General features: G+C 40.3%; 51 protein-coding genes, 1 tRNA gene, 1 other RNA gene and 1 pseudogene (2 of these 54 cut by a window edge). 25 read left to right on the top strand and 29 right to left on the bottom strand.

The genetic code is table 11. The annotated features are described in order from the left end of the window. The 3 genes from AC0L3Y_RS08220 to AC0L3Y_RS08210 all read left to right on the top strand — a co-directional run. Positions 1 to 2,081: the 3' portion of a circularly permuted type 2 ATP-grasp protein gene (locus AC0L3Y_RS08220; RefSeq protein WP_473470397.1), read on the top strand. It extends 499 nt beyond the left edge of the window; the window shows 2,081 of its 2,580 coding nt (coding positions 500-2,580); the start codon falls outside the window, past its left edge; it ends in the stop codon at positions 2,079 to 2,081. Further along, a complete protein-coding gene (locus AC0L3Y_RS08215) occupies positions 2,078 to 2,959 on the top strand; it encodes a transglutaminase family protein (RefSeq protein WP_473470396.1) in 882 nt (293 codons plus the stop codon). The genes AC0L3Y_RS08220 and AC0L3Y_RS08215 overlap by 4 nt, the downstream gene beginning before the upstream one ends. A gap of 101 nt (positions 2,960 to 3,060) precedes the next feature. Then, entirely contained in the window at positions 3,061 to 4,446 is a 1,386-nt protein-coding gene (locus AC0L3Y_RS08210; protein WP_473470395.1) for a DEAD/DEAH box helicase, read from the top strand. 76 nt (positions 4,447 to 4,522) lie between these two features. Here the strand turns inward: AC0L3Y_RS08210 and AC0L3Y_RS08205 are convergent, their stop codons facing one another. From AC0L3Y_RS08205 to AC0L3Y_RS08190, 4 genes are all read right to left on the bottom strand, one after another. Next, a complete protein-coding gene (locus AC0L3Y_RS08205) occupies positions 4,523 to 6,469 on the bottom strand; it encodes a methyl-accepting chemotaxis protein (RefSeq protein WP_473470393.1) in 1,947 nt (648 codons plus the stop codon). A 228-nt stretch (positions 6,470 to 6,697) separates the two neighbouring features. Beyond that, the gene (locus tag AC0L3Y_RS08200; protein WP_473470391.1) at positions 6,698 to 8,746 is read right to left on the bottom strand and encodes a putative bifunctional diguanylate cyclase/phosphodiesterase; all 2,049 of its coding nucleotides are present in this window, start codon (positions 8,744 to 8,746) and stop codon (positions 6,698 to 6,700) included. Positions 8,747 to 8,919: 173 nt separating this feature from the next. Continuing rightward, a tRNA-Ile gene (locus AC0L3Y_RS08195) sits at positions 8,920 to 8,996 on the bottom strand. A 115-nt stretch (positions 8,997 to 9,111) separates the two neighbouring features. Further along, on the bottom strand, positions 9,112 to 10,020 hold the full coding sequence (locus AC0L3Y_RS08190) for an AraC family transcriptional regulator (protein WP_473470390.1): 909 nt from the start codon (positions 10,018 to 10,020) through the stop codon (positions 9,112 to 9,114). A 176-nt stretch (positions 10,021 to 10,196) separates the two neighbouring features. On the opposite strand from AC0L3Y_RS08190, the gene AC0L3Y_RS08185 reads away from it, so the two are divergent. Next, positions 10,197 to 10,727 (top strand): peroxiredoxin-like family protein, encoded by a 531-nt coding sequence (locus tag AC0L3Y_RS08185; RefSeq protein ID WP_473470389.1) that lies wholly within the window; start codon positions 10,197 to 10,199, stop codon positions 10,725 to 10,727. A 94-nt stretch (positions 10,728 to 10,821) separates the two neighbouring features. Here AC0L3Y_RS08185 and AC0L3Y_RS08180 read toward each other — a convergent pair whose 3' ends face one another. After that, positions 10,822 to 11,481: a cytochrome b/b6 domain-containing protein gene (locus AC0L3Y_RS08180; RefSeq protein WP_473470388.1), complete on the bottom strand. Its 660-nt coding sequence runs from the start codon at positions 11,479 to 11,481 to the stop codon at positions 10,822 to 10,824. Positions 11,482 to 11,645: 164 nt separating this feature from the next. Between AC0L3Y_RS08180 and AC0L3Y_RS08175 the strand changes: the two genes are divergently transcribed. The 3 genes from AC0L3Y_RS08175 to AC0L3Y_RS08165 all read left to right on the top strand — a co-directional run bounded on the left by AC0L3Y_RS08175 (position 11,646) and on the right by AC0L3Y_RS08165 (position 16,607). Further along, positions 11,646 to 12,677: an AraC family transcriptional regulator gene (locus AC0L3Y_RS08175; RefSeq protein WP_473470387.1), complete on the top strand. Its 1,032-nt coding sequence runs from the start codon at positions 11,646 to 11,648 to the stop codon at positions 12,675 to 12,677. A 56-nt stretch (positions 12,678 to 12,733) separates the two neighbouring features. After that, positions 12,734 to 14,020, top strand: coding sequence for a Xaa-Pro dipeptidase (gene pepQ, locus AC0L3Y_RS08170; protein ID WP_473470386.1), 1,287 nt, complete (start codon positions 12,734 to 12,736; stop codon positions 14,018 to 14,020). 424 nt (positions 14,021 to 14,444) lie between these two features. Next, positions 14,445 to 16,607: a methyl-accepting chemotaxis protein gene (locus tag AC0L3Y_RS08165; protein ID WP_473470385.1), complete on the top strand. Its 2,163-nt coding sequence runs from the start codon at positions 14,445 to 14,447 to the stop codon at positions 16,605 to 16,607. 95 nt (positions 16,608 to 16,702) lie between these two features. Here the strand turns inward: AC0L3Y_RS08165 and aroQ are convergent, their stop codons facing one another. Beyond that, positions 16,703 to 17,155 (bottom strand): type II 3-dehydroquinate dehydratase, encoded by a 453-nt coding sequence (gene aroQ / locus AC0L3Y_RS08160; protein ID WP_473470384.1) that lies wholly within the window; start codon positions 17,153 to 17,155, stop codon positions 16,703 to 16,705. A gap of 296 nt (positions 17,156 to 17,451) precedes the next feature. Here aroQ and AC0L3Y_RS08155 point away from each other — a divergent pair, with 296 nt between their 5' ends. Next, a complete protein-coding gene (locus AC0L3Y_RS08155) occupies positions 17,452 to 18,762 on the top strand; it encodes a methyl-accepting chemotaxis protein (RefSeq protein WP_473470383.1) in 1,311 nt (436 codons plus the stop codon). Between the two features lie 107 nt (positions 18,763 to 18,869). Here the strand turns inward: AC0L3Y_RS08155 and AC0L3Y_RS08150 are convergent, their stop codons facing one another. Together AC0L3Y_RS08150 and AC0L3Y_RS08145 are read right to left on the bottom strand one after the other, a co-directional pair. After that, positions 18,870 to 19,349, bottom strand: a complete 480-nt coding sequence (locus AC0L3Y_RS08150; RefSeq protein ID WP_473470381.1) for a redoxin family protein — start codon at positions 19,347 to 19,349, stop codon at positions 18,870 to 18,872. Between the two features lie 62 nt (positions 19,350 to 19,411). Beyond that, positions 19,412 to 21,388, bottom strand: coding sequence for a methyl-accepting chemotaxis protein (locus AC0L3Y_RS08145; protein WP_473470380.1), 1,977 nt, complete (start codon positions 21,386 to 21,388; stop codon positions 19,412 to 19,414). Between the two features lie 254 nt (positions 21,389 to 21,642). Between AC0L3Y_RS08145 and AC0L3Y_RS08140 the strand changes: the two genes are divergently transcribed. The 3 genes from AC0L3Y_RS08140 (at position 21,643) to AC0L3Y_RS08130 (ending at position 24,203) form a co-directional block, all read left to right on the top strand. Continuing rightward, the gene (locus AC0L3Y_RS08140; RefSeq protein ID WP_473470378.1) at positions 21,643 to 23,073 is read left to right on the top strand and encodes an aminotransferase-like domain-containing protein; all 1,431 of its coding nucleotides are present in this window, start codon (positions 21,643 to 21,645) and stop codon (positions 23,071 to 23,073) included. A 180-nt stretch (positions 23,074 to 23,253) separates the two neighbouring features. Then, complete coding sequence (locus AC0L3Y_RS08135) at positions 23,254 to 23,664, top strand: energy transducer TonB (RefSeq protein WP_473470377.1); 411 nt, start codon at positions 23,254 to 23,256, stop codon at positions 23,662 to 23,664. Between the two features lie 23 nt (positions 23,665 to 23,687). Continuing rightward, complete coding sequence (locus AC0L3Y_RS08130; protein ID WP_473470376.1) at positions 23,688 to 24,203, top strand: DUF501 domain-containing protein; 516 nt, start codon at positions 23,688 to 23,690, stop codon at positions 24,201 to 24,203. A 110-nt stretch (positions 24,204 to 24,313) separates the two neighbouring features. On the opposite strand, the gene AC0L3Y_RS08125 is transcribed toward AC0L3Y_RS08130, so the two are convergent. Both AC0L3Y_RS08125 and glpK read right to left on the bottom strand, forming a co-directional pair. Continuing rightward, positions 24,314 to 24,601, bottom strand: coding sequence for a hypothetical protein (locus AC0L3Y_RS08125; protein WP_473470375.1), 288 nt, complete (start codon positions 24,599 to 24,601; stop codon positions 24,314 to 24,316). Between the two features lie 146 nt (positions 24,602 to 24,747). Beyond that, entirely contained in the window at positions 24,748 to 26,232 is a 1,485-nt protein-coding gene (glpK, locus tag AC0L3Y_RS08120) for a glycerol kinase GlpK (protein WP_473470374.1), read from the bottom strand. Positions 26,233 to 26,390: 158 nt separating this feature from the next. Between glpK and AC0L3Y_RS08115 the strand changes: the two genes are divergently transcribed. The 3 genes from AC0L3Y_RS08115 to AC0L3Y_RS08105 all read left to right on the top strand — a co-directional run bounded on the left by AC0L3Y_RS08115 (position 26,391) and on the right by AC0L3Y_RS08105 (position 29,793). Then, the gene (locus AC0L3Y_RS08115; RefSeq protein ID WP_473470373.1) at positions 26,391 to 27,161 is read left to right on the top strand and encodes a DeoR/GlpR family transcriptional regulator; all 771 of its coding nucleotides are present in this window, start codon (positions 26,391 to 26,393) and stop codon (positions 27,159 to 27,161) included. Positions 27,162 to 27,356: 195 nt separating this feature from the next. Continuing rightward, positions 27,357 to 28,847, top strand: a complete 1,491-nt coding sequence (gene glpD / locus AC0L3Y_RS08110; protein WP_473470371.1) for a glycerol-3-phosphate dehydrogenase — start codon at positions 27,357 to 27,359, stop codon at positions 28,845 to 28,847. A 175-nt stretch (positions 28,848 to 29,022) separates the two neighbouring features. Continuing rightward, positions 29,023 to 29,793: a TSUP family transporter gene (locus tag AC0L3Y_RS08105; protein ID WP_473470370.1), complete on the top strand. Its 771-nt coding sequence runs from the start codon at positions 29,023 to 29,025 to the stop codon at positions 29,791 to 29,793. On the opposite strand, the gene AC0L3Y_RS08100 is transcribed toward AC0L3Y_RS08105, so the two are convergent. From AC0L3Y_RS08100 to AC0L3Y_RS08085, 4 genes are all read right to left on the bottom strand, one after another. Beyond that, on the bottom strand, positions 29,790 to 30,728 hold the full coding sequence (locus AC0L3Y_RS08100; RefSeq protein ID WP_473470369.1) for a LysR substrate-binding domain-containing protein: 939 nt from the start codon (positions 30,726 to 30,728) through the stop codon (positions 29,790 to 29,792). The genes AC0L3Y_RS08105 and AC0L3Y_RS08100 overlap by 4 nt on opposite strands. 546 nt (positions 30,729 to 31,274) lie before the next feature. Beyond that, the gene (locus AC0L3Y_RS08095) at positions 31,275 to 32,648 is read right to left on the bottom strand and encodes a glyceraldehyde-3-phosphate dehydrogenase (RefSeq protein WP_473470368.1); all 1,374 of its coding nucleotides are present in this window, start codon (positions 32,646 to 32,648) and stop codon (positions 31,275 to 31,277) included. Positions 32,649 to 32,911: 263 nt separating this feature from the next. After that, entirely contained in the window at positions 32,912 to 33,241 is a 330-nt protein-coding gene (locus AC0L3Y_RS08090; protein WP_473470367.1) for a DUF3392 domain-containing protein, read from the bottom strand. 35 nt (positions 33,242 to 33,276) lie between these two features. Continuing rightward, the gene (locus tag AC0L3Y_RS08085) at positions 33,277 to 33,834 is read right to left on the bottom strand and encodes a uridine kinase (protein ID WP_473470366.1); all 558 of its coding nucleotides are present in this window, start codon (positions 33,832 to 33,834) and stop codon (positions 33,277 to 33,279) included. 127 nt (positions 33,835 to 33,961) lie between these two features. Between AC0L3Y_RS08085 and AC0L3Y_RS08080 the strand changes: the two genes are divergently transcribed. Beyond that, positions 33,962 to 34,573 carry a uridine kinase family protein gene (locus tag AC0L3Y_RS08080; RefSeq protein ID WP_473470365.1) on the top strand — a complete coding sequence of 204 codons (612 nt, stop codon included), beginning with the start codon at positions 33,962 to 33,964 and terminating at the stop codon, positions 34,571 to 34,573. 42 nt (positions 34,574 to 34,615) lie between these two features. Here AC0L3Y_RS08080 and dnaJ read toward each other — a convergent pair whose 3' ends face one another. The 3 genes from dnaJ to grpE all read right to left on the bottom strand — a co-directional run bounded on the left by dnaJ (position 34,616) and on the right by grpE (position 38,534). Then, entirely contained in the window at positions 34,616 to 35,743 is a 1,128-nt protein-coding gene (gene dnaJ / locus AC0L3Y_RS08075; protein ID WP_473470364.1) for a molecular chaperone DnaJ, read from the bottom strand. Positions 35,744 to 35,934: 191 nt separating this feature from the next. After that, complete coding sequence (gene dnaK, locus AC0L3Y_RS08070; protein ID WP_473470363.1) at positions 35,935 to 37,854, bottom strand: molecular chaperone DnaK; 1,920 nt, start codon at positions 37,852 to 37,854, stop codon at positions 35,935 to 35,937. A gap of 101 nt (positions 37,855 to 37,955) precedes the next feature. Then, positions 37,956 to 38,534 (bottom strand): nucleotide exchange factor GrpE, encoded by a 579-nt coding sequence (gene grpE / locus AC0L3Y_RS08065; RefSeq protein ID WP_473470362.1) that lies wholly within the window; start codon positions 38,532 to 38,534, stop codon positions 37,956 to 37,958. Positions 38,535 to 38,717: 183 nt separating this feature from the next. Here grpE and recN point away from each other — a divergent pair, with 183 nt between their 5' ends. Beyond that, on the top strand, positions 38,718 to 40,388 hold the full coding sequence (gene recN, locus AC0L3Y_RS08060; protein ID WP_473470360.1) for a DNA repair protein RecN: 1,671 nt from the start codon (positions 38,718 to 38,720) through the stop codon (positions 40,386 to 40,388). Between the two features lie 133 nt (positions 40,389 to 40,521). Here recN and fur read toward each other — a convergent pair whose 3' ends face one another. Beyond that, complete coding sequence (gene fur, locus AC0L3Y_RS08055; RefSeq protein ID WP_191592868.1) at positions 40,522 to 40,932, bottom strand: ferric iron uptake transcriptional regulator; 411 nt, start codon at positions 40,930 to 40,932, stop codon at positions 40,522 to 40,524. Between the two features lie 69 nt (positions 40,933 to 41,001). Here fur and AC0L3Y_RS08050 point away from each other — a divergent pair, with 69 nt between their 5' ends. Beyond that, entirely contained in the window at positions 41,002 to 41,319 is a 318-nt protein-coding gene (locus tag AC0L3Y_RS08050; protein WP_473470358.1) for an outer membrane protein assembly factor BamE, read from the top strand. 3 nt (positions 41,320 to 41,322) lie between these two features. Here AC0L3Y_RS08050 and AC0L3Y_RS08045 read toward each other — a convergent pair whose 3' ends face one another. Genes AC0L3Y_RS08045 through AC0L3Y_RS08035 form a run of 3 tightly spaced genes read right to left on the bottom strand, consistent with a single transcriptional unit; the run spans position 41,323 to position 43,394 of the window. Beyond that, positions 41,323 to 41,601, bottom strand: coding sequence for an RnfH family protein (locus AC0L3Y_RS08045; protein ID WP_473470356.1), 279 nt, complete (start codon positions 41,599 to 41,601; stop codon positions 41,323 to 41,325). Between the two features lies 1 nt (position 41,602). After that, positions 41,603 to 42,034 (bottom strand): type II toxin-antitoxin system RatA family toxin, encoded by a 432-nt coding sequence (locus AC0L3Y_RS08040; protein ID WP_473470354.1) that lies wholly within the window; start codon positions 42,032 to 42,034, stop codon positions 41,603 to 41,605. Position 42,035: 1 nt separating this feature from the next. Then, positions 42,036 to 43,394, bottom strand: a complete 1,359-nt coding sequence (locus AC0L3Y_RS08035) for a sodium-dependent transporter (protein ID WP_473470352.1) — start codon at positions 43,392 to 43,394, stop codon at positions 42,036 to 42,038. A gap of 178 nt (positions 43,395 to 43,572) precedes the next feature. Here AC0L3Y_RS08035 and smpB point away from each other — a divergent pair, with 178 nt between their 5' ends. Together smpB and ssrA are read left to right on the top strand one after the other, a co-directional pair. After that, positions 43,573 to 44,052 carry an SsrA-binding protein SmpB gene (smpB, locus tag AC0L3Y_RS08030; RefSeq protein WP_473470350.1) on the top strand — a complete coding sequence of 160 codons (480 nt, stop codon included), beginning with the start codon at positions 43,573 to 43,575 and terminating at the stop codon, positions 44,050 to 44,052. 55 nt (positions 44,053 to 44,107) lie between these two features. Further along, positions 44,108 to 44,469, top strand: a transfer-messenger RNA (tmRNA) gene (ssrA, locus tag AC0L3Y_RS08025). Between the two features lie 120 nt (positions 44,470 to 44,589). Here ssrA and AC0L3Y_RS08020 read toward each other — a convergent pair. The 7 genes from AC0L3Y_RS08020 to AC0L3Y_RS07990 all read right to left on the bottom strand — a co-directional run bounded on the left by AC0L3Y_RS08020 (position 44,590) and on the right by AC0L3Y_RS07990 (position 50,404). Further along, a complete protein-coding gene (locus AC0L3Y_RS08020; RefSeq protein WP_473470348.1) occupies positions 44,590 to 46,341 on the bottom strand; it encodes a lysophospholipid acyltransferase family protein in 1,752 nt (583 codons plus the stop codon). Continuing rightward, positions 46,338 to 46,808, bottom strand: coding sequence for a hypothetical protein (locus tag AC0L3Y_RS08015; protein ID WP_473470346.1), 471 nt, complete (start codon positions 46,806 to 46,808; stop codon positions 46,338 to 46,340). The genes AC0L3Y_RS08020 and AC0L3Y_RS08015 overlap by 4 nt, the downstream gene beginning before the upstream one ends. An 11-nt stretch (positions 46,809 to 46,819) precedes the next feature. Then, entirely contained in the window at positions 46,820 to 47,260 is a 441-nt protein-coding gene (locus AC0L3Y_RS08010; RefSeq protein ID WP_473470344.1) for a YHS domain-containing (seleno)protein, read from the bottom strand. 48 nt (positions 47,261 to 47,308) lie between these two features. Then, positions 47,309 to 48,064: an NRDE family protein gene (locus AC0L3Y_RS08005; protein WP_473470342.1), complete on the bottom strand. Its 756-nt coding sequence runs from the start codon at positions 48,062 to 48,064 to the stop codon at positions 47,309 to 47,311. A gap of 2 nt (positions 48,065 to 48,066) precedes the next feature. Further along, on the bottom strand, positions 48,067 to 48,621 hold the full coding sequence (locus AC0L3Y_RS08000) for a DinB family protein (protein WP_473470340.1): 555 nt from the start codon (positions 48,619 to 48,621) through the stop codon (positions 48,067 to 48,069). Positions 48,622 to 48,716: 95 nt separating this feature from the next. Beyond that, positions 48,717 to 49,823: a D-alanine--D-alanine ligase gene (locus AC0L3Y_RS07995; protein WP_473470338.1), complete on the bottom strand. Its 1,107-nt coding sequence runs from the start codon at positions 49,821 to 49,823 to the stop codon at positions 48,717 to 48,719. Continuing rightward, the gene (locus tag AC0L3Y_RS07990; protein WP_473470336.1) at positions 49,820 to 50,404 is read right to left on the bottom strand and encodes a DedA family protein; all 585 of its coding nucleotides are present in this window, start codon (positions 50,402 to 50,404) and stop codon (positions 49,820 to 49,822) included. Before AC0L3Y_RS07990 ends, AC0L3Y_RS07995 begins: the two co-directional genes overlap by 4 nt. 693 nt (positions 50,405 to 51,097) lie before the next feature. On the opposite strand from AC0L3Y_RS07990, the gene AC0L3Y_RS07985 reads away from it, so the two are divergent. Genes AC0L3Y_RS07985 through AC0L3Y_RS07960 form a run of 6 tightly spaced genes read left to right on the top strand, consistent with a single transcriptional unit; the run spans position 51,098 to position 56,901 of the window. Beyond that, a complete protein-coding gene (locus tag AC0L3Y_RS07985) occupies positions 51,098 to 53,896 on the top strand; it encodes a monovalent cation/H+ antiporter subunit A (protein ID WP_473470334.1) in 2,799 nt (932 codons plus the stop codon). Then, positions 53,896 to 54,261, top strand: a complete 366-nt coding sequence (locus AC0L3Y_RS07980; protein WP_473470332.1) for a Na+/H+ antiporter subunit C — start codon at positions 53,896 to 53,898, stop codon at positions 54,259 to 54,261. Before AC0L3Y_RS07985 ends, AC0L3Y_RS07980 begins: the two co-directional genes overlap by 1 nt. After that, positions 54,262 to 55,773, top strand: a complete 1,512-nt coding sequence (locus AC0L3Y_RS07975; RefSeq protein ID WP_473470330.1) for a monovalent cation/H+ antiporter subunit D — start codon at positions 54,262 to 54,264, stop codon at positions 55,771 to 55,773. Beyond that, positions 55,770 to 56,255 carry a Na+/H+ antiporter subunit E gene (locus tag AC0L3Y_RS07970; RefSeq protein WP_473470602.1) on the top strand — a complete coding sequence of 162 codons (486 nt, stop codon included), beginning with the start codon at positions 55,770 to 55,772 and terminating at the stop codon, positions 56,253 to 56,255. Before AC0L3Y_RS07975 ends, AC0L3Y_RS07970 begins: the two co-directional genes overlap by 4 nt. Further along, positions 56,249 to 56,518 (top strand): K+/H+ antiporter subunit F, encoded by a 270-nt coding sequence (locus AC0L3Y_RS07965; RefSeq protein WP_473470328.1) that lies wholly within the window; start codon positions 56,249 to 56,251, stop codon positions 56,516 to 56,518. Before AC0L3Y_RS07970 ends, AC0L3Y_RS07965 begins: the two co-directional genes overlap by 7 nt. 8 nt (positions 56,519 to 56,526) lie before the next feature. Beyond that, positions 56,527 to 56,901, top strand: a complete 375-nt coding sequence (locus tag AC0L3Y_RS07960; protein ID WP_473470326.1) for a Na+/H+ antiporter subunit G — start codon at positions 56,527 to 56,529, stop codon at positions 56,899 to 56,901. On the opposite strand, the pseudogene AC0L3Y_RS07955 reads toward AC0L3Y_RS07960, so the two are convergent. Continuing rightward, positions 56,849 to 57,671 (bottom strand): annotated as a pseudogene (locus AC0L3Y_RS07955) (putative bifunctional diguanylate cyclase/phosphodiesterase) (its annotated part continues 2,212 nt past the right edge of the window); the annotation flags it as partial. The gene AC0L3Y_RS07960 and the pseudogene AC0L3Y_RS07955 sit on opposite strands and share 53 nt — an antisense overlap.

Below are 57,671 nucleotides of genomic sequence, written 5' to 3'. Positions count from 1 at the left end.
TGGATTTGGTTCGCGGCCCATCAGGCCAATTCCAAATCATTGGCGATCGAACTCAAGCTCCTAACGGTGCAGGCTACGCATTAGAAAATCGTACGGTTGTTTCTCGTGTTATTCCGAACAGTTTTAGAGAAAACCAAGTACGTCGACTTGCTGGCTTTTTCCAGTCATTTAAAAACATGCTGTCTACTCTCGCATGTGAATGGACCGACACACCGCGCATCGTCATGCTTACTCCTGGAGCTTTCAGCAGTACTTATTTTGAACAAGCTTACCTTTCCAACTATCTTGGATTTCCGTTGGTTCAAGGCAGTGATTTAACTGTCAGAAATGGTGCTGTTTGGATGAAGTCTTTAAATGGTTTGGCTCGCGTTGATGTTATTTTGCGCCGTGTTGATGACGCCTATTGCGATCAAGCAGAACTAAAAGCCGATTCCTTTCTTGGCGTCCCTGGGTTATTAGAAGTGGTTCGCGCAGGCAATGTCGTATTAGCGAATCCGTTAGGCAGTGGCGTTTTAGAAGCCCCTGCTTTGGTGAAATATTTGCCCGCGATCAGTGAATTTTTAATGGGTGAGCAACTCACCTTACCTTCTGTGTCTTCATGGTGGTGTGGAGACAAGGCGGATTTAGCTTATGTAATTTCAAACATCAATAACCTTATTATCAAGCCAGCGATTCGTCGCCATGACAGTAATAGCATTTACGGTCATATGTTAACGGCTGAACAAAAATCGGACACCATAGAAAAAATCAAAAAGCGCCCTCACCTTTATGTGGCCCAAAGTTATATTCCGGGTTCTATGGCTCCAATTTGGCTAGATGGAAAAATGAAAGCAAGACCAAGCTTATTACGTGCTTTCACTGTTGCAAATCCAACGGGGTACACCGTTATGCCAGGAGGATTATCCCGCGCGGGAGAATCTGCCAAAGAAACCATCGTTTCTAACATTTCTACCTCCAAATCGAAAGACACCTGGGTAATAGCGGCAGAACCTGAAGAACAAACTACAGGCACAGCAGAGCAAATACTGCTTCAAGATGAAGCGTTACAAGCCAATTTACCAAGCCGAGTCGTTGAGAATTTATTCTGGATGGGACGCTATGCGGAACGCGCCGAAATCAGCATGCGTTTACTGCGAACCATTTTCAAACAAATGAATGGAGTCGATCCACTACCAGATGAGAGCCGCCGCACTCTATTAGAAATGGCTTCAACCCAGACAGGCTGCTTGCCTGGTTTTATGGAAGCCGATGAAGCGTTGCTTGCCAATCCAGAAGAAGAACTGGTTGCCATTATTACTGATGGCAACCGTGCAGGATCAATAAAAGCCAACTTACACGCCATGCTCAGTTGTGGCGAGCAGGTTAAAGAAATGCTTTCCGCCGACACCCGAATCATCATTAATGAATTACGGGATCATATTCACGAGTTAGATCGTGCTTATCTGAATGGCTTGCCATCAGCGCCCGAAGAATCACTCGACAGTTTGGTCACATCATTGCTCGCTCTATCTGGTTTAAACCATGAAAGCATGTTGCGCGGACTTGATTGGACTTTCCAAGAAATTGGTCGACGAACTGAACGCGCCTTACAAACAGCGACGCTGCTTCGTTCCGCTCTCACCAAGCCTTTATCATCGGTTCCTCAACAACAAATTCTCGAATCGGTTTTACTCAGTGTGGAAGCGTTAATTTCATTCCGCCGTCGTTATCGTAATCGAGCTCGTGTGGCTTATGGGTTGGATTTATTGATGATCGATGGCACCAACCCTCGCTCATTGCTTTATCAGGTAGAACAATTGCGTAAATGCATTAAAGAGCTGCCAAGAAACCAGACCACAAGAGCGGGTTTAAGCCCAGAAAATAAGATTATTATCAAATCACTCAATGACATTCAGCTTGCTGATTTAGAAGCTCTTGCCAAAGTCGACGAAGATTCAAACAGTCGCTTATCTTTAGAGCAACTAATGACCGAATTACTAGAGCAACTGGAGCAGTTTACCGTTTTGATCAGTGATAAGTATTTTGATCATACCGCTGGACCTCAATCGTTAATAAAAGCCATTGAGGAGACTGATCTATGAAGTATCGTGTCCGCCACATAACAGAATACACTTATGGCGCGCCGGTTAGCTTGTGCTACAACATGGCTCATTTGCTACCGAGGGATACTAAAAACCAGCAGTGTACCAATCACAAAATTCAAATTAATCCACCACCCGTTTATCAAAACGACGGCGAAGATTACTTTGGGAATCAGACCTTTTATTTTTCTATTCAAGAAGCCCATAAAAAAATGGTTGTGGATGTCACAACAGACTTCTACATCACACCATTGAATGTGCTCGAATTACTGACACGGAGTACTATAACCTGTGGTGAATTACGTTCATTATTAGAAGAGCCAAGCACACCTGAATTACGCATGGCAAAAGAGTACTTATTAGACTCGCCTCAAATACGCCATTCAGAAGAGCTAAAAGCTTACGCTGAAAGTACTTTTGTTAATGAAAAATCCGTTTTACAGGCTGCACTGGCTTTCACTCATAAAATTTTTACTGAATTCAAATTCGACCCACATACCACAACCGTTGCAACTCCACTTGAACAAGTACTCGTACAACGCAGTGGCGTCTGCCAAGACTTTGCCCATTTAGCGATTGGCTGCTTACGCTCTGTTGGTATTCCAGCTCGCTATATGAGCGGCTACCTAGAAACCTTACCGCCACCCGGACAAGAAAAATTAGTTGGTGCAGATGCTTCCCATGCTTGGTTTGCGGTTTTCATCCCTGAACTAGGTTGGATTGAATTTGACCCAACCAACGATTTAATGCCAAGTGATCAACATATTGTGACGGCGTGGGGACGAGATTATTCTGATGTCACACCATTGCAAGGCGTTATCTTTGAAGGGGGTGGATCACAGCAGTTAGCGGTCTCCGTTGATGTAAAAAGAATCTAGCTTGATAGTATGTAGAGCCGATATAGGGTAAGCTTCGCACAATTATTGCATACCTGATCGATCAGCTTTGCACCCGCCTTTGATAAAACATGAGAACATCTATGAGTTTCGACAAACTTGGGCTTTCTGCCCCCATCTTAAAAGCCATTCAAGACCAAGGCTATACCGAGCCGTCCGCAATACAGGCTCAGGCAATACCTTCCATTCTTGAAGGTCAAGATGTGATGGCCGCAGCCCAAACGGGAACAGGCAAAACCGCCGGTTTCACTTTACCCTTGCTTGAATTACTAAGCCATGGTGAAAATGCACAAAGTAACCAGGTTCGTGCATTGGTATTAACGCCAACACGTGAATTAGCCGCTCAAGTCGCTGAAAGCGTAAAAAATTACGGCCAACACCTATCTCTTAAATCTACGGTTGTTTTTGGTGGCGTTAAAATTAACCCGCAAATGATGGCTCTTCGTCGCGGTGCTGATATTTTAATCGCAACACCTGGCCGTATGATGGATTTATACAATCAAAAAGCCGTACGATTCGATAAGCTGGAAATCCTTGTTTTGGACGAAGCCGATCGCATGTTGGACATGGGCTTTATCCATGACATCAAAAAAATATTAGCGATTCTGCCAAAGAAACGTCAGAACCTATTATTCTCGGCAACTTTCTCTCCTGAAATTCGCCAACTGGCTAAAGGTTTGGTTAACAATCCTGTAGAGATTTCTGTCACGCCACGTAATGCCACTGCCGTTTCTGTAGAGCAATGGTTACACCCAGTAGACAAGAAGCGTAAAACCGAGCTTCTGATCAAATTGATTAAAGACGGTCGTTGGGATCAAGCATTGGTTTTCTCTCGCACCAAACATGGCGCTAACAAAATAACCAAAATGCTAGAAGATGCAGGCATACGTGCCAGTGCCATCCATGGAAATAAAAGCCAAGGCGCACGTACTCGCGCTTTGTCTGATTTTAAAGATGGTCGTATTCGAATTCTTGTCGCGACAGACATTGCTGCCCGTGGCCTAGATATTGAACAGTTACCTCACGTAGTCAACTTTGATCTACCAGATGTAGCAGAAGACTATGTCCACCGTATTGGTCGCACAGGCCGTGCTGGTGCAACAGGTAAAGCGATTTCATTGGTTGCGGCTGACGAACTAGATCAATTGCGTGCGATTGAACGTTTAACTCAGAAACTGATTGAACGTCGTTATGAAGATGATTTCATGCCAACACACATGTTGCCTGATACAACTCTAGACACGCGCCCGATTAAATCCAATAAACCTAAAAAGCCAAAAGCTCCCCGTGATCAAAGCGGTGGTTCTCGACATGGTCATAACGCAAAACCAGGCAATGCACCTAAATCGGGTAATCGTCGTCCAACGGATAAGGCTAAAGCACCAAAAGCTGATGTCACACAAGGACAAGGTCTACGCAGTAAGCCTTTAGCGCCAGCACGAAGAAACCGTCGCCCAACTCAAGATTAAAGCTATCCTAAAGCATAATAATTTAGGCAATAAAAAACCTCCTAACGATGATTGTTAGGAGGTTTTTTTATTGCGGTTATTTCAATTTATAAGAAGAAATTTCTTTTAGTACGTCTTCGAAACGCTGTTCAGCAAGATTCGCACCTTCGTCCGTTTTATTTACCAGATCCAAAATTTTCTCAGATCGTTCACTTACATTTTGAATGTTTTTATTTATCTCTTCGGATACTTGTGACTGCTCTTCTGAAGCTGTTGCCACTCGTTCTATTGTTTGTGCTAGCTGCTCAATATCACCAAATAAACCTTGAAGCATGGCAGTATTTTCACTCACAACGCCTGACGTTTCTGAGGCCATATTGGCGCATTGTGTCATTGATTGTAATGCTACCTTTCCTGAACTCACTAGAGCTTCAATCATAGCTCGAATTTCTTCCGTAGAGGTTTGCGTTCGCTGTGCTAATGTACGCACTTCATCTGCAACCACTGCGAAGCCTCGCCCTTGCTCTCCAGCACGAGCAGCTTCAATAGCGGCATTTAGCGCCAACAGATTGGTTTGTTCAGCAATAGATTCAATCGTTCCCAGAATACTACTGATTTGCTCTGTGTTACTCGTCACAGATTGAACCGCCTTATGACCACCTTCAACCTCTGATGAAAGGTTCGCAATAGACTGCAAAATAGTATGCATGTGTTTAGAACCTTGGGTACTTTGTTCGCGGATACTTTCAGTGGCTTCAGCAGACAATTGCATATCATGAGAAACAGTATTACTCGTTAAGGACATCTCCTCCACAGCCGACGCCATTAAATCAGTTTGATTAAATTGATCTTTGGTTTCCTGTAGCGCACTTCGAGAAAAACCACTTAAAACATTCATGCTGTCCTTGGATTCCGAAGCCATATTCACCATCAAACCAAAAGAACCTCGTAGGTGATCTAGATGCACATTGAGGTACTGAATAATTTGACCTAATTCATCATTCGATGTGTTTTCTATTTTTTCCACTAAATTACGTTTTTCAGACACATTAGATAACGCATTACTAATGCGTTCTACACGTGTTGAGATAGAACGAGTTAAGAAAAATGCCAATAAAATAACCGGACTAATTAATATAATGAAACCGATAATCAAACCATTACGGTACAGCTTACTGGTTGATGTCAGTGACGAGCTCAAATGATGAATTTCTGAACTAATTTCATCGGCAACATTTTTGATCAAACCTATTTTACTGGTTGCTAAGGCAAACCAATTTTCTGGCCCTTGAACAACAGACACATCCACCATTCTTAAAAAATCGCCAGTGGCTTGCTCGACGATCTTCCATTGTTCATTCTTCATGGCAGCAGTTAACATAGCTTTTTCCGATGATGAAGCAATCATGTTGAAATGTTCTAATTGATGCAGTTCATCTTCAATAAAAGCCGCAATTTGTGATTGGCGTTTTGCTGTCGTTGCTTTAGCTGCATATACACCATTCAATGCACCACGATATTGTCCAGCACGCTCTTTCATCCATAATAGACTTAAGCGAGCTTCCAGCGCCTTCGCAATGTTTCGATTGCTAATATCTGAAATAACCAGCTGAATACCATTTAATGCCTGTCTATTCACTTCAGAGTAAAATCCAAATGCGTTGTTACTAGCATCCAAGACATCAACTTTCTGGCGAACATTTACTTTGTCTTTCAATATAGACAAGACAGAGTTTCGTACATGGTTAAGTTGCTCTAAGGTAAGCACATCGAATGACTCAAGGGTGATACTTTTAAGTGCGCTTTCCGCTTTATCCGCAACCTTTCGTTGAGCCAATAATGCTTCTTTACCATTGCTTCCCTGACTACCAAGAAAACCAGCACTCAGCCCTCTTTCTACGGCAAAATTATGAGCCACACCATCCAATAATACAGACAGTTTCACCATGTCTTCAGCAATAAGCCCTTCATCAACCTGCTTATTTAGATCTATAACTAAAAATGCAGTAATAATAATCGCAAAAAATGAAGGTAAGATACCCACGATCGCAATGGATTGGGATACCTTTAAGTTGGAAAAAAAGACACTCTGACGCTCCTAGTTATTTAATTAAAGCAAGCTTAGGCCAAACATCTAATATTGCTTACCTATATTGATCGTTTTAATATTTTTTTATAATTTTTTTGCAATAACATTCAATAAGCCTTAAATAAAACCAATAACTCTAATCATTAAGGCTCTTCGTGAAGTTTCACGTAAAACTCATATTCTTCAAGGAAGCATAGCAATACGCTTTAAACTTTCTGCATTCGGTTCTGCCAACAGTTTTTTTACAAATGCCCAAGATACAGGTTTACTGAACAAGTAACCTTGTACGGCATCACAACCAGCGTCCAACAGATATAAATATTGCTGTGGAGTTTCAACGCCTTCAGCAACAGTATCCAGCTGATAAGAGTCCGCCATTGACAGAATAGCCTGAATAAGCATTTCTGAAGGTTTATTTTGAGTACCTAAAGGATCAATAAAAGACTTATCAATTTTTAAAGTATTTACTGGATAATTTACAAGCTGGTTAAATGAAATGTAACCAGTACCAAAGTCATCTAATGAAAGTTTAACACCTAAAGCACGCACACTTTTCAACATATCTATGCTGGTCTGGTCTGTTTTTACTAAGCTGGTTTCCGTTAACTCAAGTTTAATCCATTTTGGTGGCACTTCGTATTTATCTAAAAGTTGTTTAAGGTTTTCACTGAAAAAAGGATTCTTCAATTCTTCAGAGGAAATATTGATACAAAAAACCGTAGGATTAGTATTTAAAAAATAAAAGTCTTCTTTTATCTTTTTAAATACATTCTCAATCACCCATAAATCGAGTGATTGAATTAAGTTATATTCTTCCGAAATCGGGATAAACACATCTGGACCAATGCCTTTCATATTATTTGAGCTGGCACGAATTAGCACTTCGAAGGCAATCATTTCTAATGATTTCGTCTCATAAATAGGCATGTAATTGAGGTAGAAATCACCTTCAATTATGGCCTCTTTGACAAACTCAGAAATACGCTTTTTAAAATAAATATTATCAGAGATAGACTGATCAAACTCTTGGAAAGAATCTAATTTGTTATTTTTTACGTGGTACATAGCTGCATCAGCACGCCCTAACAAAATATCAAAACTGTTATTAGTCTGCTGTATTTTTGCTATACCTAAGCTAACTGATATAGAAAGACGATAAGAAGAAACAGAAATAGGGTTTTTTAGCTCTGATGTAATAGATCGAGCTAAAGCATACATGTCTTCTTGACTGATATTTCGGAGCAAAATAATGAATTCATCACCGGAAAACCGGGACAAATAATAGGAACCTTTAAAGGGCTTTAGCTTATTTTCAATAAACCGGCTCAGATAAATAAGTAGCTCATCACCGATAACATGACCGTAGGTATCATTAATTTTTTTAAACTCATTAATGTCCATGTAAAACATACAAACTTCATTTTTGAAGGGAATTTTATGAATAGCCCTTTGAATTCCTCGCCTGTTATATAGTCCAGTAAGTACATCTGTATTTGAAATTTTCTTCAAGCGATTATGTTGCTTTAACAACAATAGAGCGCCGACAGCCATCCAAATTGAAAAAATAAGTTTAAATAGACCATTTTCTGAAATGATCTCTCCCTTCAATATCAGCTTTTTTATACTAATATTGTAGACTCCAGGTATTGGCATACTATGAGATAAAATTTCTAGTCGAGAAACATTAGAAAAATCAATTTGGCTATCTTTAAAATCAACCTTGTACTGCTCGATCCACCAGTTTTCCACCTGAAAAGCGTCCAATGGAACGGTTGTAGTGCCCTGATAATTGGAAGGATTAAAAGAGATTGTATTAAACTTTAAAGAGGCTAAATCATCATCATTAACATAGTTAGGATGGTAGTTCCTAAAACTGACCTTAATTTTAGGATCGTTAAGTGGGGTGTTATAAGCAATATCGATATCTAACCTATTGTAGCGGCCAACATCTATTCCTGATTCAATTGAACCATTGCTAAAATCAATTCCAACACCGCATAAATTAAAAGATTTAACCTCTTTTAATACACAGTGCATATTTATTTCGTTTTGCTTTTGAATCAGTGTCCCTGTTGTCTCACCAGCGCTAACAGGCAAAACTGAATAATTATGAGAATCATCGTAAGGAATGGATAGCGAGGTATCAAGATAATTAAACCGATGCAAAAAAATAGCTGTAACAGTAAATACTACTAAAAAGAAAAAAGACTTAACACTAGTCTTAAACAACATACTCAATCCCTGTGACAATATTCTGATAGCTCTTATTTTTCATTGTATTATAAAAACAAGAGCTATGTATGAAAAATATCCAGACAGAATTAAGGAACATTACAGCACTGATACAACAATAAAAAAGCCCCTAGAAGTTAGCGTTAACTAACCATCTAGAGGCTTATTTTATATGGTGGGCCTGCCCCGACTTGAACGGGGGACCTGCCGATTATGAGTCGGATGCTCTAACCAACTGAGCTACAGGCCCTAAAAACGATTCGCATTATAGCGACATGATAACACTATGCCAAGATAGCGATGGCATTTTTGTCAGTTAATTCAATGTAATGGACGAAAAAACATCAATTATCCTGATTCTCTTACTATTTTAATCCTTGGCTACGACGATTTATGGCGCCAGGAGCTACCCCCATTACCTTTTTAAAGGTTCGACGAAAAGCTGCTTCGCTCTGATAACCCAACTCATTACTAATAATAGCGAGATTTTTATCACCACTTTTAATACGTTGTGCCGCAAGACGCATTCGCCATGATGTTAAATACGACATAGGTGTCATACCCATTGTTTTTTTGAACAAACCACTAAATGCAGATCGAGACATGCCTGCTTTTTCAGCTAGACTGGCCACTTGCCAATTTTCACTGGGGTGCTCATGTATTACTACGATGGCTCGAGCTAATTTGTTATCACTTAATCCTGCAAACAACCCCAATTGTATTTTTTGTGTTTGTAAAAAAAGTCTTAACATTTGCACCAAATAGGCTTCGGCTAATCTCTCAACCACTACTTGCGACCCACAGCGAGGCTGTAGACTTTCCATTAACAATAAGGAATTCAAAGGCTGTAATTGTTGTGCTATTTCATCACCGTTTTCTACTTTCACCCACTGCCACTCTAGGTCAAGCAACGGGTTGAGTGCTTTGGTACCAAAATCAAACTCGCATATTAATAGCTCTGCGCTACAATTATTTGGACGAACAACCTTGTTTTCCAGCCATAGTGCTTCACTTATAGAATCAGCATTTTTTAGAGTACTTTTCGATACAACATCAATATCATGCCCTGAAGCCAACCAAACACCATCGCCATCTTTCAAATCAACCCGATTATTACCATGCACAGTAAAGGTAAATTCGCCTTGAATCACATACAACCAATAACTCGAATCTGAAGACAAAATTAAAGACGTCTGTTTTTCGGAAAAAAAACGCCCCATCACGGATGTAGCCTTAGGTCTAAATGCACTTAATACAGAAGAAAGTCTATCCACTTTATTATCGCCTACTTATTTGTCAAAAAAATTGCTTTAAACCTGCTATCTAAGAAACTATCCTCAGAACTTAAAATACGATCTGCAACATATTTAATATTATTAAACACTTATCGTATCAAACAACAGAGTAATATGCCCTTATAGAAAATAACTAAGTCAATGAGGAAATGAACATGGTTGTATTAAAACCTAGAGTTAGCACACCAGAATTAACACTAAGCACACTTAACGGCACTTGGTCTTTAGCAGAACAAACACCTGAGAATTTCACCATGATCGTTGTTTATCGTGGTCTACATTGTCCAGTTTGCAAAAACTATTTGAAAGAACTAAGCCGACTAGCTGACGACTTCGCGGGAAAAGGCGTAAGTATTCTGGCTCTTAGTAGTGATACTCAAGAACGTGCTCAATTGGCCTCTACAGAATGGGAAATTGAAAACCTAACTATGGGTTACGGGTTAAGCGTAGAACAATCTCAAGCTTGGGGGTTACATCGTAGTGCAGGAAAAGGTTTAACAAGCATTGGCATTGAAGAGCCAGCAGAATTCACTGAACCAGGATTATTCTTAGTCCGTCCAGATGGTACTTTATACTGGAGTAACATTAGCACTATGCCGTTCGCCCGCCCACACTTCAAAGAAGTCCTTGGTGCTGTCGAATTCGCAATAACTAAAAACTACCCAGCACGTGGCGAATTAGTTTAATACTCAGATCAAGTTCTGTACTAAGACAAAAAGTAATTTCACTAAAAAGTAGAGTGTATTTAGACTCTACTTTTTAGTATCTATTCCAATACTTTTAAATAGGCACCATCCAAAGCACAGCCAACCAAGACAATCCCATGAGCAAAGAGAATATAACTCCCCAACGGGGTGTTTTAACTTTTGAAACGGGAGGTACCTGAGATAGTTTTCGACCATGAACCATAGCCCCAATTAAACGTTCTTTCAGACAAAGCTCATGATAGAGCACAGCTAAGACATGTATCGTCACAAGACCAAGTAACCAATTAGGTAAAAAGTGATGAATAGATGCTAGTTGTGAAGCCAAGTCTTCAGAAATCAAAGAATAGAAGGGTCCAAACCAAAAAACCTCATCACTGGTGAAAAGCCCACTCCCCCATTGAACACTTAATGTCAGCAGCAAGGCGACCACCATTAATGCGCCTAATGGATTATGTCCCAAGTACTTTTTAGGTTGACCAGATAAAAATGATTTGGCGTAATTTAATACAACTCTTGGACTTTTAACAAACTGGCTAAAAAGCGCATAACGTGAACCATAGAAACCATATAGTACTCGGGCAACAATGACAGAGGATAAGCCATATCCCATATAGAAGTGGTATTGGATATAATCTTCATCTGATTTACCTGTCAGAATCAACCCTGTGAAAAGAAGCACCATTAACCAATGACTAATACGCACAGGCCAATCCCATACCAATGTTGACTTCATATTAGCCCCCTCATAAACCATCATTAATCTATCCACACTTACTTGCCAAAGAGTGACATTAAACACTATGCTGTGAAAAGTATTATTCACTTTATCTACATAGAAGAGTCAGTCAATCAATGCCTTTCTACCAAACTGCATAATAAACAAAGAGTGAGACAAATATGGTTGTCATGTTATTCCTAATCACATTGTTTAGTGCAATATTGATCTCTTATTTACTATTATCTAATGGTCGCTTTTTCAGCCGATTCCATAGATCAATTAACCTCCCGATTGACATTGTTGCTGAAGACTTAGGAGATTTAACGAATTGGTCCGGCTGGTTACCTTGGTTAATTTATGACAAAGATGCAGACGTAACCTACGAATACCTTAATTCTGGCGTATTGTCCGTTGTTCCTTCCTGTTTAATTTGGCGTGGCCCCTTGGTTAAGGAAGGCTATATAACCCTAGAACCGGCTAGATCGAGTGCTCTGTATTTTCATACATCATTAGAAGCACCAGCTTTTTACCCTGAAGACACCCATTTCAACATTGATTTAACAAAGCAAAAAGAACGTACATTAATCACTATTCAAATATCGGGAAAATTGCCTCTCTTCAAACGCTGGATGCAAACAGATTACACAATCAGAGCAAGCAAAGACGCTGAATTGGCTCTGTTAAAGCTCTTGGCACATTTAGATAAACACCAACCAACTAACGACAGCGAAGACGATACTCCCGCTTTTGAATGGCTTGATCAGACACGTTTAGGCAACATTGATGCAGTAACACGAGCTTTTGTTGTCAGCAATCAACCTATGTCACAAAAAATGGACCAAGGCTTTCATGACTTAGTCACTGAGTTGGGGCCAGAAAATCCACCAGCAGGCCCTAGTTTTGCGCTCTATAAAAAAGTAGACCTTGCTCACCATTACTTTTCTGGCCGCCTAGGCGTTCCAGTACAAAATGTTGTTCCCTGCGTACTTTGTCCTGAAAGAATTGTATTGCATGGTAAATACCTTCATTTGCGTTATTTCGGCTGCTATCAGAATTTATCTTTGGCTTGGCATGTGCTCTATAATTTTATGAGACTTAAAGGTTTAAAAGTAAACCGTCACCGATATGGTGTGGAGGTATTTGAGGTTGGCCCAACACAAACAGACAGCTCAAAAAATTACGTCACCCTTGTGCATTTACCAATTAAATAGATGCTCTGCAGCTCTGTTTCTTACAACTACATTTAGATAAATATGAGTCTTTCGTTATGACAACCACGCTCTATCATGATCATTTAACACTTCTAACCAACCGTTATGAAAAGGCCATGGAACATTTTGCTATCGACGTTATCGTATTGGCGTCAGGAGAAAAGAGTTACTACTTCCAAGATGACCATACACACCCATTCCATGCTTACTCTGGTGCACAACAATGGCTTCCATTTTCTCTAGGAGCAGAAACCTACATTATTCTAAAAGCGGGAGAGAAACCGACTTTAATTTGGCCTATTCGTGATGATTTTTGGCACGCGCCTAACTTGATTCCTGAAGGAGAATGGCAGCCATATTGGACCATCATTCCTGCTAGAAAAAACGATAAATGGTTTACTAATTTACCCGAAAGTACCGCTTGGCTTGGCCCAAACCCCATGTCTTTTGTAACACCTTACGATGATTTAAAAGCTTATGTCGATTTTGAAAAAGCGGTAAAAACGCCCTTTGAAATTCAAGCTATGCGCAACGCCAATATTCGAGGTGCGAAAGGTCACTGTGCCGCAAAGGTAGCCTTTTTAGCAGGTATGAGCGAGCTCGACATTCACCTGGCGTTTTTACAAGCTAGTCAGCAAACTGCTACTCAAGAACCTTATCCTGGCATTGTTGGTTTAGACGAACACGCTGCTATATTACATTACGAGCATAAAAGCATCGCACACAATACAACTTCTCGAACACTTCTTATTGATGCTGGCGCAAACGAACATGGCTACGCCAGCGATATCACCCGTACTTTTGTTCGTCATGATGATGACTTCAGTGCTTTACTTAATGATATGGATAAGATGGAACAAAAACTTTGTCAAAGTGCCACATCAGGAGTTGCCTTTAGAGACTTGCATCAAGAAGCGCTCAGAGGTATTGCCACTTTATTATATGAACATAAGATTTGCTCATTAAGCATTGAGGAACAGCTAGCCAAAAACATCCCACAAGTATTTTTCCCTCACGGATTAGGTCATTTACTTGGTTTACAAGTACACGATGTGGGCGGCCACCAAATCGATCAAGTAGGTACATTAAGCTTACCTGATGATACAGCCCCCTTCTTACGCTTAACTCGTACCTTAGAAGAAAACATGGTGATCACCATAGAACCTGGCTTGTACTTCATTCCAATGCTAATAGAAAAGATGAAAGCAGAAAGTTCCAATCATGGTTGTGATTTATCTAAGATAGAACACTTCATACCTTATGGTGGAATTCGTATTGAAGACAATGTGGTTGTAAAAAGTCATCAACCAGAAAATCTCACTCGAATCGCTTTCGACGTATAGAAAATCATTAAGAATAATTAGAGAACACCAATTAAACCCAAAATATAAATGCTGTAGATTCATATATATTTTGGGGTTCTTCTCTGAATTCCCTCAACTTCCTTCTATTTTAAGTTGATATAAAATGCACCACAAAAAAGCAAAAACACCTAAAACAAAGAAGAAATGCTTCATTCGTGTTCAATTTCACTAAAATAAAACATGAAACTAACGTTTCTTGACAAAAACCGACAAAAATTTGCTCAATAAAACACTGTTTTTTACATCTCAAGCAGTCGAATTATAGTGTTTTTTCATACTCTTCTAGAGGATCAAACCAAAATATTTATATGACAATATAGTGGTCAGAAAATTGCTTTTTTGAACTCACCTTTTAGGTGACCGCAACGAGGCGGACACTGAATGCAATGGAGCAGATATAAATATGAGTTCTAAAAGCAGTATGAGTTTGAAAAGCAGTCAGATGTTTCTCTCTCAAAAAGAACGTCGTTGGCTACCTTGGTTCGGCAATACAGGTCGGATATCACTTTTTTGGTCGTGTTATTTGAACCAAGAAATGTATCAAAATGTTGAAAAAACCTTTGAAGGGATCGCGAATACACGAGTTAAGTTACTCAACACTTGGGTAAATAATCAATGGTCCCAGTTAGAAGTATTGTTAGACATGGTTGGAAATACATTTCCTAATATAAAGTTAAATACGCTTGAAGAAAGGAAAAACATCGTACCTGATGTATCTGAATATTTTGTCATTGATATTCAGGGAAAAGTCATCAATTCCACAGCAAAAGAACGTATCAACAAAACAGATTTAGAAGCCAAAGCCGTTACGGCAGGGTTAAGTAACCATTTCCTTCATGGCCCTTATATTGATCAAAATACAGTTAGCATAGGTAATTCAAGCTCGAAATTCCATGATGCTGTGACACTCATGTTTTACCTTCCAATAAAACAAAATGGCATCAGTGTTGGTGCCGTTTGTGCACGTGTTCCTAATGATGTTTTAGGCGATTTAATCCAACGGGAAGCTGGCCATATTTATAAAGAGTCAGGCGACAATTATTTATTTATGGTCAAGTCAGAACACGACCAAAACATTTTACCCGGTACTGCCTTATCTCGATCTCGCTTTGAAGATAATACCTTCAGCCATGGCGAAAATCTAAAAGGAGGTATTAAGACAAATTGGGGAACTGTAAAAGTAAGGCATCACACAGAATTTGAAATCCGTTTCACTGATCCCGCAACTAAAGAACTTCACCCTGGTGTGCGAGAAACCATTAAAAATGGTCAAAATCTATTTGTTACCTATCCAGGCTATTCTGATTACCGGCATATTCCAGTTATTGGAAAAGGGGTAACTTTCCAATTAAAAGGTAGTCCAGATACTTGGGGTATGATGTGCGAAGGAGACTTAGAAGAAGTTTATCGTCGTCGCTCTATCAATCAAAAGCTAATCAAAAGTTACCTTCTAGCATCCAGTCTTCCTTTAATCGTGAGCACGACCTTACAAGCATACACCAATCTATCAGTTGGGATGATTAGCTCTGCCGCTTTTGCCAGTCTTGTGCTGGCTGGATTCTTTTTCAATAAGTTAAGCACTCGAAAAATAAGCCGCAACATGAGTCAGATGACTGAGGTTATTCAGACAATTGCCGAAGGTGAAGGAAACTTAAGACAACGTCTTAATGAGAACTTAGAGCATGATGAAACTGGTGACATGGGTAGATGGATGAACAGTTTCATCGATAACCTTGATAGCACAATGGGACAAGTCATTTCAGCAAGTACGAATGTAAAACAATCAAACGACTTTATGGTTCGAACTAACGAAGAAGCAAGACAAGCATCTCATTATCTTGAATCTTCTGTGGAAAGCATGCTCAAAGTATTTCAACAGCAAGTGGAGGAAGTACAAAGCGCTTCTCAAACAGCTAAAAAACTTAAGCAAACGATGGAGCAAGTTGCTGAAGAAACGCAGTCTCGTTTAAAAGAGGCTAAAAGTGGCACGCAAGAAATACGAGACGTGGTAAGAACCACCGCAGACTCAGTGAAATCATTGGATCAAAAAACCAATGAAATAGCAGGAATCATTACAACAATTTCAGATATAACCAATCAAACAAACCTACTTGCTTTAAATGCTGCAATTGAAGCAGCCAGAGCAGGCGAACATGGGCGAGGATTCTCTGTTGTAGCAGACGAAGTTCGCAGCTTGGCATCAAAAACAGCATTAGCAGCAGAAGAGATACAGACTATGCTGGAAGGGATTCAAGAAGAAACACGCAATGCTGTGAGCTTTATGGAAAAAGGGGCAGAAAACGTCGATAGAAACCTACAGGCCAATGAGCAAAGCAATACAGGTGATAAAGCCTTGTATGAGCTCGTTGACTCAATGTTTGAAGCGATTTTATTACTCAATGACAGTAACAGAGAAAATGCTAACACTGTTCAAGAAATGGGGGCCGCTACTGAACAAATGAGACGCTCAATTGCGGCTCTACAAAACCGTTCATCCAGAGTGGGCTTATCTGCATTAAAATTAGACTCGCTTATCGGACAATTTCAAGTCACCGCAAAATCATAAATACGGTGAAGATATTACCCATAAAAAGCTGGAGAGCACTGTCTTTCCAGTTTTTTTCATAACAAAATATTGTGGACATTTAAGAAATCGTTCACTTAATTTGGCACTTTATTCACCAAACCTTGAATCCCCAATGCATACCCCTGTATACCCAAACCAACAATAATACCTGTCGCCGCAGGAGAAATATAAGAATGATGGCGAAAAGACTCACGGGCATGAACATTTGAAATATGCACTTCGATAACAGGAACAGATGTTCCTTTAATCGCATCATGCAATGCGATAGAAGTATGTGTATAGGCACCAGGATTAAACACAACGCCCAGCAATTCACCTTTCTTCATTCGTCTTCCAGCTTCATGAATAAGGTCAATCAATACACCTTCATGATTCGATTGATGAAATTCAATTTCATGGCCTAAAGCCGACGCAGTATCGCGACACATAGCTTCAACATCAAACAATGTCTCATGACCGTATGTTTCTGGCTCACGAGTCCCAAGTAAATTTAAGTTCGGACCGTTTAACACCATGATACTAGACATAATTTTTTCCCCTGTAGGTCTGCACGAAGTAATAAATCCTACCATCAAACCAAAAAACACTCAGTAGAAGGATAATAATTTGAAATATTACAATTAATCTACTTCAAACATTTACACTTATTTATATTTTTTAACATTAAGACTGTTTGAAAATGACTGAACCCTTTTATAAAAAACATCTGAAACATCTTTTCACTAAAAACAAACAAAAAAGCATAAAAAACAATGTAGGATTACCCCTACACTACATACGAATTATACCTTACAAAAATGAGCATTTAGACCAAGGAATTATTATGTTCTTTACAAAAAAAACAGCACATCAAGATAATGAAACACTAAAAGTATCCGAAAATGATGTATTGCTGAACGCAATGAATAATTTTTGCGCCATTATTTATTTCTTGCCTGATGGTACGATTTTAAATGCAAACCCATTATTTCTAGGCACTGTAGGGTATTCTTTAGAGGAACTACAAGGTCAACATCACTCAATGCTTTGTCCTCAAGAAGTTTCTTCAAGTTCAGAATACAAAAATTTCTGGCCTAAGCTTGCTTCGAATCAATGCCAACAAGGTACTTTTTTACGAAAAAGAAAAGATGACGTAGCTCTTTGGCTAGAAGCAACTTACTTTCCAATTGAAGTAGATGGCAAAGTTGTGAAGGTAATGAAAATCGCTTCAGACATTACCAAAACAAAATTACTCTCTGACGATCAAACAGCCATCTATGACGCGATAGACCGCTCAAACGCCATTATTGAATTTAAACCTGATGGCACTGTCATAACAGCCAATAATAACTTCCTTTCAGCTATAGGGTTTCACTCTGTTAAAGAAATTGCAGGTCAGCACCATCGTCAATTTTGTAAGGATGGCTTTTATGAAAATCATCCTCACTTTTGGGAAGAATTAGCGAATGGTGATTTTAAAACGGGTCAATTCGAACGAATAAATAAACATGGTGAAACTATATGGCTAGAAGCCAGCTACAATCCCATCTACGACAATTCAGGTAAAGTAGTAAAAGTTATTAAAGTAGCATCAAATATAACGGATCGTGTGAACGGTCAAATGGCTATTCAACATGCAGCTCAAGTCGCTCACTCCACTTCAATTGAAACAGCTCAAGTATCAGAAAATGGCTCAGACATTTTACGTCAAACAGTAGAAACGTCTAATAAAATTGTCGATGAAATTGGAGTATCAACAGAATTAATAGAACAACTAAATAAACAATCCGAAAACATCGCAAAAATAGTCACAACCATTGGTTCGATTGCAGATCAAACGAATTTATTAGCCTTAAACGCAGCAATAGAAGCAGCCCGCGCTGGAGAACATGGACGAGGTTTTGCTGTTGTTGCTGATGAAGTACGTACTCTTGCTGCTAGAACGAGCACATCAACAGTTGAAATCGAAGAGATGGTTGCCCAGAACAGTAATTTAACACGCCAAGCTAAAACAAGCATGAGTAATGTGAGTGAGCAATCAGCCGAAAACGCTCTACTTATTCAGGAAGCGTCTGGCATCATTGCTGAGATATTAACAGGAGCTGAACACGTTGCCAGCACAGTCAGTCAATTACTTGATACTGACAAAAGATAAAGTAGGTTAATGCCACTATAAAAAAATCCGCTTACCAATGATCTATTACTAGATACCAGTAGCGGATTTTTTGTTTGAATTTCTAATCTAAGCAGTTAAGCAAGCGTTCATAACTGTGATAAAACATACTCAGCAGAACTTACTTTGTATTCACCTGGCTCATCCAACCAAAGCTGTTGAACAATACCATTCGATACAAGCATGGCGTAACGACGACTACGAATTCCCATTTTAGCCGCAGAGATATCTAACTCTAGACCCATGGAGCAAGTAAATTCAGCCAAACCATCCGATGCCATAACTAGATTTTCAGCATTATTTGCCTCACCCCATGCATGCATAACAAAAACATCGTTAACAGAAAGACAAACAATTTCGTCAATGCCTTTTTCTTTCAATGCATCATAATGCACAACAAAACCCGGTAAATGACTCGCACTACAAGTTGGAGTAAACGCGCCAGGAACAGCAAACATAAGTACAGTTTTTCCTGAGAAAAACTCTGTCACATCTACTGTTTCTGGACCTTCTTCTCCCATGACTTGAAACGAACCATGGGGCAGCATATCGCCAATAAAAATCGACATAGACTTTATCTCCAAAGAATTAAGTTGCGCATATATTAACGCAACCTATCTTAGAAACACTATTAAACAATTTTAAATTGGCTAAGAAGATGCTTCTGATGAGAAGCCAAATTTGATAAACCTTCACTGTCTCTTTCACTTTGATCAGAACCTTGCGATGCTTGTTCAGACATTTCAGATATTTCTAGTACATTCTGTCTGATTTCTTGCGCAACAGCCGATTGTTCTTCTGCCGCGGCCGCAATTTGTGTACTCAAGTCACGAATTTCAGCCATACTTGTTTGCAATTCACTTAACGATATACCGACCGCTTGAGCTTCTTCTACACTAGACGTTGCGCTGATACGGCTCTCTTCCATACTGCCAACTGTTTTCGTCACACCTTGCTGTAATTGAACAATTACCTGTTGAATTTCTTCCGTGGAATTATGTGTTCGAGTCGCTAAGGTACGAACTTCATCCGCTACAACAGAGAAACCTCGACCTTGTTCACCAGCACGGGCCGCTTCAATCGCGGCATTCAGTGCCAACAAATTTGTTTGTTCAGCAATTTCTTGAATAACATCCAAAATACGATCGATATTTTTAGAATGCTCATCAAGCTGGTTAACAACCGTAGTTGATTCTTCAATTTTCAATAAGAGATGTTCAATCTTCTCAATATTCGAATCCATTTGAGCACGGTTTTGATTCGTTCTTTCATCAACAGATTGAATTTGATGAAGAATAACTTCCGAACTTTGAGCCACTTGGTTCACCGCTGTGACCATCTCATCCATGGAGGAAGCAACTTCTGTCGTTCTTTCATTCTGAGCACCCATCAGCTTTTTAGAATCACTAGCCAACCGGACATTGTTACCTGCAGAAACGGACACCTCATTTGAGGCTTGATCAATTTCTGACATAACCGACTGCAGCTTAGCCACCAACCCATTCACCCAACCTGACAGTTCACCAAACTCATCCTTGGTCTTCACTGAACTACGTTGTGTAAAGTCACCATCAGATATTTTACCTAGTACCGTCATCACTTCTTTTAATGGTAGACGAATGCTCCGGCTTACCCACAAGGCAACCAAGACAGCGATAACAATAGAAATAACCAACACAATACCTATAATCAGAGTTGATAAAGATGCAGCGTCACTGGCTTCTGTTTTTGCATCTTCACTCATGAGTGCTGTTTCTGATAAGAGTTCTTGCACATGAGAATTCACAACGTTCATACTGTCAGATAAATGCTTCGCGAGTACTTCAGATTCTAATCCTAAACGAACATTTTCATAGTGCTTCGCAATTACGCCATCATCAGATAATACACCCGCCTCTATTTCACTAACCAAATCATTAATATCTTCATTTTTCAAATACGTTTGCTTGTCTTTAATTCCAGAAATAGTTGCAGCCATAGTATCGCGCAACTCCTGCATCTTCTCTAAGCTGCGCAAATCAAAGTAATCATTAACGGAAACTTGTAAGCTTTGCACTTGGCTTTGCATATAAGAAGCTGAGAATTGAATTTCAAAGTCCTCACCATCTTCTTCTAAAATTGCTAAATCTTCAGAGGCAAAAATAATAGCGTCTTTTAAATCCAGTTTTTCAAGGGCAATGATCGCCTGCATATCCAACATTGTTTTGTGATTAGAAAACGCCATGTCGGTATAACTAAAAAAGTTTTCTACTTCAGTATTAATATTTTTCAATGCGTCGTTCATTATATGAAAATCTTCAAGTTGAGAACCTAACACGCCTGAAACCTTAACAAAGTCCTCTTTAGAAGCGATAAAGCTTTCTGACAATGCTTCTAATGAATCAGGGGATTTACTCAACAAGTACCGTAATACAGCACCATTAGCCAAACTAAGATCTTCTTTCAAGGCATGGCTAGTAGAGGTAATACTGGCAACTTTCCCAGTCACAACATTTAATCTATCTTCGATTTTATTAATACCCACAAAACCGGATGCGGCAATCATTAGCAAAAGTATAAATAAAATACTGAACCCAAATAGGATTCTTTGGATAACGGACAATGACATAATCAACCTCTAATTTTTGATCCTTTATAAACCATCAGTACAGTCCTTGTCTGAAAAACACAGCCGCCATAAAAGCTGACCATTTACACAGGAAATAATAATACTTTGTTTACAAAAAATAACACGCCCTAATCTAGGGATATTTGATTTTTTTATATATCGAACATAACAAGCTGACGCTAACATAGATTTATTTCAATCTATCGATCTGGTAGATTGCTCTTCTCTATTTTTATAAATTCGAATTGCGCTTTATGGATTGCCCTCTTTACGAAAAAATTGCTAACCAAATTGAACATCAAGTTCATGAAGGTATTTTCTTACCAGGAGCAAAAATCCCATCGGTTCGTAAATCCAGCAAACAAATGGAAGTTAGTGTCGCAACTGTGCTACAAGCCTATAGTCTTTTAGAAGATCGAGGTGTTATCAGAGCCCGACCACAAAAAGGCTATTTTGTACAAGAGAACCAACCCCAACCATCAGAATCTGCAAAAATCGAGCCGATTCAAAATGATAGTTCAATGCATGCCTTACTGCAGAGATTATTGCATGTGTCTCAAGATGAACGAATCATCCAATTCGGTGCAGCAATCCCCAAAAGCCAATTTCTTCCCATTCGACAATTGCAGCGATCCGTTGGCCGTCTTATGCGCTTAGAGCCTGAAATTTGTGCTTCTTATGAGTTTACCCCCGGCTCTCTCAGTTTGCGCAGGCAAATTGCCATTCGAATGCTGGACAGCAGCTGCCAACTTCAACCCGACGACATTACCATCACCCTAGGCTGTCAGAATGCCTTAATGCTTTCCTTACAAGCTGTAGCAAAAGCTGGGGATACCATCGCCATAGAAAGTCCAGCGTATCATGGCGTATTGCAAGCAATCGAAGTGCTAAATTTAAAAGCCATCGAAATTCCCTGCTCAACAGAAACAGGGCTAGATTTAAACTTGCTCGAAGAAGCAGCTACAAAATGGCAAATCAAAGCTTGCGTTGTAACACCAAATAACCAGAACCCAACAGGAGCGACACTTAGTCATCAAGCAAGACAAACACTGCTTGAACAATCTATTCAGTATAATTTCATATTAATCGAAGATGATGTTTACGGAGAACTAAGTTACGGCGATAAACATGAACGAGCACTAAAAGCAGACGACAAAAACAACACTGTTATTTACTGCAGCTCTTTTTCTAAAAGTATCGCTCCGGGTTTTCGTATTGGCTGGGTAATAGGCGGTCAATTCCAAGCACAAATTGAGCATTATGCCTATGTTCAATCTCTGGCCATTCCAACACTGACACAAACTGCCATTGCGAATTTCTTAGAAAACGGCGCGTACGACCGCCACTTGAGAAAAACACGTCTGTCATACCAGGAAAATCTAGCCCGTTGTCTAGATTTAATCGCCGAACATTTTCCATCTGGTACCAAAACATCCACTCCAAAGGGTGGCTTCTTACTTTGGGTGTCATTACCTGATACAGTGGATGCAATGGTGCTTCATGCGCAAGCACTCGAAAATGGTATTGGCCTACTTCCTGGTCTAGCCTTTAGTTTGACCGCTCAATTTAGCCACCATTTTAGATTGAACTACGCACTGCATTGGGACAATACGACAGATGCTGCACTAAAAAAACTGGGAAAACTCTGCTATCAACAAACGTCACAGATAGAACCCAATAAATAAAATCAGATAAAAATACATACAGGATTTTATATATAGGTACAGGTTATGAATATGTTTCCACATATCTTAAAATTCGTCTGTACAGGCAGAGCAAAAAGCGTACAATTCGCATTCTTTTTTAAACACTCTGCCTCATTGGCCGATAACGTTAATATCTGAAATAGTAGCTGGCTTGTTGCGATGGAATTTGTTGCACATCCGAGAGACCTTCCATTAGAAATCACCCTAATAGAAGATCAGAACTTTCCTCAAATTGATGAAGAAAGAGCTGGGTTTGTCGGTATCACATACTTAACTTCGCATCCTTTTGATAATGGATGTTCGGTAAGAATTACATTGGAAGAAATCGATCCGAACTTTTGTGTTTCTGGCCGTATTGTATCGTGCAGTGAAGAAACAGAGGGTTACGCTATCGCCATTGAATTCCCCACCAAAGAAGAGTGTTATTGTGTTCGAATGATCGAACAACTTTCTCAGATAGAACACTACCGACGTCAAGCAAAAATGGCAGGTCGACGACTTAATTACAACGAAGCCGCCGCCGAATGGATACAAAAGTTCGCCGCTAATTTCCCCGCATTCACTCTATAACATTCACACGATAATAAGACACTATGACAAACACTCTCTCTCAAAGTGATATCGACATTATCACGGCACAGCTTGGACGTAAGCCAAGCGGAATTAATGCTATTGCACACTATTCACCGAATGGCACACCACAAGTACTCGAAATGGAAACCTGGGTCTTTAACCAGCCTTTTCCTACCCTTTACTGGCTTTCCAGCAAAGCCATAGACAAAGCTCTGGCTAAAATAGAAAGTCATGGAGTGGTCAAAGAATTAGAGCAGCGTATCAAAGAAGATGAAGAATTAAGAGAGGCCCATTACGCATCTCATCGTGATTACATAGCAAGACGTTGGGAAGTGATGAGCGATGAACACAAAACCATTATCGAAGAGAAAGGCTTTAAGCCATTATTTGATAAACTTGGGATTGGCGGCATTGCCAATTGGGATCAAGTACGATGTCTACATATGCAATACGCCCATCACCTTGCAGGTAATAATGTGATTGGCCGTATATTAGATGAAGAGTATGACGTCAGAGCAATTGCTGACGCAGAATAATGTAAACCAGCCATTCACATGCTCAGAACTAAAAATACATACTAAAAAAATAAGGGAGCAAGGATTAAACCTTTGCGACCTTATTTTTTTAAAAACGCGCTCATAAGCAATTAAGACACTTTAAGCTGTGCTCTTAGTTCATCTTCCGTTTTCACTTTTGGAAGTATTTGACGAATCTTATTAAATGCAGCTTGAGCTACGACGGCACGCTGTGCATATGTCGTCAATGCTCCCCCCGTCCAACCAGCAAGTTTAAGCATTTCATTTTTAAAGTTGTTTCCGCCTACTCCATGTCCGCCCAAGGCCATCAAAGCATCTTCTATTTCTAAATAACTAGGACGCTCACCACCAAATTTCATGAAATCATCTTGTTGCACTTCGGCAAATTGCTTTGACATTTTTAAAACCTTTTATAGAAACTATCTTATAAAACTTCTCTATAAAGTTAGCCACAATCCTTCTATGGTACAAGTAATAGCATGTAGAAAAACGTAACAGGTCCCAATCAAGAAGAGTTCCAAAATTATCGAAACACAACGGGAGATTAGTTACGGGTCCGCACACGATCTACGGCCTTCTGCCAACCTTGATACAATTTATCCCCTGTCCCCTTTTCCATAGATGGCTCAAAGCTTTTATCTGCTTGCCAAAGGCTCGACACATCCTCTAATGATTTAAACAACCCCACATGCAATCCTGCTAAAAATGCCGCACCCAATGCGGTTGTTTCCGTGACACAAGGACGCTCTACCGTAATCTCAAGCAAGTCACTTAAAAACTGCACCATGACATCGTTAATCACCATGCCACCGTCCACTCTTAGTGAGCTGAACGTGGCACCGTCTTGGGCCATAGCGCCGACCAAATCCCTTGTTTGATAACAAACAGAGCGTAATCCAGCGCTGACGATGTCTTCAACACTTGTGTCTCTGGTTAAACCAATCATCGCGCCACGCGCATCAGGGTCCCAATAAGGCGCACCTAATCCTGTGAATGCAGGAACAAGATAAACTGAATCATCGTTTAACGCTTTTTTGGCAAGACTCTGAGTTTCTTTCGCATCTGAAAATAACTTCAATCCATCACGCAACCATTGAATTGCCGCACCAGCGACAAAAATACTGCCTTCCAACGCGTAAGTCACTTTGCCGTCTAATCGATAACCCACCGTCGTCAGCAACTTATGCTCCGAACGAATTGGCTTATCACCAGTATTCAATATCAAGAAACAACCGGTTCCGTATGTACTCTTTACCATGCCAGGTGTAAAACACGCTTGACCAACTAAAGCTGCCTGTTGATCCCCAGCAACACCATTTACAGGAATTTCTGCTCCTAACCATGACGAATCGATCACACCAAAATCGGCACTACAATCCATTACTTTAGGAAACAGCACATCACCAATGCCTAAAATATCTATCAGCTCACGATCCCATTCTTGAGTATGGATATTGAAGGCCATAGTACGAGCCGCATTGGTGGCATCGGTTTTATATGACTGACCATTGGTTAACCGCCACAATAAGAAGCTATCTACAGTACCAAATGCCAAACGTCCAGCTTGTGCTTTTTCTCGAGCGCCTTCGACATTATCTAATACCCAACGGATCTTGGTCGCAGAAAAATAAGGGTCGATTAGCAAACCCGTTTTTTCCTGAACCTTATCTCCCAAGTTCTGCTCAGTTAAAGACTGGCAGAATTCACTTGTACGTCGATCTTGCCATACAATAGCGTTGTACACAGGCTTACCTGTTTCCGTATCCCAAAGAATGGTTGTTTCACGTTGGTTTGTGATACCTATGGTTGCTATCGCCTGTGCATCTATCCCTGTATCCTTGAGAACAGACTGGCAAACCGATAAAGTCGATGACCAAATATCCTCCGGATCATGTTCTACCCAACCATCATTTGGGAAAATTTGCGGAAACTCTTGTTGAGATTGGCCCACGCGCGTACCTTTTTCATCAAATAAAATAGCTCGTGAACTGGTGGTGCCTTGGTCAATTGCAAGAATATAATGGGTCATAGTGAATTCTCTTTGAAGTCACAACCATTCAAAAAATGAATGATTTATTGTTTTTGTTTTGTTTTTTGAACATAAATATTCAAATACGAATATACACATTAAAAACCAATGCATAGTCATTAAGCAAGTAGTAACCTTTTTAAGGAGAAGAAAACAACATGGGTCAACTTTCCCGCCAAGACAAGATTGTCGCTATAGTAAAAGATCAAGGCTATGTAACTATTGATGAATTAGCCAGCCAGTTTGCTGTCACGCCACAAACCATACGCCGCGATATTAATGAATTAGCAAAAGCAGATAAAATTCGTCGACATCATGGTGGTGCAAGTTACGACTCAAGTACAACCAATGTTGCCTATGCAGCAAGACAAATATTGCAGTTACCAGCGAAAGAACAAATCGCAAAACGCATTGCGTCTGAAATTCCTAATAATGCTTCTTTATTCATCAATATCGGAACAACAACGGAAACTGTGGCTCGTGCTTTACTGAATCATAAAGGTTTACAAGTTATCACCAATAATCTTAATGTTGCGGCTATCTTGAGTGGAAAGGAAGATTTTACCGTTATTATTGCTGGCGGCACCGTACGATCCAGAGATGGAGGAGTCATGGGTGAAGCGACTATTGATTTCATCAATCAATTTCGCGTTGACTTCGGTATTATCGGCATAAGCGGCATTGATCCAAATGACGGTTCATTACTAGATTACGACTATCAAGAAGTTCGAGTAGCACAAAGTATCATCTCAAATTCACGCACTGTTTTTCTTGCAGCAGACAGTGGTAAATTTGGTCGAAATGCCGTAGTTCGTCTAGGTAATATGACTCAAGTTGACCGACTATTTACTGATGCGCAACCACCAAAAGCCATTATAAAGTTAATGAAAGAACATGATGTTCGATTAGAGCTTTGCACACCTAGATAACCTTGGGCATTAAAGTCCAAGGCACCCCAATCTATCTAATTTTCTCTCCCAATTTTATTCTATGACTTAAATTCGATCATAAATTCATCAAATCTTCACAATGTAATCTTGTCATAAACCTCATTGAGGTTTAGTATCGAACATGAATGTTCACTTTCGAACATAATTTTTCGAATTATAATCATGAGGATTAGCATGAATCACTCCCATTTTGATTTATTTGTCGTTGGCGGCGGAATTAACGGTACAGGTATTGCTGCCGATGCAGCTGGCCGTGGACTAAACGTTGGTCTATGCGAAATGGGAGACTTGGCTCATGCGACATCATCATCGAGTAGTAAGCTAATTCATGGTGGTTTACGTTATTTGGAACATTACGAATTCCGTTTGGTAAAAGAAGCACTAAACGAACGTGAAGTTCTGTTGAAAATTGCACCACATCTAGTGACACCAATGCGTTTTCAAATGCCTCATCGACCACACTTACGACCAGCTTGGCTTATTCGTATTGGTTTATTTTTATATGACTACTTAGGTAAACGAGAAACTCTACTAGGTTCAAAAGGCGTCAAATATGGCACAGACAGCCCACTTAAAACCGACATAACACAGGGTTTTGAATATTCAGACTGTTGGGTTGATGACGCTCGTTTAGTTGTTACTAATGCATTAAGCGCTCAAGAAAACGGCACTCAAATTTTTGCTCGCACACGCTGCACCAGTGCAAAACGAGTTAATGGTCAGTGGCTTATTAGCCTAGAAGACCAAATAACAAAAGAAAACCATAGTGTGACGGCAAAGGCTCTCGTAAATGCCGCTGGACCTTGGGTTTCATCTTTTATCGAAACAAAACTAGAACAGAAAGCGCCTTATGGAATTCGTATGATCAAAGGCAGTCACATTGTTGTCCCTAAACTTTACGAACATTCTAACGCCTTTATCATGCAAAATACGGACAAGCGCATCGTCTTTGCTATCCCATACCGTGAAAACTACACCCTTTTAGGCACAACCGATGTTGAATACAAAGGTGATCCAAACGACGTAGTGATCAACGATGAGGAAACCAACTACATACTAAATGTGGCTAATGATCACTTCAAGAAAGCACTTAAACCTGAAGATGTTGTGTGGAGTTATTCTGGTGTTCGCCCACTATTGGAAGATGAATCTTCTGATCCATCAGCTGTGACACGGGATTACACCTTACACCTCGATGATCAAGAAAACCAAGCTCCATTATTGAGCATCTTTGGTGGCAAAATCACCACCTACAGAAAACTCGCACTATCAGCCATGCGTAAGCTTGAACCTTATTTCGAAGATCTTGGTGAAGCTTGGACTCATAGTAAACCACTACCGGGTGGCGATTTGGGAATGTCTTTGGATGCTTTTGCTATCAAACTACAACAAGACTATTCGTTTATTAATGCAAGTCTTGCCCGTCGCTTTGCTCACAGTTACGGCACCTTAACTCACCTTTTGCTAAATAAAGCCAATTCAGAAAGCGATCTAGGACAACATTTTGGCAACAGCTTATATCAAGCTGAAGTAGATTATTTGATTACCCATGAATGGGCTAGAACAGCCGAAGATATTCTATGGCGTAGAACTAAACTCGGACTTGAATTCTCGACTGAACAAGTTGCAGTCCTAGAAAGTTATATTGATAATAAAACAGCATAGACAACATATCTAACTAGGTATTTTTCTTGTTTGAACAAGGCTTTTTAATCTGGCATTCAACGAAGCAAGAACTTTACTAAGTAAATACTATTAGCCTTCCTAAACCATTGTCTAGGAGGGCTTTTTTTGATCTACTAAAAAGACTAAAAAACTACCTTCCACAGGATAAGCACGAATGGACTTTGTATTTTACGATATTGCTCTTTGGGTTTATCTAGCTCTCTTTGCGGCGGCTTTTTTTGCTGGAGTGATTGATGCCATTGCAGGTGGAGGTGGGCTTATTACCGTACCTGTTTTATTAGCTGCAGGACTTTCACCAGCGGAAGCATTAGCAACTAACAAACTGCAAGGCTGTGCTGGCACTGTTTCAGCGTCTTATCATTTTATTAAGAAAGGTCAGGTGAAACTGTCTGATATGTGGTTAGCCATTGCTATGACTGCAGTTGGTGCAGTTTCTGGCACCTTACTAGTATCCTACTTAGACAGTGGACTACTATTAAAAGCAGTGCCGATTATCCTTATTGCTGTGGCTATTTTCTTTTTCTTTTTACCTAAGGTTCAACCTTATATTGCCAGTCGTTTCTCCCTGACCAACCTACAGTTTTCTTTAATTATTGGTACTAGTATTGGTTTTTATGATGGTTTAATTGGTCCAGGAACCGGTGCCTTCTTCTCCACAGCGTATCTTTGTTTTATGGGATTAACCGTTGTCTCAGCAACCGCCCATACCAAGGTGCTCAACGCGACAAGCAATCTAGCGTCTTTGGCTATGTTTGCTTTCAGTGGACACCTTGTTTGGGCATTAGGAATCGTGATGGGATTTGGTCAATGGTTTGGTGCACAAATTGGTTCACGCCTAGTCATTACCAAAGGCGCGAAATTAATTCGCCCTATGGTTATTGTGATGTGTCTGGCTATTTCAATAAAACTACTACTCGACAATTAGAGTAAGTCTTCAGGCTTAGTTAAGGTGTCTTCCGGTGAATATAAATAGCATTCACCGACCAGCCACTTCAATAACTGCTGGACAGGTTCTCGCTGTCTTTGCATTTCAGGACATGCAAACAGATAAACATAACCTTCATCTAAAATAGGTGAAAAAGGCACGACTAATCGCCCATGTTGAATATCATCCATCACCAGAGGCGTTCTGCCTAACGCTACACCTTGGCCAGCAATCGCGGCTTGCACAGCCAAATCACCACGATTAAAACTAATACCACGAGATGGCTTCACACCTTTTGCTTCGGCAAGTTGAAGCCATTTCTCCCATTCTGCATAAGGACTCGAAAAGCGCCACTCCGAGTCATCATTCAATAAAGGCACCTGTGATAACTGATTAGGTTCGCTCAAAGAACGCAATTCTACAAAAGCAGGACTACACACTGGAAAAACTTTATCCTTCATCAAAGGAATAATATGACCTTTAGAACCATGTACATGACTGTGAACAATTGCCACATCAATCCTATCCCGTTGAAAATTCACCTCCCTATCATTAGCCTGAATGCGTAACTGCAAATCAGGATAAGCCTCTTGTAAACTTCCTAACCTAGGAATCAACCATTTGGTTGCGAAGGAAGGCATCACAGAAACAGTCAAAATATTCGAAGTTTCATCTTCTTGCAGCTCAGATATCAATTCATTTATTTCGTGAAAACTATGATTTAGCTGAACAGCCAAACGCGCTCCCGCAACGGTCAACTCTAAACGCCGGTGATAACGAGCAAACAAGGTCAGCCCTAACCTTTCCTCTAACTGACGAATTTGCTGACTTACTGCACCTTGTGTCAAATGCATTTCTTGAGCGGCTTTGGTAAAGCTTAAATGACGGGCGGCAATGGCAAACGTCCCCAATCCAGCCAAAGGAATAGATTTCATAAAAAATTACCATAGGATGATGTGAGCTACTGCAAACAATAATTTTCTATTAAGAGCAGCGAGTAGCAAGATTTATAAAAAAGATCTAAATATCTCATAATTTTATGATTTTAAAGCTTATTCGACGAAAATCGACCATATTATACGAAAAACTACTCGGTTTACGTATAAATCAAAAATCAAAAAGTATTATCTTTCCAGTCTAAACACCATTTGGCATTAGGAAATCTAATTCAAGAAATCAATTTATATCGTTTGTAACCTAAAACCAAGAAGATAAAATGACTTCATCTCTTAGGTTGAACAGCGACCTAATATTTATTGATACAGCCCTATACTGTATTTCTTTTAAGACATGTCCCCACAGTCATGTTTTAAAGTGACTATTTCCATTCCCACAGAATGGCCGATAGTCACACGACTAGTTACTTTTGTTTAAGCCGGACTCTTGTCCGGCTTTTTTTTACTTAAAATATCCATAAAAAAACGGCGCCCCAAGGAGCACCGTTGTTTATTCGTTCTATTGCTTTTTTAAAGAGCTAAGAATTAAGCTGCTCTATCCTCAACTACACTCATATTTACGAGCTTTGCTTGTGCTAACTTTTCCATCAAGCGAACTACCTGACAGCTGTAGCCGTATTCATTGTCATACCAAACATAAAGGATCGCTTGATTACCACGAACTTTCGTTGACAACGAATCTAATATACCAGCCTGCTGAGAACCAATAAAATCAGAACTAACCGCATCCGCACCGTCACTGTAGCCAATCTGACCTGTTAGTTCAGCGCTGTTTGATGCGTTTTTTAAAAGCTGATTAATGTCTTCTGCTGAAGCCGCTGATTTTAAGTTTAGACTTAAGACAGCAATAGAAACATTTATCACAGGCACCCGGATCGCACTACCACTTAATTTACCTTCCAAAGAAGGAATAGCTTTTGAAACAGCTTTCGCGGCGCCAGTTTCTGTCATCACCATATTCATACCAGCAGCACGTCCACGACGATCACCTTTGTGAATATTATCAATTAAATTCTGATCATTTGTGTAAGCATGAACCGTTTCCACATGACCCGACTCAATACCGTATTTACTCTCAAGGACAGACAAAATAGGAGTAATTGCATTAGTAGTGCAAGATGCAGCAGAAATAATACGGTCATCATTGGTTACATCACTATCGTTAACACCAAAAACAATGTTTTTCATTTCTTTACCTGGTGCAGTCAATACAACACGACTAATGCCTGGACGGTTCAAATGCACACTTAAACCGTCACGATCACGCCAACGCCCCGTATTATCAACCAATAAGGCATTGTTGATTCCATGGGCTTGGTAATCAACTGTTTCAGGGTCTGAAGCATAAATCACTTTCACCGGCGAACCATTGATAATCAAGGTTTGATTCGCCTCATCCACTTTAACCAAGCCTTCGTACACACCATGCACTGAATCGTACTTCAGTAAGCTGGCACGCTTAGTTAAATCATTGTCACAGGCTTTACGAACAACAATTGCCGCTAACGCCATTCCCGGTGTTGTGTGACCTAAGGTACACATACGGCGAGCAAGCAAACGACCAATTCGACCAAAACCATATAAGACAACAGGAGTTTCAGCGCCATCATTAGGCTTGGCAGCCAATACGGAAGCGACATCAGCTTCAGCAACCAAAGACTCCAACTCAACAACAGTTTGAGTCACATCACTGGCTAATACCTGCTCTAACACTTGATAGACTTGATCAAGATCCAATTCAGGATGCTGATCAAAAGCCGCCATTAAACCAGTAACAGAATCAGCCATTAATGTATTTCCAGCCAATTCAACTTTCACTGATTTTTCACGCCCAAGTTTGCCCAAAAGAGGAATCATTGATTCCGCCTGTGCAAGTGTCTGTAACCAAGTATTTGTCATTATTTGCCCCCAAGAAAGACGCTGCTATATCAAAGTATGAACGCAGTTTAACGTCGAGAATAAACAAAAACAAATTGTAAGAAGACTACGAAAAACCTTTAAAAACCGGTATTTAGAGTATTTTTTTAGAGAAATAACGAAATAAAGAGAAAGGGTTAGAAACTTTACTACATAATCACAAGACTAAACTCACTTAGAGCATAAACATCGAGGTTATGTAGTAATTTGGCAACATAAACTGACAGTAACTTTCATAAATTATTTTACAAATGACGCTTTCTTTCCGCCAAAATGCCTAATAAACAAAAACTCCCGAAGACCAAGATAGGACGGTAAGCCAAATCGACATGCGTAATAGCCCAATAAATTAACGGCTGCCCCCACAAGGTCAACAAACCATAACCAAAGGTACACATCAGAATAAAAGCGCTGACTCTGGCAATAAATATCCAAGAAGACACCAGCCTCTTCAAATAGCCATTAATTTTATCACCATAAATAACCAAACAAGTAGCCACTAAAGCTAAAGAAATATCATAAAGATGAGGTTGGATGAAATACGCCAAACGAAGATTGAGATCAAAAATAAACATAAATAATTAACTACACGATCAATAAGGTGGAATGACTATTTTTTTCGAGATAAGGCTTCGACATCAATTTTTCCAGTATGATTTGCTACCCGTGGGCGCTCATCAACATACAAAATAGACACATCAAACGTACTATTATTTAGCTCAATTTTTGTGCCATCCTTAAATAACCAAGCAGCATGACCCAAACCATCAGCTAATTGGCCATCATTAGGTGTGCCGTATCTTTTTAGCAATAAATCACCTAATGCTTTACGCTTTTTATTACTTTGTACCACACCAGATAAAAGAGCTTGTTTTATATAACCAGAAGAGTTTGACAGCACAGTAGCATCTGTAACACCTAGAATCCCCTCAGGACCTAAACTATAACTCACTACACCATCTTTATAAGAAGGATAACTTTGTAGCCCCATTTCACTCAAATGCTTCTCTAATCTGGGCAAAGCTAAATTATTAAGTGGTAAACCAAAAAGCTTGGCACTAGCAGAAAGACGAGGCTTTGGACTATTTACTGTATTTGCGGACACCAGACCAACAAAAAGAGTGCTCATCATAAACACAAACAAAGCAAGTATACTTTTTCTCGTCATTAATCATTCCCTATTAAGTATAGTCATCCAGTTTAGCAGGCAAAAAGCATCGAACCTGATATATAATACAACACTATAAACTCCTTCAACTCAAGGAGCACTGAAACTTTATTTTCTGAGGTAATTTATGGCACTTGTTATTGGCATCACAGGCGTATCCGGGAGCGGAAAAAGCCGACTCTGTTCTCTTTTGGCAGAAGGCCAAGACGATAAGATAAGCATTCTTTGCCAAGACAGTTTCTACAATGGATGTGGCAGTATTGACCCAGATGTTTACAACTTTGATGACCTAAGCTCGCTAGACCTTGAAAGCCTAACACTTGCTATTCATAACTGTAAAAATAGACAAGAGCCTAATGAAATCCCAGTTTATGATCATTCTCAACATAAGCGTGTTGGTTACCGTAACCTAGACCCTACACACGTTGTTCTGGTAGAAGGCCACATGATGTTCCAGGACCCAGGAATTCGTGATGCCGTTGATTACCTACTATTTGTCGATACCGACATGGATATAGCTATTGTACGACGCTTAAAGCGTGATATTGCAGAACGTGGACGGGACGTAAATGAAGTAACCAGTCGCTACATGCGCCATGTTCGTCAAGCATCACTGAAAACAATCGATATTCGTAGCAAAGCTGACTTTATTATTCCAAATAATAAAAGCTTCACTAATGCAGCGAACTTACTACGTAACCACATCGATTACCTACTAAAAGAAAAAGGCGCCAAATAGGCGCCCTTTTTAGTTTTACTCTAGTTTTACCTCGTAAATCGCTTACTTCTTAATATCATCGAAGAAGCGTTTTACGCCATCAAACCAGCTTTTCTGTTTAGGCGAGTGATTCGTACCCTCCCCCATACTTTCAGACAATTCAGTGAACAGCTCTTTTTGACGAGCAGTAAGATTCACAGGTGTTTCAATAACCACCTTACAAATCAAATCACCTACTGGACCACCACGAACAGGTTTAACACCCTTACCGCGAAGACGGAACAATTTGCCCGTCTGGCATTCAGCCGTTACTTTCAAACGCACTCGACCATCTAATGTCGGCACATCGATTTCACCACCTAACGCTGCAGTAGTGAAACTAATTGGCACTTCACAGTATAAATTCGCACCATCACGTTCAAAAATGTTATGAGGTTTTACAGACACTTGAACGAACAAGTCACCCGCTGGGCCACCTTGAGCTCCAGCTTCACCTTCACCCGACAAACGAATACGATCACCAGTATCAACACCTGCAGGAATTTTAACATTAAGTGTTTTGTACTCTTGAGTACGGCCTTGACCATGGCAGTCTGGACATGGATCAGAAATAACCTGACCTTGACCATGACACTCTGGACACGCTTGCTGAACCGAGAAAAAACCTTGTGACATACGAACTTGGCCTGCGCCACCACATGTTCCACAGGTTTTCGGTGTTGAGCCTTTCTTTGCACCAGAACCGTCACATTTCTTACAGTTAGTCAGAGTTGGTATACGAATTTTTTCCTCGCACCCCCAAACCGCTTGTTCAAGGTCAAGCTCTAATGTGTAACGTAAATCGGATCCACGACGTGTTCGGCTTTGACCACCGCCACCGCCACCAAAAATGTCACCAAATACATCACCAAAAATATCACTAAAACCACCAGCACCAGCACCGCCGCCGTAACCACCACCCTGACCGTTAACACCTTCATGACCAAACCGGTCATAGGCTTCACGTTTGTCATCGGAAGACAAGATTTCATAGGCTTCAGCAAGCTCTTTGAACTTCTCAAGCGCTTCTGGATTGTCTGGGTTTTTATCTGGATGATACTTATTCGCTAAAGAGCGATAAGCCTTCTTGATGTCTTTTTTATCAGCGCCTTTGGCAACACCAAGAACATCGTAATAGTCTCTTTTACTCATTGCAGGAATTCCTGAATTAAAAAGCCTGAATTAAAAAGCCTGAATTGAAAAGTCTGAGTTTATAATATCTAAATTTATAAAATCTAATGGAACGTGCTTACTTATAAGCTTTGTATACAGCAAAGCACGGTGCTAAACCGTGCTTCCTGTAAACAGCCCCAATAAAGGGGCTATGAAATAAGGTTTAACGCTTATTTTTTATCGTCTTTTACTTCTTCGAATTCTGCATCTACAGCATCATCCTGAGATGAAGCTTGCTCACCTTCAGCAGGTTGTTCTGCACCAGCAGCTTCAGCTTCGGCATACATTTTCTGAGCCAAAGAGCCAGATGCTTGAGTCAACGCATTAGTTTTCTCTTCGATTTGCTCTTTGTCATTAGACGTTAATGCTTCTTCAAGTTCTGTGATAGCTGTTTCAATCGCTGTTTTCTCTTCTTCTGTTGCTTTATCGCCAGCATCAGTCAAAGTTTTACGCGTCGCGTGAATCATACCGTCAGCTGTGTTGCGAACTTGTACAAGCTCTTCAAACTTACGATCTTCTTCAGCATTTGCTTCAGCATCTTGAACCATTTTTTCAACTTCTTCGTCACTTAGACCAGAAGACGCTTTAATAACGATAGACTGTTCTTTACCTGTCGCTTTATCTTTCGCTGATACACTCAAGATACCGTTCGCATCGATATCGAAACTTACTTCGATTTGTGGCACACCACGTGGAGCAGGTGGAATATCAGCCAAGTCGAAACGACCTAGAGATTTATTCTGAGACGCTTGTTTACGTTCTCCTTGCAATGCGTGGATAGTTACTGCATTTTGGTTATCTTCTGCTGTAGAGAAAGTTTGTGATTTCTTCGTTGGGATCGTTGTATTTTTCTCGATCAACGCTGTCATCACGCCACCCATAGTCTCGATACCAAGAGACAAAGGCGTAACGTCTAGAAGAAGAACATCTTTTACATCACCAGCCAATACCGCACCTTGAATAGAAGCACCAATTGCTACCGCTTCATCAGGGTTAACGTCTTTACGTGGCTCTTTACCGAAGAATTCAGTTACTTTCGCTTGAACCAATGGCATACGTGTTTGACCACCAACCAAGATAACTTCGTCGATATCAGAAGCAGACAAATCTGCATCTTTTAATGCTTGACGGCAAGGCTCAAGAGACTTAATAACAAGCTCTTCAACCAAAGACTCCAACTTAGAACGAGTCAATTTAACATTCAAGTGTTTAGGGCCAGTTGCATCCGCTGTGATGTAAGGCAAGTTAACTTCAGTTTGAGTAGAAGATGACAATTCTACTTTCGCTTTTTCACCCGCTTCTTTCAAACGCTGTAGTGCTAGTGGATCACTGTGCAAATCAATACCAGACTGTTTTTTGAATTCAGCTGCTAGGTATTCGATTACACGCATGTCGAAATCTTCACCACCTAGGAAAGTATCACCGTTTGTAGACAATACTTCGAATTGCTTCTCACCATCAACATCAGCGATTTCGATGATAGAAATATCGAACGTACCACCACCAAGGTCATAAACCGCGATAGTAGAGTCACCAGCATTTTTGTCTAGGCCGTAAGCCAAGGCAGCCGCTGTTGGCTCGTTGATGATACGCTTAACTTCAAGACCGGCAATTTTACCCGCATCTTTTGTTGCTTGACGCTGAGAGTCATTGAAGTAAGCAGGAACCGTGATAACCGCTTCTGTCACTGGTTCACCTAAGAAATCTTCCGCTGTTTTCTTCATTTTCTTCAGAATTTCAGCAGATACTTGTGGTGGCGCTTTTTTCTCGCCTTTTACTTCAACCCAAGCATCACCGTTTTCTGCAGCAATAATTTTGTAAGGCACCATAGAGATGTCTTTTTGAACAACATCATCTTTAAAGCGACGACCAATCAAACGCTTAACAGCGAAGATTGTGTTCGTTGGGTTAGTAACAGCCTGACGTTTTGCAGACTGACCAATTAAAATTTCGCCATCTTCTGTGTAAGCAACAATAGATGGTGTGGTGCGATCACCTTCTGCGTTTTCAATAACACGAGCTTTCTCGCCATCTAAAACAGCAACACAAGAGTTCGTTGTACCTAAATCAATACCAATGATTCTACCCATGGTTTGTATCTCCAATATATTCGTTTGTTACGTTGATAGTTCTGTATTTGGGTACGCTTCTGAGTATTTCAAGCGTCTACTGTCAAAAAAATGACAGTTACTTAAGCTGCGCTTGAAACCACGACCATTGCAGGGCGCAATAAGCGACCTTGAAGCGTGTAACCCTTCTGTACTACATCCATTACCGTGTTCGGTTCTAATTCTGGATTTGGTACCATAGTCATCGCTTGGTGCAACTCAGGGTTGAAAGGTTCACCGTGTGGGTCAACCACTTTCACTTCGAAACGCGCTAGGGTTTCAAGTAAATCTTTTAGTGTTAGCTCGACACCTTCACGAACAAGATCAGCTTCGCCTGTTGCTGGCGTGGATGCTAAAGCTCGCTCTAGGTTATCTGCAACACCAACAATAGACTTGGCGAATTTTTCAATACCAAATTTGTGCGCTTTTTCAACATCTTGCTCAGCACGACGACGAACATTTTGTGCGTCAGCGTGGGCACGAAGTGCTGCTTCTTTATATTGAGCAACCTCTTCTAATGCTTTCGCAAGCTCATCATTTTCAGTAACTTCTTCTAGTAGCTCTGCTTCAGGCTCTAAAAGCTCTTCTACTGCTTCGTTTTGCGTTTCGCTTTTCAAATCTGGCTCCGTTTCTAGGTTAGGATCTTTTTGCTGCTCACTCATCTTTTACTCCAAATAACAGAAACAATTCATTCTCTGTGGTGGTTATATGGGGTCAGCTTTTTACCTTTCAACAGTAAAACCGCATTAATTTCATGGGAATTAAATATGTTAACGACACTTGTCAAAAAACAACCAAATACTGTATAAATAACCATATGTATTTTTTCTTTCTTGAGGCCCTCTATGCTGACTAGCATCGCTATTTCCAATTTCGCCATTGTTGAAGCGTTAGAACTTGAGTTTAAACAAGGCATGACTGTTATTTCAGGTGAAACCGGTGCGGGTAAATCCATCATGGTGGACGCCCTATCGCTTTGCTTAGGTGATCGCACCGACGCCTCTGTTGTAAGACATGGAGAGAAAAAAGCAGACATCAGCGCAAGCTTTGACATTCAATTGCATCCACATGTACATAAATGGCTTGAAGAAAGAGACTTAGAACATGATCAGCATTGCATATTACGCCGTGTGATAAGTAAAGAAGGTCGATCAAAGGCCTATATCAACGGCCGCCCTTGTACATTAAATGATTTAAAAGAAGTGGGCAGTCAATTAGTCGATATTCATGGGCAGCATGAACATCAGTCATTACTTAAGAAAAATGCCCAAAGACAGCAAGTTGATGATTATGGACAGCTTACCGACCTAACCAAAAAAGTCAGCGCACAACATGCAACTTGGCGACAATTAAAAGAAGAACTCTCTGCCCAGCAGAATCGATCTTCTGAACAAAACGCTAAAATCCAACTCTTGTCTTATCAAGCACAAGAGCTGCAACGGTTAGATTTAAAAGAAGGTGAGATAGAGACACTGGAAACAGAACAGACGTTTTTGTCTAACATTGCCGACTCCCAATTCAAAGCGTACCAAGCCAGTAATATTTTAATCGACAGCGACGAAGGCAATGTTTGCTCATTGCTTCATCAAGCATTAAATAATGCAAGCCAAATTCGTCCAGCAACAAAAGAATTAGAAAGCGCATTAGAAATGATGAACGCAGCACTGATTCAAGCCCAAGAGGCTGCAGACAGCCTCCATCATTATCAAGATACCTTAGAACAAAACCCAGAGCGCCTTACAGATATAGAACAACGCTTATCAGATATTTACGAAACAGCTCGTAAACACAGAGTTCTTCCAGAAGCTTTAATTTCGCTAAGAGAAAACGTTGAAGCAGAGTTAGCAACTCTACAAGGGAGCGATGAAAGCCTAGAATCGTTGAAAGAGAAGGAAGAACAAGCCTATGAAAAACTTACAGCACTTGCTACAACTCTGACAGAAAAACGCATCATAGCCAAAGATGCTCTTGCACAAAAAGTAGAAGAGCAGATTCATGGCCTCGGCATGCCATACGCACGCTTCTTTATTCAGTGCCAACCATTGAATCAAGTTACGGCGAATGGTTTTGAAGATATTGAGTATATGATTGCTTCAAACCCAGGCCAACCTGCTCAACCACTGCGTAAAGTAGCATCAGGTGGTGAACTTTCTCGTATTAGTTTGGGCATCCAAGTGGTTACAGCGCACACATCAATTATCCCGACATTGGTATTCGATGAAGTTGATGTGGGTATTAGTGGTGGTATTGCTGAAGTTGTCGGACGCATGTTGCGCTCGGTTGGGAAACGCGGCCAAGTATTCTGTGTAACCCATCTAGCTCAGGTTGCTGCACAAGGCAATCAACATTTACGTGTTAGTAAAAACATTTCCGACGAAGCAACCTCTTCACAAGTAGATCTGCTCAAGGATCAAGATCGTACACAAGAAATTGCACGCTTACTTGGAGGGCTAGAACTTACAGAACAGACTCTTGCTCACGCTAGAGAAATGCTTGGTAATGTACAGCTTCAATAACCCACAATAAAACACTAAAAAAAGAGGTTAAGCGTCAGCTCAACCTCTTCTTTAATAAGACAACCCATCTATCAAACAAGTCGCCTTATAAACACAATACTCTTTAGAGAACAACGTCACTCAAAGTAGATGCTTATTTTTTCTTCGGACGTACATACAAGATCAAGCTATGGTCTTCGATTTCAAAACCATGCTCTTCAGCAATTTCATGCTGACGTTTTTCAATAATAGGATCAACAAACTCAATCACGTTACCACTTTCTAAACAAATCATATGGTCGTGATGGTCACCTTTCGCCAGTTCAAAAACTGCTGTGCCTGCCTCAAAGTGATGACGCTGAACCAGACCAGCGGTTTCAAATTGAGTTAATACGCGATAAACGGTCGCCAAACCTACATCTTCCCCTTGATCAAGCAGCGTACGATAAACATCGTCCGCACTCATATGACGGTCGCCTGCACCTTCAAGGATCTGTAAAATTTTCACTCGAGGTAAAGTTACCTTAAGCCCAGCTTTCTTTAGCTCTTGATTTTCGCTAGTCATGAGTCATTCTCTATTCGTTCTTGTTGATAATTACTTTATCATAAGCATACCAGAGTAAGGATAATACAAATGAAAAAATCAGTTTTTATACTATGCGCCGCACTTTCACTTAGCGCATGCAGTTTATTTCCACCTCCGTACAAGGTTCCAGTTACACAAGGTAACCTTATAACAAAGGAACAGCTATCTCAGTTACAAGTTGGTATGTCTGAATCTCAGGTCACTTACCTATTAGGGACTCCAATGGTAAAAGACACCTTTAAACCAAACGAATGGCATTACTTATATACTGCTCGTAACGCAACACCAGACACCAAAACAAGTGATGTAAACAACCTAACACTAATTTTTAGTGAAGGCGTTTTAACACAAATTAAAAACAACTAATCTTTAGCTGTTTTTTGCTGCACGATTGGCCCTAGCTTGTTTAGGGTCAACGAGCAGCTCACGGTACAATTCAACTCGCTCACCTTCTTTTAAGACTTGCTCTTCTGGGTTTCGTACCGATTTACCAAAGATGCCAACTTTTACCGTTTCCAAATCCACATCAGGAAAGAAAACATTAATATTAGAACGACGTACCGCATCACGCACGGTACAACCTGCTTCAACTTCTAATGCAACAATTTTTTGCTTCTCTGGCAAAGCATAAGCCACTTCTACTCTCATACTACTCACCGTACACTACTTTTGCTCGTTTGCTAAAAGAATCCACCATAGTATTCGCAATTTGACTAAACACACCGCCAAACGCAAATTTCAACATTCCACTTAACTCAAAATCGATAGACAAGGCAACTTTACAACTTGTTGGCGATAGTTCAGTAAAGGTCCATACGCCATGCAAACGCTTAAAAGGCCCTTTTACCAACGTCATTTCTATTCGATTAAAATCTTCCAAGAAATTCTTAGTTGTAAAAGATTGAGTCATTGGTCCTTTTCCAACCACCAAGGATGCAACAAGCTCCGTTGGTGTTTTTGAAATCAAAGTAGAGTCTAAACAACCAGGTAAAAACTCTGGGTAACCATTAACATCGTTTACCAAGGCAAACATTTGCTCACAACTGTAATTAACATGAGCAAAGCGCTCTATATTACTCAAACTAAGCTCCCATCCAACCAGCAATAGTAATCACGATCATTGCTGGGATACTGATATATTTCAGTGTTTTATACCACCACTGAAAATGGCTTAACTGCTTTGTAATCATTTCATTCTGCAGCATAGAATGCGGAATAAACCAAGCAACTAAAATCGATAATAAAATCGCCCCTAATGGCAAAAGCACTAAAGACGTAAAAGCATCCAGTAATTCAAAGAAATTCAAATCGAATATAAGTTTACTATCCCAATGATTAAAAGATAACAACACAGCAATACCAATAAACCAAACCGCTAACCCGGTCAAAAATGCCGCCTTGATTCGCGCCATATAAAATTTCTCATGTAGCCAAGCGACAAACAACTCTAACATTGATATGGCTGAGGTTAACGCGGCAACAACCAATAATATAAAGAACACACTTGCAAAAAATTGACCGCCCAGTAAATTACCAAAGATAATAGGCAAAGACACAAAGGTTAAACTTGGACCGGCTTCCACATCAATCTGAGACACAAACACTAGCGGAAAAATCACTAATCCAGCAAGTAAAGCCACCAATAAATCCACACCCACCACAATGCTACATGCTCTGGCAATAGACATACGCTTGTTAATATAGGCTCCGTAGGCAAACATCGCCCCCATACCGACACTTAAACTAAACAAAGCAAGACTGACCGCAGCCAACACCACATCAAACGTAATATCTTGCCAAGCCCAATGAAACATAAACCTCAACGTAGCAGGCATATCGCCAACAGTCATTGAATAAGCAGCCAATAAGCCTAAGGTCACAACAAGAATAGGTAATAGGAAACGCACTACCGCAGACAGACCACGAGTCACAGATTGGCCAACGGTTATAACCACCAGCACCATAAATACAGAATGCCATAACAGCATTTCAGTCGGCTCATTCAATAAATCATTAAACATGTTGGATGCACCAACTTGATCTAGACCTTGAAAATCACCGGACACAGCTCGTTCTAGATACGCTAGAGCCCAACCTGCAATCACACTATAAAAAGCTAGAATCAAAAAACCAGTCACACCAGCTAACCAAGGTACAAATACCCAAGCTGGGTGCACAATGCGGCGCTCACTCAAATCATTAACCGTATCAATAGGGTTAGAACGAACCGTACGCCCTAAAGCCACTTCCGCCATCAACACAGGCAAACCAACCAATAACAAACACAAGCAGTAAACAAGTAAAAATGCACCGCCTCCATTTTGTCCAAGCACATAAGGAAACTTCCAAATATTCCCCAATCCAACAGCAGATCCACTAGCGGCAAAAATAAATATCCACGGACTAGACCAGATACCTTGTAAACATCGACTTTCAGGCATAAATTAAGCTCTAAATAACAATAGGTGTTTAAAGGGTAGGGAGAAAACACAAACGTGGCCACACATCCGCAACGCCTAACCTAACAAATAAGTAACAGGTATGAATTTTCTTACATTCGAGCTCATACCTCAAGAAAAGCATAGGTTTTTACCTCTATCGACCGTATAATTTCACACTATGAGTAAAGTAAAGAAAAAATCCAACAGCACGGGCACTATCGCGCTTAATAAACGTGCAAAGTACGACTATTTTGTTGATCAGAAGTTCGAAGCAGGACTTGTCCTTTCGGGTTGGGAAGTAAAAAGCCTACGCGAAGGCAAAGCACAACTTGTCGATTCTTTTGTTATCATCCACCAAAACGAAGCTTGGCTTGTCGGTGCGCGTATTACACCGTTACTAAGCGCCTCAACACATGTTGTCTGTGAACCTATGCGTCAGCGTAAATTGCTGTTAAATCGCAAAGAGCTTGAGAAAATCATTCAAGTCACAGAACAAAAGGGCAAAACCTGTGCAGCCATGGCGCTGTATTGGAAAGGCAATAAGATCAAATGTGAAGTGGCATTGGTAACAGGTAAGAAAGATCACGACAAACGTGATTCTGAACGCGATCGTGATTGGTCAAGAGATAAAGAACGATTAATGAAACACAGCGTTTAAAACGTGTTATCTCTAGCGTAAGCACATTGTTTCCGTTAGAATTGAGTTACTTTTTGGGGGCGACATGGTTTCGACGTCGGTTACAAACCCAAAGGTGCATGTCGAGAGTGATGCGTGATCTCGTTAATCCCCCGCATCAATTTTATAGTCGCAAACGACGAAAACTACGCTTTAGCAGCCTAAACCGCTGCTAGTGTGCTGTACTCAGGTTGCTTGTAGCCAGAGATTCTACAGTATCATAAATTACAAGATGCTAACCGATGCCCCGCCTAGGGATAAGGTTCTAAGACTAAGTAGGCTCGCCATTAACACCCTGTCCTTCGGGCGGTTCGTGGTCAAATAATAGAAGTGACTATGCATGTAGAGCCGATGGCAGAGGACTGACGGACGGGGGTTCGATCCCCCCCGCCTCCACCAATAATACGGTTGTCTTTTAGAGAGTTTGCACTTTGAAAGGGAACTGGATGCACGTATGAAGCATCACATAAATAACCACCTTAGGGTGGTTTTTTTATGCCTGCCGTTTAATTCAAACAACTATTTACCGTGAAAAGAGAAGTAATCCTCTGCTTCTTGTCTGCCCATGTATTTCCCAAGGGTTTTCAGCGGCACTTTGCGCAAATCAACAACAATTAAACCGTCTAATGTGTCATGAAACGCAGGATCAACATTGAAACAAACCAACTTGCCATTCATTTTCAAATATTGACGCAATAAGACAGGAAGGCCTTTACCTTGTTCCATACGAGACAATATTTTTGACAGTAGCTCAACACTGGCCAGCGCAGACAACAAATTCGGTTGCCAGAATTCCGATCCTCTTTTACGCAACGGCGTAGAGGCATTTACCAGCTGTGCTTTTTCTTGATCATAGTGATGTAAAGACAAGGTCTGAGCCATTAGCTGTCGAGCATTTTCACTGTAGTCATTACTGATGCTAACAGGGCCGAAAAGGTGAGTGTATTTAGGGTGTCGTGACATCAATGCCGCAATGCCTTTCCACAACATAAGTAAAGAATTTAAGTTCCTCTGATATGCTTCAGCCACCACAGAGCGCCCTACTTCAATACTATTGTCTAAGGTGTCTAAAAAAGCCTGATCGTAATGAAATAAACTGCGGGAATACAAACCATCTAAACCACGTTCTTGTAATAATTTATCAACAAAACCCAAACGGTAAGCACCCACTATTTGCTTGTCTTCTTTATGCCAAACAAACAACTGCTGGTAATACTCGTCATATTGATCAATATCGCAAGCTAAACCACTGCCTTCACCAACCCCTCGGAAACTCTCTTCACGAATACGACCAATTTCCTGCATTAGATAAGGAATTGCTGTAGTCGGTGTACAGTAAACGGAAAAAGGACCTTGCTCTAACAATAAAGCGTCCATTGGCAACTGAGCCAACTCGCTCATCAGTTGTTCTGTCTCAATGGGAGCAATGATCGGTTGATTGGTGTTTTGAGAGGACGACTTTTGCACTTGTTCATGGTCTGGGCTCATCAAATAGGTATTGAGCCTAAGGTAATTCACCAAGTCTTTTTCTTCATCAAAGTTTTTTAGTTCAGAAAAAGGAATGGCGTTACCAATAGAAAGCGCAATATTTTTAGACTGTTTGTTTAGTAGCTCTTTCCCAAGTAACGCCGTGCGTAATAAAGGATGCACACGCCCAGCTTGATAAAATAAAGCACTGTTCTTGCCATCAACAAAAATAGGAACCGTCGTCGCTTGACTACGATTGATAAATTTCGCTACCGAATTACGCCATTCGACATCAGCCAATACTTTGCTGCCTTTTGGGTAAGTCGATACTTCACCAGCAGGAAACAAAACCAATAAGCCACCATCTGCTAAATGCTGGTTTGCTTCACGAATTGCCAAACTGTTGGTTTTTCGTGCTTTTTCTCCACCAAAAACATTAACGCCGATAAAAAGATCGCTAATCTCAGGAAGGCGTTTCAACATTTCATTTGCCAACACTTTGACGTCTTGACGAACGGAAGCTAGCATATCTGCGACGATCACCCCTTCAATAGCTCCTAATGGGTGATTCGCCACGATAACAACTGGACCTTCTTTGGGAATATTATCCAAAGATCCGGTAGCAATGCTGTATTCCACGTTCAGAGCTTTCAAGGTGTAGTTCATAAACTCAAAAGTGGATGTAGTTTCAGGGCGCTGTTGGTAAAAACCGTCTAACTTGCTCAGCCCTGTCATCCACTCTAAAAAGCGTTCTCCTATACCAAACGGCGTAACTCTTGGTAAACGAAAAGGACTTTCGATCATAAAGTGTTCTCTTTCTTAAAAATGACGCCATACAACTTGCTTAATGTCCCTGTTTCATCTTTTAAATCGCGCAGTGAAAGGAAAACTGCAGACAACCAAACCAAACACGCCATACCAAACAATAAACCACCGTCGTAACCAACAATCTCGCCGACTTCATTGAACTCGGGCATGATGACGCCAAGCGGTGTGAATAGGTGAAAAATAATTGCGCCAGACATGACGCCAACAGCCATCAAAGCACCAAGGCCGTGAAAACGTGAGAAAAGTAAAACCGTTGCAATAAGCTCTGCTGTACCAATGACGTAGGCACCATAATCAGCAAATAAAGTAAGGCCAGACCATTCACCTAATGTTCCAAATATATAATTTGTTTCATATGAGCCGGTAAATTTGAAGAACAACGATTGTACAAATACAAATCCGATAAAAATTGCTGGGATATGCTTCATTGGTTTAAATGTCATTGGAATAACCTCTATTTAGTAATTAGTTTTGGCCAGTTTTTGTCGGCTTGCTGAATGTGTAATGCTCGATCAGCATCCCATTTCATTTTGACATCTTTACTGTAGTTTAGATAAAGCTTACCGTCGACAACCGCCCACTGATGCGGGTCTGAAGACGCAAAATCATTCTGATCGGAAATTGCCCAAGCACAATATCCACCGTACTGTGGTGCGTATTTTTCTGGATCTGCATTAAACATATCTAGATGCTTTTTAGATGCAAAAAACCAGTCTGCACCTTGGTATTCCGTTTGAAATTCAGAGCTACCTTTAATTGGTTGATTATCCGTAAAGTAGGCTACCGTGTCATAACCACTTACGGCTTTATTGCTAAAAAATCCTGTATATATTGAATCTGCAGCGTAGCCAAAATGACTTACAAAAAGCAGTGTTACTGCCAATATCGTTTTCATACTTCTCTCCTAAAATGATCAGTAAAAAATGCGGTCTAAATTGACGGTCTAGACCGGTAAAGCAACTGCATTTCGATTGGGTAATTTATGCGCACCTTGTAACAAGGCTTCCATTGTTAATTTTATACACGGAGAGCCCGCAACATAGCGCATTTCTTGTTCTTTATGCGTCACAATAATATGAGTAAAACTAACGGTTTCAGCGTCTTCACGATGCATACACACGGACTTATGAGATTCTTCAGAATGATGTTGCCTATGAAACGCTAATAAAGAACGTTGAGTCGGTTTCTCACCAACAATCTTTTGATAAGCCAGCTGACGACTTGCCGTCACTTGAGGTAAATCAACACCAGACGAAAACAAAGGAGAATCTGTTGGGTGTATAAAAGACTCTAAACCATTCCACTCTAACGCCATAACTTGGCTCTGTTTATTGAGCAGATTTAAGTCAAATGCTAACAAAATAAAAGGTGCGAACTGTGGCAAGGTTAAACGTTGAAAAGCATCACAAACACCATCAACACTGACTTCTTTTGATAAATGTTTTAACAATAACCCGCGACTAAATAAAGCGCCTTTCGGGTTATCGAATTGGTAATTATTTAATAAACATAAAGCCACACCCTGTTCGTTAACACTGATCCAACTGCCCTGTCCAACTGGATCAATCGGCATCAAGACCTTCACTCCATCCATTTCCTGGATACGGGGCGGTAGAGCTTGTGTACGCGTTTTCTGCTCATCACGATTAAAAAAAACTTGATAGCCTTTTTTATCAATTAACCAAGAAACAGAGCACATGGTTATTGACCTCTCAAATAAGAAAGCGTGTTTGGTGCAAAACCAAAGGAATCACTCGCTTCCAAATCCAATAAACTAATGGTCACTTTTGCCATAGCGAAATGATGATTCGCATGCAGAGCAACAAACGTCAGTTCACGTTCTAATGTTGACGCCATAGAATAAGCTTGTGTTTTTGTCATAGATACTTCGGTCAAAATATTCACAGGAGCAATTAACTCAGCGCGATTCATCTGCTCTAACCAATGAATCAAATGCTCTATTTCTTTGATCGCTGCCTCACGAGATTTTTCCACCGCGTGCCCACGTCGTCTAAAGTTGTAATCAATTACCTTGCCATTAGCTAAGTTAATGGCATGAAATAGATCCAATAAATGCCGAAAGTGCTCACCAATAGTACTGGTAATATGTGGAGCTGCCGCCCAGTTATATTGGTCATCACTCAAGGATTTCAGACATTCATTACCTTGCTCTAAGGCTTCAATACAGCCTAGAGAAACAGCTAACGCTCGGCCTTGAGGCTCATTGTCTGCTGTTTCTTTTATAATTGAAAACATACCCATTATTCTCTTTGGTCATTAATATAAGTTGATACATTGTCTCTCAGTTGCCATCACCGTCTTGGCTTAGTCCGTGCCTGGATATTGTTCCGTTAAGTTTTTTCTTCACGCCAAGCAGCTAAAAGGCTGCCAATTGAAGGCGGCACATGACCACGTTTTTTCTGCTTCGCACCAATCGCGTACAACAGCCTATATTGTGTTAGTAAAGTTCCGAATATAGTTTTAAGAGGGGTATTCCTATCCCAAATATGCGCGGCTTCACTGCTCGCACCATTCAGCTCTAAAATAGTGAATTTCTCGCCTTTCATAAAGTCGTGAAGATTGTCGAATTTAATATCTAAACGTCCATAGTGATAACCATCTACATCATGAAGAATCTCATCAAGTTTTTGCGTTAACTCTGTGGTGATATATTGATTTCCGTCACGAAAAATAGAGCCGCGACTATGGCTGCCAGCAAAAGCAAGCTGAAACTCTTCGTCTTTTTCAGGCACCCAATCTAATTTGTCAGTATGACGTGGAAAATATAAGTGACTAAGCTGACCTGCGCGTGGTGAAAGCTCAATAAGCTCCTTTAAAGTATGCTGTCCATCACCAATAACTGACGGTGCATATTTCAACGTAATTGAGATAATCTTGCCTCGTGACTCTCCTGGATTACGCACATAAAATACGCCTGCTTCCGCTTGATAAGGCGCTTTTTCTTGTAATAGAAAGCGGGCATCAAAAGGAAAGTCATTAATGTATTGCTCTAATTGCGTTTTACTTTTAAGCAATTTTACACCCACACCTCGACAGCCTAAATCTGGTTTTGCCACCAATGGAAAGTCTAATGACAAGCTCCCCATCGCAGTTAATGCCATCTGAGTTTGGCTTTCTAACGAGCCATAGTTTTTAGTAAGCGTGGTAAAAGGCGAAATCCAAGGTTTAGCAACAGAACCAGCCAAACTCATAATGTCATGTTTTGACTCACCCACCATTCCGCTCAGTTTAATACTTGGATTTACCACAAGTGGTAAACGTAGATCACGGTAAAACATGCCTTGAAGCAAGCTTTGTAAAACAACAGGTGTATAAAAAAACCAAGCAGGAAGAAACTCATAAGGCGAAATACTACGTTTAGTATCCGCTTCTAATACTGGCATTCCTGCATTAATTTTATTAGCTGGGATTAAATGAACATCAGATATCGAACTCATGAAAGACCTTTTGATAATGATTTGTTAACTAAACGATTGGCAATAAACAAAATGCCAACCGCAATAGGAATAAGAACCCATTGGTACTGAGACGCTTGCAACCAAGCAAGGCTACCTAAGTAATAAATGGTCGAAAAAATAATCATAGTCCATAGCGCTGTAGCCAAAAGAACCACAAACAAAAAGAAGGGCAATGGAATGGCAAAGAAGCCACTTAACGTAAATCCAATCGTACGTAACCCAGGTACAAACCGAATAACAAAAAGATTAATGAAGGCACCTTTATGTAGACGCGTTCGCAATACTTTAAAATAGCGGTTAGTTAATGCCTTGTAGCGTAAATAACGACTTCTTCGACCTAAATGACCTAAAAAATATAAGCCAAGATCACCACTTGCGATACCAACAAAAATGGCTAACAAGGCAACAGAAGGCTGCATGTTTCCCTGTGCTGCTAACGAGCCTGCCGTTACGATTGCTAAGTCTTCTGATAAATAAGACAGCAATACAATGCCAGAGAACAGCAATAAAACACTTGAGGCACTCTCAGAAACAAGAAAGGCTTGTAGTTCAACGATCAATATAGATCCTTTAATTAAAATAAACTTTGAAGCCTTGTTTCTTCTGAATAGTTATCCATCCGAATATCAAAACAACCTAAAAGCGCTCAATTTATATATGTATAAAAGCAGCAGTTTACGTATTTCCCATAAGTTCTATAAGGTTAGTCGCACAAAAATAACTATTTATTACAGTTACCTTCAAAAAAATTAGATGTTATTCACTATATCAACATTTTCTGCACATTTTTCTATCAATATATGACTGACTGTAAACACTCACCCTGCTAAGTAGACAGTAAATACCTAAAGAGTTTCCTCAAATAACGAAGCTTTTTGAATAGAAGTCGAAAGGGCTTACAAGAATCATTTATAATGAGCGAATTTATTCTCTAAATAATGAATGATAAGAGGTGACAAACAAATACAAATTAATCGAGCGACCTCCGACTAAAAATACGGAACTTTTTTTTGTATTTAAACTCTTACTTGTCATTATTTAGTCGCTTAATTTATGATATTTTTCCGATGTTTGTGGTTTTAGACTATTGATTCCATTGGTAAACAGCTATGCTTGTCACCAAACGGCCTTATCTGCTTTAAAGCTTAATCATAATGAACAAACCTCATATTGAGACCGCTTGTTAGGATAACAATCATGCTCGTATACAACATTTATTCTATACCTCCGTTAACTAGAAAGGAGTTTTTCCATTGAGCTCACTGATCTGGCTACCTTTTCTTCCTTTGTTAGGTACATTAGTTCCACTTCTCACTGCTCGCTTTAGTCGTACTGCTTGTGCGTTTATGACGGCTGGATTACCGGCATTAACCTTATTTTTAATACTTTCCAATGCTGGTGATATTTTCTTAGGTGAACGTTTTCAAGCTGCCATCCCTTGGATTCCTGCAATTGGTCTAGAACTGGCCTTCCGTTTAGATGGATTAGCCTTGTTATTCTCAATTCTAATTTTAGGAATTGGCTTACTGGTTATTCTGTACGCTCGTTATTATCTTTCAGCCAAAGATTCAATTGGCAAATTTTACGCTTATCTAATCTTATTCATGTTTGCCATGCTAGGCGTAGTGTTATCAGATAACTTAATTCAGCTTTGGTTCTTTTGGGAATTAACCAGTATTAGCTCATTCCTATTGATCAGCTTTTGGGGACATAAAGCCGATGCTCGAAAAGGTGCCAGAATGGCCCTTACTATTACCGGCGCCGGCGGCTTGGCATTGTTAGCCGGCTTACTTATTTTAGGTAATACTGTCGGCAGTTTCAGTCTCCAAGATATTTTAGATAGCGGACCTTTCATTAAGGACAGTGCTAACTACCCAGTTATTGTTGTGTTAATTCTACTTGGTGCTTTTACTAAGTCAGCACAATTTCCTTTCCACTTTTGGCTACCAAATGCTATGGCAGCACCGACACCGGTTAGTGCCTACTTACACTCTGCAACTATGGTGAAAGCGGGCATATTCCTAATGGCGCGTTTTTATCCGGCATTAGCCGATACAGATTTGTGGTTCCTAATTGTTAGCTTGACTGGTCTCGCAACTTTTTTAATGGGCGCCTATATCGCGTTATTTCAACATGATTTAAAAGGGCTTTTAGCCAACTCCACCATTAGTCATTTGGGTCTCATTACGTTATTACTGGGTATGGGGACAGATCTTGCTGCAGTAGCTGCCATCTTCCACATTATTAACCACGCTATTTTTAAAGCATCATTATTTATGGCCGCGGGGATTATTGATCACGAATCAGGGTCACGCGATATGCGCCAGTTGAACGGCCTATGGAAATACATGCCCTACACTGCAACTCTCGCCATGGTGGCTTCGGCTTCGATGGCTGGCGTACCATTAATGAATGGTTTCCTATCAAAGGAGATGTTCTTCACAGAAACACTCCACCAAGCATCTTTAGGTTCTTTGTCTTGGCTTATACCTGTATTAGCGACCTTAGGGGGCGTTTTTGCTGTAGCTTATTCCACACGTTTTATTCACGATGTGTTCTTTAACGGTGAGCCAATTAATTTACCGAAAACACCTCATGAACCACCACGTTATATGCGCGTTCCAGTAGAAATATTAGTCGCGCTTTGTTTGTTGGTCGGTATCTTCCCTAGCTTTATGGTTGGTGATCTTTTATTTGCGGCGGCAAGTGCGACTTTAAATACTCAAGCTCCGAGTTACAGCTTGGCAATTTGGCATGGCTTCAACTTTCCATTACTGATGAGTGTTATTGCCCTAATTGGTGGATTGGTAATGTATCAAAACCGATCTCATCTATTTAAGTTCCAAGCTCAATTCCCAAAGAGTGATCCTAAATTGGTGTTTGAAGGCGTTATTCAATCTATTGCTAGCAAAGCAGGTCGTATTATTGCCTTTACTGAAAACAGTTCGTTGCAACGTTATATTTTCTTCACTTTAGGTCTTGCGGCTGTGATGACAGCCTCATCTTTGCTTAATTTGAACGCAACGGCAGGACAGCGTCCAGAAATTCCAGTGGATGCCTTATCCATTACAGGGGCAGTTTTATTGAGTATTTCTGCTCTCGCGACTGTTTTATGGCATAGAAGACGTGTTGTCGCCCTGATTACTTTATCTGTAGTTGGTTTGATCGTCTCTTTGGCTTTTGCCCAGTTCTCTGCACCAGATTTAGCTTTAACTCAGCTATCTGTCGAAGTGGTTACCGTTATTTTGCTGATTTTAGCATTGTTTTTCTTACCACAAAAAACACCAAAGGAATCTTCTCCTCGTCGTGTTGTTCGTGATTTAAGCTTAGCGTCATTAATAGGTGGCGTTATAGGTACCATCTGTTATGCCTTAATGACACGACCACTTGATACGATTTCTACCTTCTTCACAGAAAACAGTAAAACAGGCGGCGGCGGCACAAATGTTGTTAATGTAATTTTGGTCGATTTTCGTGGTTTTGATACTCTCGGTGAAATCACTGTATTAGGTATTGCTGCATTAGGTATTTATAAATTAATCGCTCGAATGCGTTTGTTTATGCCATCTAGTGACGGCAACGGTCTTGCTTGGTCTGAAGACAGATACCCAATTTTATTAGCTGTCATTTCTCAAAGTTTGTTACCTTTGGCTCTTCTTGTCTCTGCGTATATTTTCTTACGCGGACACAATATGCCTGGTGGTGGATTTATCGCCGGGCTCATAACCTCGGTAGCAATTATTCAGCAATACGTGGCTCACGGTGTTGAGTGGATAAAAACACGTATCAAGCTGGATTATCAAATTATGATAGGTTCCGGTATCAGTATCGCAACACTAAGTGGTTTAGGTAGTTGGGCTTTTGGCCACACCTTCTTATCCTCCTGGTTTGATTATTTCTATTTACCTATCATTGGTAAATTTGAGCTAGCCAGTGCCATGATATTTGATCTTGGTGTTTTCCTCACAGTGGTTGGTGCAACCATGTTGATCCTTGCCAATCTCGGTCAGTTAACTACCAGTGAGCGCCCTATCCAAAAGGAGCATGATTAATGGAAGGTATATATGCATTTTGCGTCGGTTTACTAACCGCTTGTGGCATATTTTTAACATTACGAGGTCGCAGTTTTTCTGTGGTTATCGGTTTAACTTTATTGTCTTACGCTGTGAATTTATTTTTGTTTGCCAGCGGCAGATTAAAACTGAACGCCGCAGCGGTACTTGGTCAATCTGAGCAATACAGTGACCCATTACCTCAGGCTTTAGTATTAACAGCTATTGTTATTGGTTTTGCAATGACCGCTTTTGCAGTGATTCTAGCTATGCGAGCACGAGCAGATTTAGGCAATGATCATGTGGATGGGAACTTACCAGCACAACCTAGCGAAATATCAAATAGATCAGGAGGAAGTCTGTAAATGCAACACTTAAGCATTTTTCCTATTCTGATTCCTTTGCTATTTGGCGCAATTATGTTGCTGCCTCCGTTTTCTAAAGACATTACTTCCCAACGTATTTGCTCTGTCGTTGGCACCTTATTCTTACTTGTGTCTTCTACAGTGTTACTGTTTGAAATCAATGTTGATGGTGTTCAAGTCTATGCATTAGGTGGCTGGCAGGCACCGTTTGGTATCTCGCTAATCGCCGATAAAGTTTCTAGTCTTTTAGTTTTGCTTACATCCTTCCTCGCTTTTTCGGTCATTCTGTATGCAATTGGCGGTAAAGACAAAGGTGGCGCCTATTTCCACCCTCTCTTCATGTTTCAAATTATGGGGATTAACGGCGCTTTTTTAACGGGTGATATTTTCAACCTATTCGTCTTTTTTGAAGTGTTATTGATTGCTTCATATGCCCTATTGATCCATGCCGGTGGTAAACAAAAAACCCAGGCCACATTACATTATGTAATTCTAAATTTAGTGGGTTCTAGCTTATTTTTGTTTGGCCTAGGGATTCTATACGGCACACTCGGTACACTGAACATGGCTGATATGGCGATTAAAGTCGGTCAACTTGAAGGTGAAACGGCAACATTAGCAAAAACTGGAGCACTCTTACTCTTAGTCGTGTTTGGGCTAAAAGCGGCCATGCTCCCTATGCATTTCTGGCTTCCAAAGACTTACGCCAGTGCCAGTGCACCGGTTGCCGCTCTTTTTGCCATTATGACCAAAGTTGGTATTTATAGTATTTTCCGTGTCTATACGGTTATCTTCGGCGAAAATGCCGGTGAACTAGCTAACATAGCAACACCTTGGCTATGGCCTTTAGCATTACTGACAATTGCCATAGGCAGCATTGGTGTTCTTGCCAGTCCAAGTTTAAAAGTCCTCAGTGCTAATTTGGTAATTGTTTCCAGTGGTAGCTTATTAGCTTGTGCTGCGATTAATTCTGAGGCGGCCACATCTGCTGCTCTGTATTATATGGTACACAGCACACTAGCTTCTGCTGGTCTATTTTTACTGGCTGATATTATGGCTCGCCAACGAGGCAAAGCAGAAGATAGGTTTGTACACTCACGTCCCTTTGTTCAACCCAGATTACTAGGTTTTGGTTTTGCGATTTTGGCTCTTTCTCTAGTAGGCATGCCGCCACTTTCTGGTTTTGTAGGAAAAGTAATGATTCTGCAAGCCACCCAGTCTTCTTTACAAACCATGTGGGTTTGGCCACTAATTCTTTTAGGCAGTTTGGCTGCGCTGATAACTTTTTCGAGAGCAGGAACAACCTTATTTTGGCGACATAATGGTTCAGTTGCTACTGAAGCAGAGCCAGCTAAAATAACTGAGATAATATCTGTCACCCTTTTACTATTGGCCTCTCCAATACTGGTTTTATTTGGCGGTGATATTACTGAATTCACCCAGCAGGCAGCAAGTTACCTACATGACATACAATCTTCAGCTTATGCCTTATTACCAGGAGTAACCCCATAATGTTATTTCCTATGCCGTTTCACAGCCTGTTACTTTTTGCCGTTTGGTTATTATTGAATAACTCGGTAAGTGCAGGGCACATTACTCTCGCTTTATTCTTCGCTATTACTATTCCTTGGTTAGTAACAGGCATGCGCGATGAGCACCCAAGAATTCTCAAACCTTGGTTAGCTATTCGTTATGTTCTAATGGTCATGAAAGACATTTTAACTGCGAATGTTGAAGTTGCCCTGCTTATTATTGGCCCTATTAAAAAGCTAACCCCAGGTTTTGTTGCCGTTCCTATCAACATAAATTCAGATTTAGGTATTACAATTTTAGCAAGTACAGTCTCTCTAACACCGGGAACCGTCAGTGCAGAAGTATCTAAAGATAAGAATTGGTTGTATGTACATGCGCTTCATCTAGACGATGAGGAAGAGCTTATAAAGTCGATCCAACAGCGATATGAAATGCCTATCAAGGAGATTTTTGGATGTTAAATATAACCATCATCATTGTAGCCGTTTTCATTTGTATCGCTTTGATTTTAAACCTGTGGCGACTTTTGAAAGGTCCAACAATATCAGATCGAATATTAGCGCTGGATACCATGTATATAAATGCAATTGCGTTGATTTTGCTATATGGAATTCACGCTAGTAGCGCTTTGTATTTTGAAGCGGCCCTGTTAATTGCCATGTTAGGGTTTGTCAGTACAGCAGCATTATGTAAATACTTACTTCGCGGCGACATTATAGAATAGGACTTATTATGCCTTTATATTTAGAAATTATTATCTGTGTATCTTTACTCATTGGTGCCGTATTCTTATTAATCGGTTCTTATGGTTTAGTGCGCTTACCTGACATCTATATGCGTTTACATAGCCCAACTAAAGCATCCACACTTGGAATTACGGGTGTATTAGTGGCATCGATGATTTTTCAAAGTAACATGAAAGGAAGCTTTTCTGTTCAAGAGCTACTAATTACTTTGTTTCTTTTAATCACAGCGCCAGTTGCTGCCAACATGATCGCTAAAACAGCTCTACACTATCGAACAAAGCCATTAGAGAGAACACGCAATCAAGAACTTATGGAAACGATACGTGACCGTGAAGTACCTCAGAAAACGAGCGACTCTTAGCAAGTAACCTGCCGATATCTTCGCTACTCATTGGTCTATGGTAGTAGTAACCTTGAAAGATCTCACAACCTAATGATTTAAGTGTTGCCGCTTGCGGAGCGGTCTCTACACCCTCCGCAACAATAACCAACTCCAAATTACGCGCCAAATGAATGATTGTTTCACAAATTTTACCGTCTTCTAAATGGCTGTCGCACTCTTTTACAAATGATTGATCAATCTTTAATGTATCCAGAGGTAGTCGTCTCAAATAACTCAATGAGGAATAACCTGTTCCAAAGTCATCCACCGATATTTTAATACCCAACGCCTTTAATTTCGCCATAACCCCAATACAGCTTTGAATGTCTTGTAACAAAATGCCTTCTGTAATTTCAATTTCCAATAAACTGCCTTCAATTCCATAAAGCAGTAAAGCTTTCGATACATAATCAACCAAAGAGTCAGAGACTAAATGACGTCCTGAAAGGTTAACTGAAATTGGTACAATGGCTATTCCTTGATCACGCCACATTTTTTGTTGCTTCAAAGCCTGTTCAATTACCCATTCATCAATCTTAATAATTAAATTAGATTCCTCTGCGATAGGGATAAAATCAGCGGGGGAAATGAATCCTTTTATTGGATGATTCCAACGAATCAGAGCCTCTAGCCCCAGTATATTTTCTTTCTCCATGAAAACTTTTGGCTGAAATACTAAAGTGAACTGCTCTAACGAAAGAGCATCATGTATTTCTTTTTCGACTCCAAATTTTTTAGTCACTACGCTA

Source organism: Marinomonas sp. GJ51-14 (genome assembly GCF_055808695.1).
The sequence above is the reverse complement of the archived record's forward strand: the minus strand, read 5'-3'. Positions and strand labels throughout refer to the sequence as shown.

What these genes read in the sequence shown, in the direction of transcription:
- AC0L3Y_RS08215 (WP_473470396.1), top strand. Translation starts at nt 2,078, where the DNA reads ATGAAGTATCGTGTCCGCCACATAACAGAATACACTTATGGCGCGCCG.
- AC0L3Y_RS08210 (WP_473470395.1), top strand. Translation starts at nt 3,061, where the DNA reads ATGAGTTTCGACAAACTTGGGCTTTCTGCCCCCATCTTAAAAGCCATT.
- AC0L3Y_RS08200 (WP_473470391.1), bottom strand. Translation starts at nt 8,746, where the DNA reads ATGTTGTTTAAGACTAGTGTTAAGTCTTTTTTCTTTTTAGTAGTATTT.
- AC0L3Y_RS08185 (WP_473470389.1), top strand. Translation starts at nt 10,197, where the DNA reads ATGGTTGTATTAAAACCTAGAGTTAGCACACCAGAATTAACACTAAGC.
- AC0L3Y_RS08180 (WP_473470388.1), bottom strand. Translation starts at nt 11,481, where the DNA reads ATGAAGTCAACATTGGTATGGGATTGGCCTGTGCGTATTAGTCATTGG.
- AC0L3Y_RS08175 (WP_473470387.1), top strand. Translation starts at nt 11,646, where the DNA reads ATGGTTGTCATGTTATTCCTAATCACATTGTTTAGTGCAATATTGATC.
- pepQ (WP_473470386.1), top strand. Translation starts at nt 12,734, where the DNA reads ATGACAACCACGCTCTATCATGATCATTTAACACTTCTAACCAACCGT.
- AC0L3Y_RS08165 (WP_473470385.1), top strand. Translation starts at nt 14,445, where the DNA reads ATGAGTTCTAAAAGCAGTATGAGTTTGAAAAGCAGTCAGATGTTTCTC.
- aroQ (WP_473470384.1), bottom strand. Translation starts at nt 17,155, where the DNA reads ATGTCTAGTATCATGGTGTTAAACGGTCCGAACTTAAATTTACTTGGG.
- AC0L3Y_RS08155 (WP_473470383.1), top strand. Translation starts at nt 17,452, where the DNA reads ATGTTCTTTACAAAAAAAACAGCACATCAAGATAATGAAACACTAAAA.
- AC0L3Y_RS08150 (WP_473470381.1), bottom strand. Translation starts at nt 19,349, where the DNA reads ATGTCGATTTTTATTGGCGATATGCTGCCCCATGGTTCGTTTCAAGTC.
- AC0L3Y_RS08145 (WP_473470380.1), bottom strand. Translation starts at nt 21,388, where the DNA reads ATGTCATTGTCCGTTATCCAAAGAATCCTATTTGGGTTCAGTATTTTA.
- AC0L3Y_RS08140 (WP_473470378.1), top strand. Translation starts at nt 21,643, where the DNA reads ATGGATTGCCCTCTTTACGAAAAAATTGCTAACCAAATTGAACATCAA.
- AC0L3Y_RS08135 (WP_473470377.1), top strand. Translation starts at nt 23,254, where the DNA reads ATGGAATTTGTTGCACATCCGAGAGACCTTCCATTAGAAATCACCCTA.
- AC0L3Y_RS08130 (WP_473470376.1), top strand. Translation starts at nt 23,688, where the DNA reads ATGACAAACACTCTCTCTCAAAGTGATATCGACATTATCACGGCACAG.
- AC0L3Y_RS08125 (WP_473470375.1), bottom strand. Translation starts at nt 24,601, where the DNA reads ATGTCAAAGCAATTTGCCGAAGTGCAACAAGATGATTTCATGAAATTT.
- glpK (WP_473470374.1), bottom strand. Translation starts at nt 26,232, where the DNA reads ATGACCCATTATATTCTTGCAATTGACCAAGGCACCACCAGTTCACGA.
- AC0L3Y_RS08115 (WP_473470373.1), top strand. Translation starts at nt 26,391, where the DNA reads ATGGGTCAACTTTCCCGCCAAGACAAGATTGTCGCTATAGTAAAAGAT.
- glpD (WP_473470371.1), top strand. Translation starts at nt 27,357, where the DNA reads ATGAATCACTCCCATTTTGATTTATTTGTCGTTGGCGGCGGAATTAAC.
- AC0L3Y_RS08105 (WP_473470370.1), top strand. Translation starts at nt 29,023, where the DNA reads ATGGACTTTGTATTTTACGATATTGCTCTTTGGGTTTATCTAGCTCTC.
- AC0L3Y_RS08100 (WP_473470369.1), bottom strand. Translation starts at nt 30,728, where the DNA reads ATGAAATCTATTCCTTTGGCTGGATTGGGGACGTTTGCCATTGCCGCC.
- AC0L3Y_RS08095 (WP_473470368.1), bottom strand. Translation starts at nt 32,648, where the DNA reads ATGACAAATACTTGGTTACAGACACTTGCACAGGCGGAATCAATGATT.
- AC0L3Y_RS08090 (WP_473470367.1), bottom strand. Translation starts at nt 33,241, where the DNA reads ATGTTTATTTTTGATCTCAATCTTCGTTTGGCGTATTTCATCCAACCT.
- AC0L3Y_RS08085 (WP_473470366.1), bottom strand. Translation starts at nt 33,834, where the DNA reads ATGACGAGAAAAAGTATACTTGCTTTGTTTGTGTTTATGATGAGCACT.
- AC0L3Y_RS08080 (WP_473470365.1), top strand. Translation starts at nt 33,962, where the DNA reads ATGGCACTTGTTATTGGCATCACAGGCGTATCCGGGAGCGGAAAAAGC.
- dnaJ (WP_473470364.1), bottom strand. Translation starts at nt 35,743, where the DNA reads ATGAGTAAAAGAGACTATTACGATGTTCTTGGTGTTGCCAAAGGCGCT.
- dnaK (WP_473470363.1), bottom strand. Translation starts at nt 37,854, where the DNA reads ATGGGTAGAATCATTGGTATTGATTTAGGTACAACGAACTCTTGTGTT.
- grpE (WP_473470362.1), bottom strand. Translation starts at nt 38,534, where the DNA reads ATGAGTGAGCAGCAAAAAGATCCTAACCTAGAAACGGAGCCAGATTTG.
- recN (WP_473470360.1), top strand. Translation starts at nt 38,718, where the DNA reads ATGCTGACTAGCATCGCTATTTCCAATTTCGCCATTGTTGAAGCGTTA.
- fur (WP_191592868.1), bottom strand. Translation starts at nt 40,932, where the DNA reads ATGACTAGCGAAAATCAAGAGCTAAAGAAAGCTGGGCTTAAGGTAACT.
- AC0L3Y_RS08050 (WP_473470358.1), top strand. Translation starts at nt 41,002, where the DNA reads ATGAAAAAATCAGTTTTTATACTATGCGCCGCACTTTCACTTAGCGCA.
- AC0L3Y_RS08045 (WP_473470356.1), bottom strand. Translation starts at nt 41,601, where the DNA reads ATGAGAGTAGAAGTGGCTTATGCTTTGCCAGAGAAGCAAAAAATTGTT.
- AC0L3Y_RS08035 (WP_473470352.1), bottom strand. Translation starts at nt 43,394, where the DNA reads ATGCCTGAAAGTCGATGTTTACAAGGTATCTGGTCTAGTCCGTGGATA.
- smpB (WP_473470350.1), top strand. Translation starts at nt 43,573, where the DNA reads ATGAGTAAAGTAAAGAAAAAATCCAACAGCACGGGCACTATCGCGCTT.
- AC0L3Y_RS08020 (WP_473470348.1), bottom strand. Translation starts at nt 46,341, where the DNA reads ATGATCGAAAGTCCTTTTCGTTTACCAAGAGTTACGCCGTTTGGTATA.
- AC0L3Y_RS08015 (WP_473470346.1), bottom strand. Translation starts at nt 46,808, where the DNA reads ATGACATTTAAACCAATGAAGCATATCCCAGCAATTTTTATCGGATTT.
- AC0L3Y_RS08010 (WP_473470344.1), bottom strand. Translation starts at nt 47,260, where the DNA reads ATGAAAACGATATTGGCAGTAACACTGCTTTTTGTAAGTCATTTTGGC.
- AC0L3Y_RS08005 (WP_473470342.1), bottom strand. Translation starts at nt 48,064, where the DNA reads ATGTGCTCTGTTTCTTGGTTAATTGATAAAAAAGGCTATCAAGTTTTT.
- AC0L3Y_RS08000 (WP_473470340.1), bottom strand. Translation starts at nt 48,621, where the DNA reads ATGTTTTCAATTATAAAAGAAACAGCAGACAATGAGCCTCAAGGCCGA.
- AC0L3Y_RS07995 (WP_473470338.1), bottom strand. Translation starts at nt 49,823, where the DNA reads ATGAGTTCGATATCTGATGTTCATTTAATCCCAGCTAATAAAATTAAT.
- AC0L3Y_RS07980 (WP_473470332.1), top strand. Translation starts at nt 53,896, where the DNA reads ATGGAAGGTATATATGCATTTTGCGTCGGTTTACTAACCGCTTGTGGC.
- AC0L3Y_RS07975 (WP_473470330.1), top strand. Translation starts at nt 54,262, where the DNA reads ATGCAACACTTAAGCATTTTTCCTATTCTGATTCCTTTGCTATTTGGC.
- AC0L3Y_RS07965 (WP_473470328.1), top strand. Translation starts at nt 56,249, where the DNA reads ATGTTAAATATAACCATCATCATTGTAGCCGTTTTCATTTGTATCGCT.
- AC0L3Y_RS07960 (WP_473470326.1), top strand. Translation starts at nt 56,527, where the DNA reads ATGCCTTTATATTTAGAAATTATTATCTGTGTATCTTTACTCATTGGT.